Here is a 53,920-nt window from a genome sequence, read left to right as displayed (position 1 = left end):
TCTTTGGCCTCCAACTCATCTAGCAGTGCCAGCACGGTGACGGGGTCACATAGCCTGAAGAACAGCTCATCCTCCAGGCTGTTATCACCAACAAACCCATAATCATCATGGTTGTCGGTTGAAAGAACCAAGGTTCCATCAGTACCTCTACAGGTGTATTTGATGCTTCCGTCTACGCGATCGCCAATACGACCCGGAGTAGCCTTCTCCGCTGCTTCCCGTAATGCGCGTTTGTCGATGTTGCTCATTGGGCGCCCCTTGTTGCTTTCTTCTCGTCAACGCTCCAGGCTGTAGCCAGTGCTCCAGTCACCTGCATAAACGAGTGCTTTACTTTCACCGAGAAAGTTTCTCCTGTGGCCGATACCGTTTCGATGGTGGTCAGCTCGCCGCCGCTTTCGAAATCAGGGTAGAACTGCGTTACAAGGTTACTTTCGACAATCACCGATCCGTCCGGCGTGTGCATTTTCAGTTTCATACCCCTACCCTCCCCCAAACCATCAATACTCGCTTCATCGCCTGACTGTTCCGGCACTCCTGGCAGATAACGTTCGTCTCGGTACGCTGCACCAGCTTCGAATTTCCCTTCGGCATGGCCGGGATTGTTTCTGGTGCGTATTTCATGCCGTAATCAGTCAGCCGATAAAGCCGCTGGCCGTGCTTGCCTTCGAACTCGATCAGGCCGTCTGCAAACAACGTGCTTAACGGGCCGGAAATCTTTTTGGTGGTCATGCCGATCATGGTGGCAATGCGAGCACTATTCAGGCCCGGGTTATTACGCAGGGCTGCAAGAATCTGCCCACGGATTGTTATGGTCATCAGAACCCCCCTTTCTTTTTCGGCTGCTGCTCACGCCCGCGGCGTTCTGCGGCGGCGGCCTGCTGGTCTGTGTCGTAAATTGCCCCGTTGATCTGATTGCAATAAACCGTTCCGGTACTGCCGTGGCGATTGAGTCGCAGGATTAACTCGGTTTCTCCCGGCGGCACGCTGTCATCGAAAGCACCTTCCCGGTGGATGCCAACCCAGTAGTCGCAGTCCTGCTCAATCTGCCCTGTGTCGCGGGAATCGCTCGGCAACGGGCGTTTATTCACTCGCTTCTCCAGTTCGCGGTTGAGCTGGGTCAGCAGCACGACGACGCAGCCAAGCTCTTTGGCGAGGTTCTTAAGCCCTTTGGTGATCATCCCGTACGCCAGATCATTACGGTCGGCTTTTTCGGCGGTCATCAGCGTCAAGTAGTCAACCAGAATCATGCCTACGCAGCCCTTCTCGCGTTTGATTCGGCGGCTTTCGCTAACAATGTGCGCCAGTGACAGGCCCGGGGTGTCGTCGATGTACAGCATGTCAATTTCACTCAGCCGCCCGGCTGTTGCTATCGCCTTCTTAAAGTCGCCGTCGTAGTCGCCCTGGTACTGGTCATCGGCGTCATCCGTGGCTGGCATGTAAAAAATGCTCGGGTTAATGCCGGACTTCTGACCAACCAGCTTTTCAAGGATCTGGTCGCCAGGCATTTCGAGGCTGAACATCAGCGCTGGCTTTTTCTCACGAACCGCGCAGTTGATCGCCATCTGCCCGTATAGGGTTGTCTTGCCCATCTTTGGCCTTGCGCCAATCACGAAAAGAGAGCCTTTAACCAGACCTTTTGGTGCCAGCAGTCGGTCGAGTGACGGGATACCGGTACTCATGCCGCGCTGTTCGCCTGAAGGGTCAAAGCGTTTCTCCAGATCTGCTACCCAGTCATCCATAACCTCGCCAAACGATCTCAACCCACGGCGACTGCCGGTTTTTGAATGGTCTGCGAGCTGGGTGAAAATACCCTGAATGGCCTCGTACTTCTGCGTAGCGCTCATGCCGTTACGGGAATACAGCAGCTCGGTAGCTTCGGTCAGGCGGTTGATACCGTAGCGCTCCATTGCGGCTTCCCGGACTGATGCTGCGTATGCCACGATGTTTGCAGCGCTTGGAGTGTTCTTGGCGATCTCAGCCAAGTAAGCAAAGCCACCCACCTGCTCAGCGAGCCCTTTGCCTTCGAGCGCGTCGAACAATGTCAGACCATCGACTGGCTTGTTGTCGCGGAACATCTGGCGCATCTCGGCAAAGATCAGCTGGTGAGGTCGGCTGTAGAACGACTCAGGCTTGAGCATCGCCAGAACCTTCTGGACTCGCTCGCTGTTGTCATCATCCAGCAGCAGGCCACCGATAACGCTCTGCTCTGCTTCGAGGTTTTGTGGTACAGCCATGAAATCAGCGGTCATCACGATCCCCCTCGCGCACTTCGATGTAGAGCTTTTCGGTCAGGAACTTATCGAATTTCATGCGGCGCCAGGTCTTCCCGGATTTCTGGTCTGGTCGGTCTTCAAGCATCCAGCGGCAGTTCTGAGCGATGTAGCGCAGATAGCTTCTGAAACCGTCCATATCCATCGGCTTGCCGTCCAGGTTGCGGGCAATCTTGTTAGCCTTACCCCAGAAGGTGCGGATTAGATTGCGTCGCTCATCAGTGAGGCATCTCCATCCCCGGGCTTCAGGCAGTTCGTCTTTCAGGCATTGCCATACTTCATCGCATGACAAACGGGACTTTTTCTCTTCAGCGGGTTTCTGGTCATTTGCGACATACTTACTACCGTTAGGTAGTAAGTTATTTAATATATTGTTATCTGTGGACACTGGCTGGACATCGGCTGGACACTCCACCTCCACAGGCATTGGTACGACTGCGTTTGGGCTGGACACCGGCTGGACATCGGCTGGACAAAAATTTGACTGATATTCGTCATATTTGACCACTTTTAGAACAGTAAAACGGTTGTTTGATTTGGTGGTGATCATGCCCAGATTCTGGAATTTACGGAGCAGTGATTTAACGCGATCAGCGGTCAAACCCGTTTCCATTGCCAGCGTGTTTCGCCCGGTAATGAACTCTCCGCGTTCGCAGATCACATCGCCGACATCAGTCGATACCAGTGTCTGTTCGTGATTAGCGCGCAGGAGCAGGTGAACCCATAAATGAGCCGCCTCAGCGTCCTTGTAGAACGGCACATCCATAATTTTACGGTGCAGCAAGGCAAACCCCTTACCGTCATTCGTGCGCGGTTTCTGGAGCCTTCTGGCCTCTCTGGCTTCGGCTAAATTAGATACGTTACCCACGGCCACTCTCCTTACGTTTCAGTTCTTCCAGGATGGCGCGCATCTTCTCTGCCACAATCGGATTAACCGAGCGGATGAAGCGGTCGCGGGTTATGTTTTTATGTACAGCGGTATGGTAATAGCGTGGATTTTTTGCCATTATTCCTCCTGCAATGAGTGCACACGATTTGCATCTGAAGGCCAGTTCTGTTGACGCAGACTGGCTTTCGCCGTTTTTGATACTTCCCATCACATAACCCCTAACATCGAAGTGACCATTGCCATCAGCGGCGCGGTCAGGTCCGGGTCGACACGGAACATCTCTACAATCCCCTCACTGAGTTCCTTGAGCTTCTGGTGACGCGGGGCGTTCATCGCAACGGCAACTTTCGCCTCGCTTGTTTCCTTCTCAAGTCGCGCTAAGCGGGACATAAAGCTGTCTTCTGGAAGAAGGCGGTGCCGGTACTCCAATGGCAGGACCGCCATGATTGCCGGTGTCAGCTGGCGCACGTTCTCGCGGTACTGCTCAGAGTCGAAACGGTTATCCAGAAAGCGAAAAAGTTTCTGGCGCGCCCTGCTGATGTCTTCCGGGAAGCTGATGGCGGTCCCGCCCTGCTCCCGGTATTCGTTGATGATCAGCGCCGAAACGACGTCTTGATTGTCCAGCGCCGACGACCATGCACGGACCGCATCGCGGATCTTTTCGTGGTCTGGCGCCGCTTTAGCTTGAGCGCGGTTTATCATCGCTCCCGGGTGTATTCCGGTATTGTGTTGATACGCAAGTGAATGCATTGCTTTCCCTTTCGTGGTTAAGGCCGCCGTTAAGCGGCTGTGTTATTCGCCCCAAGCAGCTGGGCGAGATCTGGACGGATATCTGCTGGTTTGAGCTTGCCGTTAGTTGCATTGACAATCTTCATTACGTAGCGGGCATCGATGCCGCCACCATGCAACCAGCGCCATACCGTCGGCTGCGCCACGCCGCAAAGGTCGGCTAATTTCTTCTGGCTACCAGCGATATCAATGGCGCGCTGGATGGTTTTGTTCGTCATATTCCAATTCCTATGAGTATTGGTGTGAATTGATAATAGCAATGCGTATTGATTTAGGCAATAGCTAAACGTGTTTTGACCATCAATACGCAAGCGTATAAATTTAAACTCATGAAAAAAGAAACTCTTGCAGAACGCCTGAATCAGGCGATGGAACTATCTGGCATGTCTCAGGGCGCTCTGGCTAAGGCGTCTGGCGTTGCTCAGCCCACCATCTGGCGGCTGACCAGTGGCAATGCCCGCGGCTCAACTAAAATCGTTGAGATTGCCAACGCGCTTGGCGTTCGCTCTGAGTGGCTTTCAACCGGAGTTGGCCCAATGCGTGACGATGGTCAAATGCCCGCGATTTCTCAGCCAAAAACCGAGCCGGGACCTACTGACACTTTCCGCATTGAAGCGCTAGACTTTTACGTAAGCGCTGGGCCAGGAGCCATCAACAGCGAGTTTGTAGAGGTGCTACGATCCGTGGAATATTCAGTCGAAGATGCCCGCCGGATGTTCAACGGCAGGAAGGCGGAGCAGATCAGAATCATCAATGTTCGCGGTGACAGCATGTCCGGGACCATTGAGCCAGGCGACTTACTCTTCGTCGACATCAGCGTTCAGCACTTTGATGGCGATGGGATTTACGCCTTCATCTACGACGACACCTCGCACGTTAAACGCCTCCAAAAGATGAAAGATAAGCTTCTGGTCATTTCAGATAACCAGACTTACCGTCCATGGGATCCGATTGAAAAAGAAGAAATGAACAGGATACTGGTGTTCGGTAAAGTGATTGGCAGCATGCCTCAAACATACAGAAAACACGGTTAAAATTTTTGCCTAACGGCTTTTCACAGCAAGGATTATCATGAAAAAGTTGGTTATTGCAGCGACAGCAGCTGCGCTTCTCTCTGGGTGCATGTCCATTCCTAAACCAGTAAACCTCCCGCCATTCCCGCAGACTGAGTATGACAAGTTGAAACTTGATGGCTCAGAAAAGCTGACTGGCCAGGCCTTCCTTAAGACGATGGGCGGAGACGTAAAAGTAGCTGCAGGTAGCCAGGTGATCCTAATGCCAAAAACCTCTTACACCGATTTCCAGTTCACCACCTGCATGGGCCTGACCCGCTGCGACAAAGAAGATATGCGCGCTGCGAAGTATGAGAAGGTCACCATTGCTGATGCCCAGGGTAAGTTTGAGTTCGATAACATAGCCCCTGGCGAATACTACGTTCAGACCACCGTCACCTGGATGCGCCCATCTACCTACGGGCTGGTGACTGAAGGCGGTGCGCTGATGTCATCAGCCTCAGTAAAAGCAGGCCAAAACAATACAGTAATGGTTACCCGGTAACCTTCACATTCCTGAAGAACCCAGCCATAGTGCTGGGTTTTTTATTGACCGCAGCCAGCACATTCGTCAGGGAAATACCCTCCGCAGAAAAAACGATCTGAATCTCAATCCATCGAAAAAAATATCAAAATAAATTCCTTTAGCTATCAGCGCATTAATAGCAATTGCTATTATTTAATATCAATACGTATTGCTATAAACAATACTCATCGCTATTATCAATCCATCGAAACGAAACATCGACAGCTGAGCGAAGTTAGCCAGCGGCGTACAGGAAGTCGCCTGCTTCTTTAACAAATCAGAAATTGCATCCGAGGTTGAGCGAAGAGATTTGCATAACTCAGTTCCCCGGCGATTCCCAGCCCTCATGGGGGTAGGTTCATCAAATGGCACGACGGGCAAGCGGCGGACAATGTCGGATGCAGGGTAAAAAATTAAACCATCAACTTAGAGGATTGATTCCAATGAAGCACTAAAGCGGACAGACCGCACATTGATGCCTGCTCAGGCAGCGTGACGACGGCGTTAATACGGTCGGGTTCCCACGGCGGCGTAGTGAGGGAAAGGAGGCGTAAAGCATCACTGAGTTACCGGTTAGCGCCCGGTTAACGCGTAAGCAGCTTCAAATGTGACCGGGTGACCGGCGCTGGCCACTGCGAGAGTGTGGCGAAGTGCTTTGGGATTGGATGAATGCGCAGGCTGATGCGCGGGGTGGAGCGGCCCGGGTGGCTACTGAATCAAGACAGGCTGTAAGACAAGCTGTGTAAATAACTGGTAAGCCGTAGTAGCCAATAAAGCAGGTGAAAATCATAACGTCTATCCCGCTTCGGCGGTGGCAGCTAACACCTGTGATAGTCAATGCCGGAGATCAGCGCCGGCCATCCAATCGCCAAAGCATTTCGAAAGTTCCTGGCTAGCCGCTGCCACCCTTTTCGACGCGGCGCATCGTATCGGAGGATTTATGTAACAGGTAACAGTGAAGACTGAAAACCAACATTCAGCCCCGGATTATGCCGGGGCACACCGTGGAATGTTTTGGGGTGTGGTGAAGCTCAGCGGCGAGCTAGGGAATAGGCTTGCGGCAAAAATTCGCGATGAAAACCGCAAGGCGCGCGTAACCCAATCGGCAGCGCACCGATGGAAGCTGGTTCGACTCCAGCCACCACACCACCAAAGCATTTCTCCCGCATCAGCGGGTAACGACAGAGGGTAAGGCTATGCCAGAATTCGAAATTAATCACCAGACGGGTATTTCTCTACGAGAACTAATCGACTTCCGTCAGTGGACTGAATCTCAGCTATTTGAGCTATGGAGGCTGCAGCCGGGTGACGGGGTGAATGTCCAAGGGCAGTTAGTAAGACGCATCAAATAGACCCGCTCCGGCGGGTTTTTTATCGGCCATACCTCAGCAACTTCACAGAGGTTGCTTAGTTATGACAACCGGCGGCCATCCACCGCCACTTTTTTTTGTATTGCCGCACAAGCGCAGAAGTCTTGTATTAACCGTTCCGTTCGCCGCGATAAGGCCAAGAGGATTTATGGGTAAGAAAAACGATGGTGGCTTCGCCTTTCCTATGGAAGCGACAGATGCCACAGCATGGAAAGATTGCAATCAGGGAATGACGCTACGCGACTACTTCGCGGCAAAGGCCTTGCAATCTGTTTCTTTAGCGTTGGACCAGAATGAGCAGGCGCTGATTGCTGCAGCCGCATATGCACAGGCCGACGCAATGCTCCGCGCCCGGGAGGCATCATGACAGTCACCCACAACAGCAAGCAGTACACCGCCAAAAAGCTTAACGATAACGAGTGGCAGCTGACATCGGTATCGGCACCGCGTGAAAAGCTGGTACTTAACCGCTGGCAGATGCATATCGCTGGCCTCCTGGAACAGGTTGAGGTGAAGGTATGATTGGAATGCACTACGGCACCGCATCAGTGCCACGTAGCGAGGTTTTGCCGGGCACAATGCTGCAACACCACGGCAAAACTTATCGCGCCTCTGCGAACGTTGAGAAAGGCCTGTACGCCTTCAACATCTTCGAAAAAACCATCATCAAAAGTGATTCCGTCGTTGTGCTGCTGAATGAGCGCGGCGAGCCAATGGTTCACTGATACCAACCACCCTATTCAACCGATCTGCCTGGCTATCTGCGGGCGGCATCTGCACATCCAAATTTCAGGAGTTCAGCCATGAACGCATACCTCACTTACGACCGCATCGAAGATCGGCGCTGGGTTGAGCAGCAACTCACCGACGAGAAAGAGAAGTGGGTCGACGACCGGGCGCAGCAAATCATCGACATGATGCCAAAGGAGCCGTCCGGCCTCTTCCACTTCTCCGTACCGATTGACTCCAGCCCATACGAAGGACTTCGCAGCGATGATGCTGGCAAGGCCTTCAACGATTTCATTTCGGCAGTTGCTTACGCCCAGGCGGAATACGACTGGGAACACCGTACCGGCTGCCCGTTTTAATTTTTGAGGGGATTAACGATGGCAAACGAATTAACAATCACAGCGACGTCGCTTCAGGAGATAGGCGTCGACGTCTCCACCTGGAGCGCGCTGAAGAACAGCATCTATCCTGGCGCCAAAGACGAATCGGTAATGATGGCGCTTGACTACTGCCGCGCCCGCCAGTTGGATCCGTTGCTCAAACCTGTCCACCTCGTTCCGATGTACGTCAAAGACTCGAAAACAGGTAAAGGTGACTGGCGCGACGTGGTCATGCCGGGCATCGGACTTTACCGCATTCAGGCAGACCGTTCTGGCGATTATGCCGGGGCTCGGGAGCCGGAGTTCGGTCCAGACGTAACTCAGACGCTTACTGGTGTCGAGATGACCTTCCCTCAGTGGTGCAAATACACCGTTTTCAAGCGCATGCCCAGCGGCGAGATCGTCGAGTTCAGCGCCAAAGAATACTGGATTGAAAACTATGCCACCGCCGGCCGCGACACCACGGCGCCGAATGCAATGTGGAAAAAGCGCCCGTATGGACAGCTGGCGAAATGCGCAGAAGCCCAGGCGTTGCGTAAGGCATGGCCTGAGATTGGACAGCAGCCTACCGCCGAAGAAATGGAAGGCAAATCACTGGACGTTGATATCCGTGACGTCACGCCCCGCAGCACCATAGAAGCACTTTCACCAGCAGCAAGCGAAGAAACGCTTCAGGCGATCACCGATCTCTTAACATCGCTGAATAAAGACTGGGAGCAAGACTTCCTCCCAGTGTGCAGCGACATCTTCAAACGGCCAATTCTTGAGGCGTCAGACCTCACTGAAGAAGAGGCACAGAAAGGATTCAACTTCCTTCAGAAAAAAGCTAAGGCGGCAGCATGACACCCGAAATTATCCTGGCCCGGACCGGTATTGACGTTACCACTATCCAACAGGGTGATGAGGCGTGGCACCGGCTGCGCCTCGGCGTTATCACCGCCTCTGAAGTGCACAACGTCATATCCAAGCCACGATCGGGGAAGAAGTGGACAGATATGAAAATGTCCTACTTCCACACGCTGCTTGCCGAGGTATGCACCGGCGTCGCGCCAGAGGTTAACGCTAAGGCGCTGGCCTGGGGCAAGCAGTACGAGGAAGACGCCCGCACTCTCTTCGAGTTCACCACGGACGTGAAAGTCACGGAGTCTCCGATCCTGTTCCGTGACGAGAGCATGCGCACTGCGTGCTCCCCTGACGGCCTTTGCAGTAACGATTTCGGCCTCGAATTGAAATGCCCGTTCACCTCCCGCGACTTCATGAAATTCCGCCTTGGCGGTTTCGAAGCCATCAAGTCTGCGTACATGGCCCAGGTGCAGTACAGCATGTGGGTGACCGGGAAAGAAGCCTGGTTCTTTGCCAACTACGACCCGCGCATGAAACGCGAAGGTATTCACCACGTCGTCGTTGAGCGGGATCCGCAATACATGTCCGACTTCAACGAAATGGTGCCGGAGTTCATTGAGAAGATGGACGAGGCGCTGGCGGAGATCGGCTTCACGTTCGGGGAGCAGTGGAAATGAAACGCACACCCTTCTATCGTCGGCCCGGGCGAACCGGGCAATTCTCTGGCCTCCGTGAGCGCGTTATCTGGATGATTCAGACGCGCGGCCGCCCAGTGACCGGCAGCGAAATCGCTGAGAAGTTTGGCGTAACGCTGATTGAGTTTAACCGGGTAGCCAACGGCATTACCCGCGGAACCGGGCAGATAGCTCAGATCGTTGAGTCGGAGAAATGGATCAACGAGGACGGCATCTGCGACCGGAAATTTAGCCTGGCCAGCAAGCCAAAGGTCGTAACGCCGCAAGGCAAATCACGGCTGTTCACCCGGCGCGCCATTGAACAATCGCAGGAAGGTAGACGGCAGGAGTGCATTGAACGCGCCGCCCGCCGTAGCCGCCTGATTGCTCAGGGCCTCTACATCGACGAAATGGAGTCCATCCTATGACTCACGCTCACGACGACATCAGGGTTGGCACACTGTGCCTTCCCTTCATTGGTAACGGCTGGCTAATGCCATGGGGAGAAGTGGTCAGCAATCCATTAAAGGCGCAGCGACTCGCTGAGGAATATCGGGAAAGGCAGGAGGCGGCATGATTCATTTTCACGGCGGCCCTATTACGCCGGACACATGCGCCCTGAAGGCATGGAAAGGCAGGCACGCTTTCATTTCCTTCGCCAACCCCGGCCAATTAGCCCTGGCCAGCGAAGTCACCCAGTCTTTCGCGCTGGATAACGGCGCATTCAGCTTCTGGACGAAAAAGCGCGTTGTTAACTGGAGTGACTACTACGCGTTTGTAGGTCGTTGGATGAATCACCCTCGCTTTGCTTTTGCAGTTATCCCTGACGTGATCGGCGGGACCAGTGAAGAGAACGACGCGTTAATCGCCGAGTGGCCGCACGGCAAAGTAGTCGGCGCTCCTGTGTGGCACATGAACGAGCCCGATGAACGTTTCTTCCGCCTGTGTCGGGAATTTCCGCGCGTATGCATCGGTAGCATGGGTGAATACGACGCAAAGCGCCCGCGCTCATGTCGGGCAAAGTTACGCGATCTCATCCGTCACGTTGTCGACATAAACGGGTATCCGATAACAAAGCTTCACGGCCTGCGCATGCTGAACGCCGATATATTCCGACACATCCCTCTGTCGTCAGCCGACAGTACTAATGTGGCGCGAAACATCGGCATCGACAAGGCGTGGGATAAATCAGCCTACGCGCCGGCAAGCAAAGAAACACGTGCTGCGGTGCTGGTTGAGCGCATTGAAGCCTTTAACTCTGCAAGTTCGCTGAATTACGACGCAGATCGCGATCGGTTCACGCCGCAACTTGCTTTCGAGGTTTGATATGACCGATTACACCGGTAGCAACACGCCAACAGAACAGCGCGACCTCTGGCGCACTCCACCAGCCCTCTTCGCCTCACTTGATGCTGAGTTCTGCTTCCAGCTTGATGCCGCCGCGGCGCCGCATAACGCGCTATGCCGGAAGTTCATCACCGCCGAGCAGAACACGCTGGAAACGCCGTGGGCTGATTACCTGAGCATACCAGGCTACGTCTGGCTTAACCCACCTTACAGCGACATCACGCCGTTCGTGAAGAAGGCCGCTGCCGAGAGCGCCAACCAGATCGGCACGGTCATGCTGGTTCCGGCAGACACTTCGGTTGGCTGGTTCAAAGAGGCTATCCAGACCGCCAGCGAGGTGCGCTTCATCACAGCCGGGAGGCTGGCATTTATCAACCCGGTCACCGGTAAGCCGGTAAGCGGCAACAACAAAGGGTCGATGCTCATAATCTGGCGACCGTACCCGCGTACACACTGCCACTTCGCAACTGTGGACCGGGACGAGCTTATGGCTTTCGGGGCGAAACTTCTCGCCCGCCGGGAGGCCGCATGACGCCAGCAAATGAAAACGCCGTCCGCGCCACCTGCCGCCGCTGCACCGAAGAAATCCAGCAGGCCATGCGCAAGAAGCCAAAGCCTAACTGGAACGAAACGGTTCCACCCATCATCAACAAGCATCACAAGAAAATTGAAGCTCTGGGAGTTAGCCTCCTGGAATTCGTCGTCAAAACTGGCCGCCTTAACGGGCGGTTTGGAGTTGAATCGTGACCAAATACGAGAAACTGGATAGCGAAGTATTAAGCGCTATCGGCGCTCAGCCAACCTCTTTTTCGGAGCTATTTAGCCCTTCCGTCAGGCAGGAGTGCCTCGTCATTGCTGAAGCAGAAGGAAAGCACCCGATGGACGTCTTCCGCATCCTTGACCGCCGGCTCCAGTCGCTCAGGAAGCTTGGCGTTATTCAGCACGTCAAAGGTAAAGGGTGGATACAGCCATGAAATCGCAAATCACCAGGTCGCTATCGCGGCCTTTTTTATTGCTGGCGTTCACCTTCAACCGAATTAACCGACAGTTCCGGGAGCATTGACAATGGCCGACATCATCGATACCGCAGCAGAGATTGAAGAGCTTCAGCGTAACGCTGCCCTCTCCGCTCACCGAGTAAACCGTAACGCCGTATCAGCAGAGTATTGCGCGGAATGCGACGAACCAATTCCAGAGCCGCGGCGATCTGCTGTCCCAGGCTGCCAGACGTGCGCAGAGTGCCAATCCGTCATCGAGCTGAAGAATAAGCAAAGGGGGATCCAGTGAAAGAGCGCGGAATGATTTTTAACGGCGAGATGGTGCGCGCCATTCTCGACGGGAGGAAGACGCAGACGCGGCGGATCATGAAAGTTCAGCCGTCTGATGGATTCCACCCAACGCATAACGGTTACGATCTGGATTTGAACGCCCACTGGTACACGCCTGGCGTAGTCGATAAAAACGGCTACCTGCAGCCTGCAAAGAAAGATGTATTTGGCGTTGCTGATGAGAATGAAGGCTACACCTGCCCGTTCGGTGCAGTCGGCGATCGCATCTGGGTGCGAGAGACGTGGGCTGAAGCTGGTGCTGGCGCGCCGGACCTGAAACTTTATCGCGCGAATTACCCTGAGCACGTTCCAACTAATTACGAGAATGTGCCGCCGGCTGATGAAATACGCTGGACGCCTTCTATCCACATGCCCCGCTGGGCCAGCCGTCTCACGCTGGAAATTACCGGCGTGCGTGTTGAACGACTAAGAGATCTGAGTGAGGACGATGCAAAGTCTGAAGGCATCACGCCGCCTTCTGGCGGAGTTCTTCCCGGCTGGGAATATCGCATTAACTTCCGTGACCTTTGGATGAGCATCTACGGTGCCGACAACTGGGAAGCTAACCCATGGGTATGGGTAATCGAATTTAAGGTGGTGCCCAATGTTCAGGATAATCCAGAGGGTTAATTCACATGATTGAGATTTTTTCGGAAGGGGAAAAGCGCTGGCGCCTAACGATGATCGAGCGCCTTCCAAGGGAGAGCGGCAAAAACAGGAAAGGTAAGTTCATCTGCGAATGCGGAAATGAGACCGTCGCAGTTATCAGCAGGGTTAAATCTGGCCTTACTAAATCTTGCGGCTGCCTGAGCCGGGAGGTTTCCGTCAGACTCAGGACTAAGCATGGCCAGTATGGTTCTGAAACTTATGGAACGTGGTGCGCAATGCTGTCTCGGTGCGAAAACCCCAGCAATGTAAATTACAAAAATTACGGAGGTCGTGGGATTACTGTTTGTGACCGCTGGCATGAATTCAGCGAGTTCTTTGCTGATATGGGTGAAAGACCACGCGGAATGACCATCGATAGGATTGACAATAATCTTGGGTATTTCCCCGAGAACTGTCGATGGGCCACTAAGTCTGATCAGACCAAGAATCAGAGGAAAAGGAGTGGCTGCACATCAAATTGCAAAGGGGTTAGCCTTACCAAGCATGGTCGATGGGAGGCGCACATCTCAATTGATGGGAAAAGAACCTCTCTTGGAAGATTCGACACCGAGGAGGAGGCGTCCGCCGCTCATCAATTAGCCCGAGCTAAAAGAGATGAGAAACATGAAGAGTCGGATTTATAACCTACCGATTTCTGATGATTATTACTCTGATCGCCACGGCGCGCCATGCAAAATCCTCCGCGCTACCCACGAAGTCATCCACTACATCCGCAACGGTCGCACCTGCATCGCCAGCATGGGCCGATTTAACCAGGATTTCGAGCCGCTGACCAAAGCACAGGCCGAGCGGATCGCCGAAGAAATCGAAACAGCAGAACACCTGAAGAAGCTGCGTGCCCAGCGCGCAGCCTAAGGAGAACTATGAGCACCATTCAGGACATCCGAAACCAGCTATCAACCCTGGTCACCGAGGCGCACAAAGTGGCGTGTTCCCTCGATATTGGTGATGAGCGAACCGAGGCTTTCGAGCTATATGAAGCGCTTCGTCGACTTCAGCGCCAGGGTGCCGCCGGAGAGATTCTCTCAGCAACTAACCCACTTCTCGCCTCGCCATATTACGACGAGGACTGGGACGAAGATGAAGACGACTGACGCAACTGATAGCCAGTTATGAGCTGGCTATTGGGTGCGAAAGCGCCACCTCGTGATCCCTTTTGCCCGGCCCCGCGCCGGGTTCTTTTTTGCCTGGAGAAACCCATGAGCGAAATGACCTTAATCGTGCCCAACGACTGGGTAACAGAAGAAAAGCTCGTCGAGATTACCGGCCTTCGCCCCGGCACAATCGAGCGGGCCCGCAAAAAATGCTGGATGGTAGGACGGGAATACCTTCACGTCTCACCGGACGGCGTGCCGAAGAAAAACAGCGAATGCATGTACAACCGAAAGGCTGTCGACCAGTGGGTTGAGAGCATGTCAAAGAAACAGCCGGGTGCGCGCCAATGAAGATCCGTTTATGCTTATCGGGCTCTTGGACGTCAGGAGGGAATAATGGCTAAGTCAGCATACCCAACAGGCGTGGAGAACCATGGCGGTACGCTCCGCATTTGGTTCATCTATAAAGGCAGCCGGGTTCGTGAAAGCCTCGGCGTGCCGGATACACCAAAAAACAGAAAGGTCGCTGGCGAGCTGCGCGCGTCAGTGTGCTTCGCGATAAAGACCGGCAACTTCAATTATGCGGCCCAGTTCCCTGATTCACCGAACCTGAAAAGGTTTGGGGTTGAGAGCAAGGAGATAACCGTTCTCGAACTGGCAAATAAATGGCTGGAGCTGAAGCGCATGGAGATCAGCACCAATGCGATGTCACGCTATACATCTATAGTGCGCAACATGGTGCCCAGGATAGGTGGGGACAGGCTGGTTTCTGCGGTGACTCAGGAAGACCTGCTATTTATCAGAAAGGAATTACTGACCGGTTATCACACGCTGAAAGTCGGGCAGAAAACGCCGGTTAAGGGCCGCTCAGTCAGAACGGTCAACAACTACATGAAGACCATGGGCGGGATGTTTAAGTTTGCCGCTGACAGCGGTTATGTACGGGTGAATCCGTTCACCGGGATCGCCATGCTTAAGCGGTCACGATGCGCGCCTGACCCGCTGACGCGCGATGAGTTTGTCAGGTTGATTAACGCCTGCGCCCACCAGCAACTGAAAAACATGTGGTCTCTTGCCGTCTACACCGGCGTGCGCCACGGAGAACTTGTGTCGCTGGCCTGGGAAGATATCGACCTGAAAGCGGGTACGATGATGATCCGCCGGAACCACACGTTAACGAAGGAGTTCACCCTTCCGAAAACAGAGGCCGGGACGGACCGTATCATCAACCTCATTCAGCCAGCGATCGACGTGCTTAAGAGCCAAGCCGAGTTAACACGCCTGGGTAAGCAGTATCAGGTTGAGGTGAAGCTGCGCGAGTATGGCCGTACCGATGTGCATCCTTGCACGTTCGTGTTCAACCCGCAGATCGCATCACGTAATGGCCGTGCCGGGCATCATTACGCAGTGGGGTCGATTAACCAGTCGTGGGAAGCGGCAATGCGGCGCGCCGGGATTCGCTATCGCAGAGCATACCAGTCCCGGCACACGTATGCATGCTGGTCGTTAGCTGCCGGTGCCAACCCGAACTTCATCGCGAAGCAAATGGGCCACACTGACGCGCAAATGGTTTACCGGGTGTACGGATCCTGGATGGCTGAAAATAACCAGGACCAGGTACTCATCCTCAACCAGAAATTGAGTGAGTTTGCCCCATCCATGCCCCACGCCGTGGGATCGGATGGTTATTAATTATAAATATCATTAGGTTAGATAACCTAAACTTGCATGCCCATCACTTCCTGATACGCAGACACCAGCTTATTACGCACCTGGATCCCCATCTGCAGAGAGACCGAGGCTTTTTGCAAATCGGTCATCACATCGTTCAGCGCCACGCCAGGTTCACCGAGGGTGAACTTCTCAGCCTGGGTACGCGCGGCGGTCTGGGTATCGCTGATACGGTCGAGCGCAGCATGCAGTTGCCCGGCAAAGCTGATGGTCGGCTGCTGTTCTGCCACATTCTGATTACGGGCCGTCATCGCGGTTGCCTGCAGCTGACTGATAACCCCTTCAATACCCTGTATAGCCATGACTCTCCCCTGGATGGTTTTTTACGCGGTCAAGACTAACAGCTTGTCAATAAGATAATGGCGGTAAATAGCGATAAAAAACCAGGTTATTTGGCCCATAGAAAATCACGAATCATCAAATAATGGCTGGGCCATCAATATGGAACTTTTGTCGTGTTTGCCGACCCGGGAGTCAGTTTTGTTTCTCTACACGAATAACGTAAACCACCAGGATTTAAGAGGTGCGCAATGAGTGCAGCAGCATCGACAGCGCCGCAGAATAAATCACTCGAGTGGATGAACCGCCTTCGCGCGAATCCTAAAATCCCGTTGATCGTGGCAGGCGCTGCCGCAATTGCGATCCTTGTAGCGATGGTGTTGTGGGCGAAAAGTCCTGATTACCGCACGCTTTACAGCAACCTTTCCGATCAGGATGGCGGCGCCATCGTCACCCAACTGACTCAAATGAACATCCCTTATCGCTTCGCCGATAACGGGGGTGCGCTTGAGGTACCGGCAGATAAAGTCCATGAACTCCGTCTGCGTCTGGCGCAGCAGGGCCTGCCGAAGGGCGGCGCGGTGGGTTTTGAACTGCTGGATCAGGAAAAGTTCGGTATCAGCCAGTTCAGCGAGCAGGTGAACTACCAGCGTGCGCTGGAAGGTGAGCTGGCCCGCACGATTGAAACATTAGGCCCGGTGAAGAGCGCCCGCGTGCATCTTGCCATGCCTAAACCGTCCCTGTTTGTCCGCGAACAGAAATCCCCGTCGGCTTCCGTCACCGTCAACCTTGAACCCGGCCGGGCGCTGGATGAAGGGCAAATCAGCGCGGTTACACATTTAGTCTCCAGCGCCGTCGCCGGTTTACCGCCGGGTAACGTCACGCTGGTTGACCAGAGTGGTCATCTGCTGACCCAAAGCAATACCGCCGGGCGCGATCTGAATGACGCGCAGCTGAAATATGCCGCCGATGTGGAAGCGCGCCTCCAGCGCCGCATCGAAGCGATCCTCGGCCCGGTTGTGGGTAACAGCAACGTCCATGCCCAGGTTACCGCGCAGATCGACTTCTCTAATAAAGAACAGACCGAAGAGCAGTACCGCCCGAACGGCGATCCGGCTCAGGCAGTGATGCGCTCTCGCCAGGTTAACGAAAACGAACAGGTTGGCGGTGCATACCCAGGCGGCGTGCCGGGCGCACTCTCTAACCAGCCTGCCCCGGCTAACGCGGCCCCTATTTCCACGCCGCCGGCTAATCAGCAGAACGGTCAGCAAAATCAGCAGACTACAACCTCGACGGCCAGCAATGCCGGTCCACGTACCAGCAGCCGTAACGAAACCACCAACTACGAAGTGGATCGGACTATCCGCCACACGAAACTGAACGTAGGTGATATTCAGCGTCTGTCAGTGGCCGTCGTGGTGAACTACAAAACGCTGCCGAATGGCAAACCGCTGCCGCTGACGGCAGAGCAGATGAAGCAGATCGAAGACCTGACCCGTGAAGCGATGGGTTACTCCGAGAAGCGTGGCGATAGCCTCAACGTGGTGAATTCACCGTTTAACCCGGTAGATGAGACCGGCGGTGAGCTGCCGTTCTGGCAACAGCAGGCGTTTATCGATCAGCTGATGTCTGCGGGCCGTTGGCTGCTGGTGCTGATTGTCGCCTGGCTGCTGTGGCGTAAGGGCGTTCGTCCTCAGTTGCAGCGTCGTGCAGAAGCCGAGAAAGCAGCTCGCGAACAGATGAACGCGCGTCAGGAAGTGGAAGAAGCGGTGGAAGTCCGCCTCAGCAAAGACGAACAGATGCAGCAGCGTCGTGCTAACCAGCGCATGGGTGCTGAGGTCATGAGCCAGCGCATTCGCGAAATGTCAGATAACGATCCGCGCGTCGTGGCGCTGGTCATCCGCCAGTGGATGGGTAACGAACATGAGTAATACGCTTACGGGCACCGATAAAAGCGTCATCCTGCTGATGACCATTGGCGAAGATCGTGCGGCAGAGGTGTTTAAACACCTCTCCCAGCGAGAAGTACAAATTCTGAGTGCGGCCATGGCCAACGTGCGTCAGATCTCCAACAAACAGCTGACCGAAGTGTTGTCGGAGTTTGAGCAGGAAGCCGAACAGTTTGCAGCGCTCAACGTCAACGCCAACGACTACCTGCGCTCCGTGCTGGTCAAGGCGCTGGGCGAAGAGCGTGCCGCCAGCCTCCTTGAAGACATTCTCGAAACGCGCGATACCGCCAGCGGGATCGAAACGCTCAACTTTATGGAGCCGCAGAGTGCCGCCGACCTTATTCGCGACGAGCACCCGCAGATTATCGCCACCATCCTGGTTCACCTCAAACGTGGTCAGGCGGCCGATATTCTGGCGCTGTTCGAAGAGCGCCTGCGTCACGATGTGATGCTGCGTATCGCCACCTTCGGCGGTGTCCAGCCAGCGGCGCTGGCAGAGCTGACCGAAGTGCTGAACAACCTGCTCGACGGCCAGAACCTCAAGCGCAGCAAAATGGGCGGCGTGAGAACGGCAGCGGAAATCATCAACCTGATGAAAACGCAGCAGGAAGAAGCCGTTATTACGGCGGTTCGCGAATTCGACGGCGAGCTGGCGCAGAAAATTATCGACGAGATGTTCCTGTTCGAAAACCTGGTCGAAGTGGACGACCGCAGCATCCAGCGCCTGCTCCAGGAAGTGGACTCCGAGTCGCTGCTTATCGCCCTCAAAGGTGCCGAACAGCCGCTGCGCGAGAAGTTCCTGCGCAACATGTCCCAGCGTGCGGCAGATATCCTGCGCGACGACCTTGCCAACCGTGGCCCGGTGCGTCTGTCTCAGGTGGAAAACGAACAGAAAGCGATCCTGCTCATCGTTCGTCGTCTGGCAGAAACCGGCGAGATGGTAATTGGCAGCGGAGACGACACCTATGTCTAATGAGCTGCCGTGGAAGCGCTGGACGCCTGACGATCTGGCCCCTGCCCTCTCTGAATTCACCCCGGCTGTCGTAGCGTCGCCCGAGGAGGGCGACACCGACGTCGAGGCGCCTGAACTGAGCGAAGAAGAACAGCGCACACAGATGCTGGCGCAGTTACAAATGCAGGCACATGAGCAAGGTTTTAATGCGGGTCTGAACGAAGGCCGACAGAAGGGCCATGACCAGGGTTATCAGGAAGGTCTGGCGAAAGGGTTAGAACAGGGTATTGAGCAGGCGCGCCAGCAGCAGGCGCCTCTCCATGCCCGTATGCAGCAGCTGGTCAGCGAGTTCCAGCACACCCTGGATGCGCTGGACAGCGTGATTGCTTCCCGGTTGATGCAGATGGCGCTGGAAGCGGCCCGTCAGGTAATTGGCCAGACCCCGGCGGTCGATAATTCAGCGCTGATCAAACAAATTCAGGGCCTGCTGCAGCAAGAGCCGTTGTTCAGCGGGAAACCGCAGCTGCGCGTTCATCCGGACGATCTCCAGCGCGTGGAAGAGAGTCTCGGTGCCACGCTGAGCCTGCACGGCTGGCGTCTGCGCGGTGACCCGTCGTTACATCACGGCGGATGCAAAGTCTCCGCCGATGAAGGCGATCTGGATGCCAGCGTCGCCACCCGCTGGCAGGAACTGTGCCGCCTGGCGGCTCCGGGAGTCGTCTGATGACCGCACGCCTCACTCGCTGGCTCAACACGCTCGATAACTTTGAAACGAAGATGGCGCAACTGCCATCTGTTCGTCGTTATGGGCGCCTGACCCGCGCCACCGGTCTGGTGCTGGAAGCCACCGGCCTGCAGCTGCCTTTGGGGGCCACCTGCGTGATCGAGCGTCAGGATGGGCAGGAAACGCGAGAAGTGGAAAGCGAAGTGGTGGGCTTTAACGGCCAGCGTCTTTTCCTGATGCCGCTTGAAGAGGTGGAAGGCATTCTGCCCGGCGCGCGCGTCTATGCGAAAAACATCATCGGCGATGGTTTGCAAAGCGGTAAGCAGCTCCCGCTCGGCCCTGCCCTGCTGGGCCGCGTGCTGGACGGCAGCGGTAAACCGCTCGACGGCCTGCCCGCCCCGGATACCACCGAAACTGGCGCGCTGATCACCCAACCGTTTAACCCCCTGCAGCGTACCCCGATCGAACATGTTCTTGATACCGGCGTGCGCCCGATCAACGCCCTGCTGACCGTCGGTCGCGGCCAGCGTATGGGTCTGTTCGCCGGTTCAGGGGTGGGTAAATCGGTCCTGCTCGGCATGATGGCCCGTTACACCCAGGCCGATGTGATCGTCGTGGGGCTGATCGGTGAACGTGGCCGCGAAGTTAAAGACTTCATTGAAAACATTCTGGGTGCGGAAGGCCGCGCCCGTTCGGTGGTCATCGCCGCCCCGGCGGATGTCTCCCCGTTGCTGCGTATGCAGGGTGCCGCGTATGCCACCCGCATCGCCGAAGATTTCCGTGACCGCGGCCAGCACGTGCTGCTGATCATGGACTCCCTGACCCGTTACGCGATGGCGCAGCGTGAAATCGCGCTGGCCATCGGTGAGCCACCGGCCACCAAAGGCTATCCGCCGTCGGTCTTTGCCAAACTCCCGGCGCTGGTTGAACGCGCAGGGAACGGCATTAGCGGCGGTGGCTCCATTACCGCGTTTTATACGGTGCTGACCGAAGGCGACGACCAGCAGGACCCGATTGCCGACTCCGCGCGTGCGATCCTCGACGGTCATATTGTGTTATCGCGTCGCCTGGCCGAAGCCGGACACTATCCAGCCATTGATATTGAAGCATCCATCAGCCGCGCAATGACGGCGCTGATTACCGAGAAGCACTACGCCCGCGTGCGTAACTTCAAACAACTGCTCTCCAGCTTCCAGCGCAACCGCGATCTGGTGAGCGTGGGAGCGTATGCCAAAGGTAGCGATCCCATGCTCGACAAAGCGATTAGCCTGTGGCCGCAGCTGGAGGCATTTTTGCAACAAGGCATATTTGAACGTGCCGACTGGGAAGATTCGATTCAGGCTCTGGAGCTGATTTTCCCGCAGGTGTAACACAGGTGGAGGGCGACGGTCATGGCGCAAAACAGCGCGTTATCAACGCTGAAAGATCTGGCTGAAAAAGAAGTTGATGATGCCGCATTGCAGCTTGGCGCAATGCGACGCGGGTGCCAGCAGGCTGAAGAGCAGTTGAAGATGTTAATCGACTATCAGCATGAGTATCGCACCAACCTCAATACCGATATGACACAGGGCATTGGAAGCCAGCGCTGGATTAACTATCAGCAGTTTATTCAGACGCTGGAGAAGGCGATAGAACAGCATCGCCAGCAGCTTCAGCAATGGACCCAAAAAGTCGACACCGCGCTGAATTTCTGGCGCGAGAAGAAGCAGCGACTGCAGGCCTGGCAGACCTTACAGGACCGGCAGATTGCCGCGGCGACGCTGGCGGAAAACCGCCAGGATCAGAAAAAAATGGATGAGTTTGCCCAGCGCGCATCAATGAGGAAACCGGAATGATCACACTGCAACAACTGCTGATGACCGACAGCGACCTGTCAGGCGGCATGCAAACGGGGAAAGGCACCGACGGTGCGCAAGACTTTCTTTCTCTGCTGGCGGGCGCGTTAACGGACGCCAGCGGTCAGGGCAAAGATGCGCCGCTGACGCTGGCCGACCTGAAGGCGGCTGGCAGCAAGCTGTCAAAGGTCGCGAAGGACGCCGGGGGAGAGTCCACCCTGCAGGCGAAAATTGCCGATCTGCTCGCGCGTCAATCCACGCAGGCTGGCGATGAAACGGCGCAGACGACGCCGCTACAAACGCTGGTCTCCGGGCTGATGCCTGCCGCTAAGGGCGATGCCCTGAAGACGTTGACCACGGCGAATAGCGCCGATAACAGCAAAACCGAACTGAGCGAAGAAGAGCTGGCGGGCTTAAGCGCGCTGATGGCCATGCTGCCGCACCAGCAGACCTCCACGCCGGTCACGGCGAAAGGCGCGGGCAGTGAGGGACTCAAAGCAACGTCAGCCCTGACCGCCACGACGCTTACGCAAAACGGCACGTCTGCACACGCACTGGGCAGCGCCCTGACGGGCAAGGATAACGCGCAGCCGTCTTTCGCCGGGCAGGCGCAAAACGTTGATCCGTCCCTGCCGGCCAACGCACCGGCGACGCCAGCGCTCGCCGTCGCGGCCGAGAAACAGGATCTTGCCAGCGCGTCTTTGTCTTCAACACCAACCGCCACCCTGGCGCCGATTGTCTCCAGCCACGCCACCGCGCAGCCTGCCGCAACCGTTGCCACCGCACCGGTGTTGAGTCAGCCGCTCGGTACCCACGAATGGCAACAGAACCTGAGCCAGCACATCACGCTGTTTGCGAAGCAAGGACAGCAAACCGCAGAGTTGCGCCTGAACCCGGAAGATCTGGGCCAGGTGCACATTTCGCTGAAACTGGATAATGACCAGGCGCAGCTGCAGATGGTCTCTGCGCACGGCCACGTGCGTGCTGCACTGGAAGCCGCCCTGCCGGTACTGCGTACGTCACTGGCGGAAAACGGCATTCAGCTTACACAGAGTAGCGTCAGCAGCGAGAGCTTTGCCGGGCAGCAGCAGTCTTCGTCCCAGCAGCAACAGCAGGCGTCGCGTTCCGGCCAACATGGCGGATTTACTGAAGAGAGCGATGAGTTGCTGCCGACCCCGGCAGCCCTGCAATCCGCTGCGAGCGGCAACCGCGCCGTAGACATCTTCGCCTAAACGCCAGAGGTAGCGTGATTATCCCCGTCTTTTCCACGCTTTGACGTCAGCCGGACACGGGATAATCACCATATTAAGCTGTACCGAAACAGGAAGCTCGTATCAGATGACTGACTCCGCGATCACCAAAAAAAGTAAGCGTTCCATCTGGATCCCGCTGCTGGTGTTAATCACGCTCGCCGCCTGCGCTACCGCGGGCTATAGTTACTGGCGCATGCAGCAGAAACCTTCTACTGCTGCGGCCAAAGCCGAACTGCCACCTCCGCCGGCACCGGTGTTCTTCCCGCTGGATACCTTCACCGTCAACCTCGGTGATGCGGATCGGGTGCTGTATGTCGGCATCACGCTGCGCCTGAAAGATGAAGCCACCCGTTCCCGACTGAACGATTACCTTCCGGAAGTGCGCAGCCGTCTGCTGCTGCTGTTCTCTCGTCAGGACGCTTCAACGCTTGCCACCGATGAAGGTAAGCAAAAGCTGGTCGACGCTATTAAGCAAACGCTGGCGACCCCGCTGGTGAACGGCCAACCTAAGCAGGAAGTCACTGACGTTCTGTATACAGCCTTTATTCTGCGGTAACGACATGGGCGACAGTATTCTTTCTCAGGCAGAAATCGATGCGCTGCTCAACGGCGACAGCGATAAGAGTGATGATCCGCAACCGGGCATTGGCGGCGATAGCGATATTCGTCCCTATGACCCGAATACCCAGCGTCGCGTGGTACGTGAACGTCTGCAGGCGCTGGAGATCATTAACGAACGTTTTGCACGTCAGTTCCGTATGGGGCTGTTTAACCTGCTGCGTCGTAGCCCGGATATCACGGTCGGTGCGATCCGCATTCAGCCGTATCATGAGTTTGCCCGTAACCTGCCGGTGCCAACCAACCTTAACCTGATCCATCTGAAACCGCTGCGCGGCACAGGTCTGGTGGTGTTTTCCCCAAGCCTGGTGTTCATTGCGGTGGATAACCTGTTCGGCGGCGACGGGCGCTTCCCGACCAAAGTAGAAGGTCGTGAATTCACCCACACCGAACAGCGCGTCATTAACCGCATGCTGAAGCTGGCGCTGGAGTCATACAGCGACGCGTGGAAGGCCATTAATCCGCTGGAAGTGGAGTATGTGCGTTCTGAGATGCAGGTGAAATTTACCAATATCACCACCTCTCCGAACGACATCGTCGTCAACACGCCATTCCACGTGGAGATCGGTAACCTGACCGGCGAGTTCAACATCTGCCTGCCGTTCAGCATGATCGAACCGCTGCGCGAGCTGCTGGTCAACCCGCCGCTGGAGAACTCACGTCATGAAGATCAGAACTGGCGTGAAAACCTGGTGCGCCAGGTCCAGCACTCACAGCTTGAGCTGGTAGCGAGCTTTGCCGATATTCCGCTGCGGTTATCCCAGATCCTGAAATTACAACCCGGTGACGTTTTGCCGATAGAAAAACCCGACCGCATTATTGCCCATGTGGATGGTGTCCCCGTGCTGACAAGTCAGTACGGCACAATTAACGGCCAGTATGCGTTACGCGTTGAGCACTTGATCAACCCGATTTTGAATTCGCTGAATGAGGAACAGCCCAAATGAGTGACATGAACAATCCGTCCGATGAAAACAGCGGAGCACTGGACGATCTGTGGGCTGACGCGTTAAACGAGCAAAAAGCGACCCCGGCCAAAAGTGCAGCGGATGCCGTCTTCCAGCAGTTAGGCGGCGGTGATGTCAGCGGCACGCTGCAGGACATCGACCTGATTATGGATATCCCGGTTAAGCTGACCGTTGAGCTGGGCCGCACCCGCATGACCATTAAAGAGCTGCTGCGTCTGACGCAGGGTTCCGTCGTGGCCCTCGACGGTCTGGCCGGTGAGCCGCTGGATATCCTGATCAACGGGTATCTGATTGCTCAGGGTGAAGTGGTGGTCGTGGCCGATAAATATGGCGTGCGTATCACCGACATCATTACCCCGTCTGAGCGCATGCGTCGTCTGAGCCGTTAAGAATGAAAACCCAGGCAACAGTATCACAACCCTCCGCCGTTCCCGGCTCACCGCTGCTCCAGGTGAGCGGTGCGTTGCTCGGTATTATTGCCTTTATTCTTATCGCCGCCTGGCTGGCGAAGCGTTTTGGCCTGGCGGGTAAAACCGCCGGGACGCGCGGTCTGAAGGTCAGCGCCAGTACAACACTGGGGCCACGCGAGCGCGTGGTCATCGTAGACGTTGAGGACGCTCGGCTGGTGCTGGGCGTCACCGCGTCAAACGTCAACGTTTTACATAAACTGCCGCCCGCCCCTGCTATCAGTGATGAGCGTGCAGAAGCCCCTGCGGATTTCCAGTCCGTCATGAAGAGTTTGCTTAAGCGTTCCGGGAGATCCTGATGCGCCGTTTGTTATCCCTGACGCTCGCGGGCGTTGGCCTGTTTGCTCCTGCGGTTTATGCGCAACTGCCCGGTCTGGTTTCAACCCCTCTGGCGGGCGGCGGACAAAGCTGGTCGCTCCCGGTTCAGACGCTGGTGTTCATCACCTCGCTGACCTTTATTCCGGCGATCCTGCTGATGATGACCAGCTTTACCCGCATCATCATTGTCTTTGGCCTGCTGCGAAACGCGCTGGGCACCCCTTCCGCGCCGCCGAACCAGGTGCTGCTGGGCCTGGCCCTGTTTTTGACCTTTTTTATTATGTCGCCGGTGATCGATAAGATTTATACCGACGCCTACCAGCCGTTCAGTGAAGATAAAATCTCCATGCAGGAGGCGCTGGAGAAAGGCGCGCAGCCGCTGCGTGAATTCATGCTGCGCCAGACGCGCGAAGCGGATCTGGCCCTCTTTGCCCGCCTTTCCAACACCGGGGAGCTGCAGGGCCCGGAAGCCGTGCCGATGCGCATACTGCTGCCTGCGTACGTCACCAGCGAGCTGAAAACCGCCTTCCAGATTGGCTTTACCATCTTTATTCCGTTCCTGATTATCGACCTGGTGATCGCCAGCGTACTGATGGCGCTCGGTATGATGATGGTACCGCCAGCCACCATTGCCCTGCCCTTTAAGATCATGCTCTTTGTGCTGGTCGACGGCTGGCAGCTGCTGGTCAGTTCGCTGGCGCAGAGTTTCTACAGTTGAGGAGCGCGCAATGACGCCAGAATCGGTCATGATGATGGGCACGGAAGCGATGAAAATCGCAATTGCCGTTGCCGCGCCTCTGCTGCTTGTCGCTCTGGTGACCGGTCTGATCATCAGTATTCTGCAGGCCGCCACGCAGATTAACGAAATGACGCTCTCGTTCATTCCGAAAATCATCGCCGTGTTCGTGGCAATCATTGTTGCCGGGCCGTGGATGCTCAATCTGCTGCTGGACTACATGCGTAACCTGTTTACCAATCTGCCGTACATCATCGGCTGACGCGACGATGCTCCATTTTACCAGCGACCAGTGGATTCAGTGGCTTGGGGTCTATTTCTGGCCCATGCTGCGCATCCTGGCGCTGATCACCACCGCCCCCATCCTGAGCGAGAAAGCGATCCCGAAGCGGGTCAAAGTGGGGCTGGGCATCATCATCACCATCATCGTTGCCCCTTCCCTGCCTCCGGTGAATATTCCGATCTTCTCGGCCAATGCGGTATGGGTGGCGTTGCAGCAAATTCTGATTGGCGTGGCGGTTGGTTTTACCATGCAGCTGGCCTTTGCGGCCGTGCGCACCGCCGGGGAACTGATCGGCCTGCAGATGGGGCTATCGTTTGCCACGTTTGTCGACCCTGGCAGCCACCTCAACATGCCGGTGCTGGCGCGCATTATCGATATGCTGGCGATGCTGCTTTTCCTGTCGTTTAACGGCCATCTGTGGCTCATCTCCATGCTGGTGGACACCTTCCACACGTTGCCGATTGGGGAAAACCCGGTTAACAGCAATGCGTTCCTGGCACTCACCCGCGCCGCAGGGCTGGTATTCCTCAACGGATTGATGCTGGCGCTGCCGATCATCACCCTGCTCCTGACCGTGAACCTGGCGTTGGGTTTACTCAACCGCATGGCCCCGCAACTGTCGGTGTTCGTCATTGGTTTTCCGCTGACGCTGACGGTGGGAATTTTATTAATGTCATTGCTAATGCCACTTATCGCCCCCTTCTGTGAGCATTTATTCGGCGAGATATTCAACCTCTTAGCGGATATTGTCAGCGAGCTGCCACGTAAATAATAGTCCTCACAGTTGATATTGTCTTTCTGAGGATATTCCTAAAATAAAACACGAAAAACATCTTCCAGGATATATCTGACGCGGTTTAATTGTTTCTAACCACCTCACAATACTTAATATTTACTTTACTTTAAGATGATTCCTGGCAAATTATACGTAACTTTACGGGATAGTGAGTCCGCCTGAAAGTCTTTGTCATGCTCACAGGTTTATTAATTTTTTCCATCCCGTATGGCTGTTTATGAGCTCTCAGGCAGATGGTGAATTATCGTTACGCATTGAGTGAGGGTATGCCATGTCAACGATCATTATGGATTTATGCAGCTACACCCGGCTAGGGTTAACCGGGTATCTGGCAAGCAGAGGGGTAAGAAAGAGAGACATCAACGACGCACACACCGTTGAGGAGCTCGCAGCCGCTTGTGATGAACTCAAACCAGGCGTGGTGTTTATTAATGAGGACTGTTTCATTCACGATCCAGCCAACAGTCAGCACATTAAGCAAATCATTAATCAGCATCCTAAAACCCTGTTTATTGTTTTTATGGCGATCGCAAATATCCATTTCGATGAGTATTTGTTGGTCCGTAAAAATTTATTGATCAGTTCTAAATCGATAAAACCAGAGTCGCTGGATGACATTCTGGGGGATTATTTGAATAAGGAAGTTAAGAATGTAGGAGCGGTTAACTTACCCACCCTATCATTAAGCAGAACTGAATCAAGCATGCTGCGAATGTGGATGGCCGGGCAAGGAACGATTCAAATTTCAGACCAGATGAATATTAAAGCGAAAACCGTTTCGTCACATAAAGGAAATATTAAAAGGAAGATTAAAACCCATAATAAGCAAGTGATCTACCACGTTGTCCGCCTGACCGATAATGTGACGAACGGGATTTTCGTCAACATGCGTTAGTTGCATAAGACCTTGAGTACCCTACACGATCTCTGGCCTGGCCAGAGATTTTTGCTTTTACGGGCGCTGTCGGGCACGCACCTGGGCACCCGACGCCGTATTACTCCGCTTTCTCCACAAAGATGCCATCCGGATGCCCCAGTTCGTTAAAGAACCAGATGCCGAGCGGGTAGTCTTCCAGTGATACCAGATACATTGTACCTTCACTAAACTCTTCAATTGCCAGTACCACCCCCGGGCGGCGCGGTCCACCGTCCGTTTTGACAGTAACCCGATCGTTAACCTTCATACGTTCCTCCTGTGGTTTTGAGCCAGTGTAGAACAAAACGCAAAATCACACATCGCCACGGCGCGCGAATGGCGTTTTTGTGTTCAGTCTATAATCAATGTTGGACACGGTTGAATGAGGACCCCGAAATGAAGACCGATAAAGAGTACAGCGACACCATCAAACGCGAGGTCGAAGTGGATGTCGATGCCCTGTTGGCCGCCATCAATGAGATCAGTGAGTCAGAAGTTCGTCGTACGGATGACAACTCTGACCGGGTCATCGTCAACGGAAGGGATTATCACACCTACCGTGAACTGGCCGAGGCCTTCGAGCTTGATATCCATGACTTTAGCGTGTCTGAAGCGAATCGTTAGGACGAAAAAAATCCCGGTCATGGGGATGGCCGGGATCAAACTTGCTTATGCAAGAAGCACTTGAAAATTCGTTACACCAGGAAATCTGATGTAGTCGAAACACTATCCTCAACGATTTTGCCTGACAAGCATATATTCTCGTGGCGAATATTATATTTTTTAAACGTGAATTTTTGTTATGAGCAGCAAGGTACGTCGAATGCGGGTTTGGCGGGATCGGTTCCGCACGTTTCCCTTCCGACAGTCCTATTTTTTTAGGAATATTCTTAGATGAAGCGCTATTCGCAATCGGAAGCTGCACGGCCTTCCCTGCAGGACACCCTGCTGGTTTTTTCCGACCTGGATGGTTCGTTGCTGGATATTCATACCTACGCCTGGCAGCCGGCAATGCCCTGGCTGGATAAGCTGCAGGATTTTCAGGTACCGCTCATTCTGTGCAGCAGCAAAACCGCAGCGGAGATGCAGGATATTCAGCAGGATCTGGGCCTCGAGGGGTTACCCTTTATTGCCGAAAACGGCGCAGTCATCCAACCCGATGTCCGTTGGGAAAAGGCGCAGCGCCATACTATGGGAATGCTCCACCGCGACATTCGCCCGTACATCGAGCAAATCCGCCTGCAGGCAGGGTATAAATTCACCACCTTTGACGATGTCGATGACCGGGTGATCGGCGAATGGACGGGGCTGAGCCGCTATCGTTCCACGCTTGCGCGTAAACATGAAGCCTCTGTCACGCTCATCTGGCGCGACACCGATGAGAAAATGGTGCAGTTTGAAGAGGAGCTGGCGCAGCGCGGTCTGAAATGCCTGCAGGGTGCCCGCTTCTGGCACATTCTGGACGCCCGCTGCGGAAAGGACGTGGCGGTGAACTGGCTCATTGCGCAATATCGCGAACAGGAAGGCATCATGCCCACAACGCTCGGGCTGGGCGATGGTCCGAATGATGCGCCCCTGCTCGACAGCGTCGACTTCGCGGTGGTGATCAAGGGCATTAACCGCCAGGGCATCACGCTGCGCGACGATAACCCTGCCCGGGTGTATCACACGCAGCAAGCAGGACCGGCGGGCTGGCATGAAGGGCTGGATCACTTCTTGTCCTGATCGTTCCACACCACCTGGTTGCGGCCGCGCTGTTTTGCCAGATACAGCCGGGCATCCGCTATTGACTGCAATTGTTCGAAGTCGTAATTCCCCTTCTCCTGCGCGCAGCTGACCCCCATCGACGCGCTGATACGCAACGTCGTGCTCTTTTTCACCAGGATCTCTTTGCTGTCGATGCGTGAGCGAATGCGTTCCGCCACCGCTCTCGCCTCCTCCAGCCCGATACCCGGCAGGACCACGCAAAACTCTTCCCCGCCCACGCGCCCGGCAACGTCGTTCTTACGCAGGGCGCTGGCAATCAGCCCCGCCGCATGGGACAGCACCTTATCTCCGGCCTGATGGCCGAAGCGGTCGTTAATGCTTTTAAAATAATCGAGATCGATCTGCACCACCGAGAACGGCAGCGACTGCGCCTGACATTGCCCGGCCAGCGCTTTTGCCCGCTCAAACAGCGCCCCACGGTTATGGAGGCGGGTGAGAGGATCGTGCCAGGCCTGCCACTGCAACGAGTGCTGGAGCGTGTACATGTTGCTGACCATCCGGCGGATCACCAGCCAGGAGATCAGCAGCATGGCGGTGAAGAGCGCCCACAGCAGCGCCAGCACGATACTGATGCTGCCGAAGTCGCCTTTTACCCCTTCATGCAGGGTATGCACCCGCAGGATAACCCCGTCAAAATGGTCGAGCCGCTCCCAGCTGACAAAACGGCTGCCGAGCCGGATCCCGCCGCCGGTATTGTTCTCAATAGCATGCGCAATCTGTGCCGTTTCACGCTCATCAAAATGGTTGGCCTCGCTTGTGGACGCTTCAGAAGAGGCAATCATATTGAGCCGGGTATCATACAGCTGATATTCACCCTCGGCGTGGTCATCCGTCGCGTCGGCCAGCATCCGTTTCATGGTATTGAGAGAAAAATCCATCGCCACCACGCCGTACCAGTAATGGTCAAAATAGATGGGTACGCTGGCGGTGATCATGCGCTCGTTGCCCGTCCAGGTTGACGGCGAGGTGATAAACCACAGCACCGCCCGCGCACGATTGTTACGTTCCGTTTGCTGCGTAAACCAGGGCTGGGTCACCAGATGGTAATAACGCGGGATGATATCGGCGCTCTGTGCCGGTGTATCCGTGGAGAGGAAAAACCCGGCGCGGGAGACATAGACCACCCGTTCTTCACTGCGCATGACCGGTGAGGCCAGCCTGAGCAAATAGCCCACTTCAAGCGCAGCAGACACTTCATTATCGAGAAGTTCATCGTCGCGATTAAGCAGCGTGGTCTTTTCAACAAAGGCATCCGATACGCCGTTGATGGGCAGCGTACGTTTTGTATCCACGGCAAGTTGCCAGAAAGGACGAGACCGGTCTGCATTGAAGCGTGTCACCGCTGCACGCAGGACATCAAACGCCAGCGGCGTCTGGAGCGCATCGCGCATGCTCTGGCGAAAAAAAAGCAGTTTGTCCACGCTGAACTGAAGCTGTCTGTCCAGCGACGTGGCCACCGTTTCCAGATGGTTGCGCTGGCTTGAGATATAGGCATCTTCCAGCACCACCACTTCACGCCAGGTGAGGAGAGTCGAAAAAACCAGTACCACCAGAAAACAGAGATTAACAATCGCACCTGGATTGCTACGCTTATGCAGCCATTGCAGAAAAGTTCGTCTTACAACAAAGGTATCACGCTGCACACATACTCCCTGATCGCTTCCTTACACCCGATACTTGATATAAAAACGCCCGGCAAGGCCGGGCGTTAAGTGATTAAGCCTTGTCACGCTTTTGCCGCCCGTCACCCGGCTGAAGCTCATCTTCACGAAACGCTTCCCGCTTGATGCTGTAACCGTCATGCCACCGACACTCCACCATTCCGCTGGAATAGCCGGTGACAATCATACGTGGGCCGCCCTTCTTAGGCTTAACTTCATCACTGACCAAAAAGACCATACCTGCCTCCTGTATCAGGGTGAAACTGTTTCAATTTAGACGAGGAATGGCCTTTTTGCATCCTGGCGCGGGTAACAATTAGTGCGCCGTACCGCGCAGCTTTTCAACCAGCTTCACTGCGGCGACCACGATACTGCCCACAATAAAGCCCAGCACCAGATTAAGCAGCGTAGGCAGAATGGCCGCCACCACGGCGCCCTGCTGTGCAGCAAAATGTTCTATCGCATGGTGCAGCGGCGCAATACCGTGTACCACAATCCCACCGCCGACAAGGAACATCGCCAGCGTCCCCACCACGGAAAGACTCTTCATCAGCCACGGGGCGAGCACCAGCAGGCTTTTACCGATCCCTTTAGCTACCGCGCTCGATTTCGCTTCCAGCCAGAAGCCAATGTCATCGAGTTTAACGATAAGCCCCACCAGGCCGTAAACCCCCACCGTCACCAGAATGGCGATCCCGGAGAGGATCAGCACCTGATTCAGCAGCGGCGATTCAGACACGATACCCAGGGTAATAGCCACAATCTCCGCCGACAGAATAAAGTCGGTACGAACGGCGCCCTTGATTTTATCGCGTTCGAAGGTTTTTGGATCCTGCGCTGCCAGCGCTTCCAGACGCTGCTGGCGCATTTCTGGCGTGTCGTGCTTCTTCCTCGCGGCGAAGGAGTGCAGCACCTTCTCTACCCCTTCAAAGCATAAAAATGCGCCGCCAATCATCAGCAGCGGCGTAATCGCCCAGGGGATAAAGGCGCTGATCAGCAGCGCCAGCGGCACCAGGATCACCTTGTTGAGGAATGAGCCTTTCGCCACGCCCCATACTACCGGCAACTCGCGGTTAGCCCGCACCCCGCTTACCTGTTGCGCATTTAACGATAAATCATCCCCCAGAACCCCTGCTGTTTTCTTCGCCGCCAGTTTTCCCATAACGGAAATATCGTCCAGCAAGGTGGCAATATCGTCCAGCAATGTTAATAAGCTACTTCCCGCCAAAATGACTATCCTTCTTTTTTTGCTAATTAAGTGAATAGTATGGAACAAAACCGCACACCCGGAAACAGGCACATTGCGTCAACAAAAATTTCACAGCAACTACACAATTAAAGGGCTCGCCAGCCCGGTAGTTTTGACGTTTACTATGAGCGAACTTTTTATTTCGTCGTGAGGGACTATGCGTTTTCGGCACTTACTACCGCTCATCGGGGCGCTCTTTTCGCTGTATATCATCTGGGGGTCAACCTACTTCGTCATTCGCATTGGGGTGGAAAGCTGGCCTCCGCTGATGATGGCGGGTATCCGTTTTCTCTCGGCTGGCGTCCTGCTGATGGCCTTCCTGCTGCTGCGCGGACATAAACTCCCTCCGCTGCGCCCGATGCTGAATGCGGCGCTGATTGGCCTGCTGCTGCTGGCCGTGGGCAACGGCTTTGTCACCGTCGCTGAACATCAGAACGTGCCCTCCGGCATCGCGGCGGTGGTGGTCGCCACCGTCCCGCTGTTCACGCTCTGCTTTAGCCGTCTTTTCGGCATTCGCACCCGCAAGCTGGAATGGCTGGGGATTGGAATTGGGCTCGCCGGGATCATTCTGCTCAACAGCGGCGGCAACCTGAGCGGTAACCCCTGGGGGGCCGTGATTATCCTTATCGGATCCATGAGCTGGGCGTTTGGCTCCGTCTATGGTTCGCGTATTGAGCTGCCGTCCGGCATGATGGCGGGTGCCATTGAGATGCTTGCCGCAGGCATTGTGCTGCTGATTGCCTCCATGCTGACGGGCGAAACGCTGACAACCATGCCGGATCTGTCTGGCTTCCTCGCCGTGGGTTATCTGGCGCTGTTTGGCTCCATCATTGCCATTAATGCGTACATGTTCCTCATCCGCAACGTCTCTCCGGCGGTCGCCACCAGCTACGCCTACGTTAACCCGGTGGTGGCCGTGCTGCTGGGAACGGGACTCGGCGGTGAAACGCTGTCGCCGGTTGAATGGCTGGCGCTGGGCGTAATTGTGTTTGCCGTGGTGCTGGTCACGCTGGGGAAATACCTGCTGCCCGCTAAGCCTGAGGTGGTGCCGTGTCAGGTGGAGAAACCGTAAACGGATGAATGCCCTGAGTGTCGATCTGCGCGGTCTGACCGCCGCCGCAGATCCACTCTTCAAGCCGTTCGGTCAGATCCCGATCGTTCAGCTTCAGTCTGCCGCGTAGCGCACACTCCCACACCACCAGCACCCGCCATCCCTGTTCGACAAGCGTGGCGATATCCCGCCGATCGCGCTGGACGTTTTTGCCAATCTTCTCCAGCCAGAAATCGGTGCGCGTCGCCGGGACTTTAAACAGGTAGCAGTCGTGACGGTGCCAGAAGCAGCCGTGGGTAAAGATAATGCACTCATAGGCATCAATGACGAAATCAGGACGCCCGGCAAGTGCGGCATCCTGCACCCGAAAGTCAAAGCCTGCCTCAGTCAGTAGCCCGGCGAGGCGTTTCTCAATCGCCGTATCACGCGTGCCGATGGCACGCATGTTTTTACTGCGCGTCGCCTTATTGTGCACATCCGTCATTGACGGCCTCACTCTGGCGCAGGGCAACCGCCTGTTTAATGCGTGAGGACAGCAGTTTCGCCACCGCCGCAAAGGCGGGCACCACCACCGAGTTGCCAAACTGTCGGTAGGCCTGCGTATCAGAGACCGGAATGCGGAAGTTGTACCCCTGGGGCGTCTCAAACCCCATCAGCCGCGCGCACTCGCGTGGGGTTAAGCGACGTGGACGATGACGCTGGTTCTCAGGGTTATCAAAGTCTTTCTCGCCCAGCGCTTTGTCCCAGCCACGATCGATCAGGATCTCCGCACCGTCTTTGTAATAGCGCGCGGACAGGGTGCGGGTGACACAGTGCGGATCGTTCGGGTTGACCAGGCCAAAACCAAAACCGTTGCCTTTTGCCTGATGCTTTTTGGCATAGCGATAGAGGTACTTCCACAGCACCGGGGTGAGGATAAATTTCGCGTCGACGGCGGGCTCCAGAAGATCGGCAACGGACGGACGGCGCGCCGGATAGAGCGACGGGATATCCCGCAGGGTAAAATCACCTTTCAGGTTGAGATCGCGGCGGAACCCGACCAGCACAATACGTTCCCGGTGCTGGGGCAGGAAGTGTTTCCCGTCAATGATTTTCGGATCATCGGCACCCATATCCTGGGAGTCCGCCACGTCGTAGCCCAGCTCATCCAGCGTCTGCATAATAATGCGGAAGGTTTTACCGCCGTCATGACTCTTTAAATTCTTGACGTTTTCCAGCACAAAAATGGCCGGACGGCGGGCATCGATAATACGGGCGACATCAAAAAACAGGGTTCCCTGCGTATCGCAGGCAAAACCGTGGGCACGTCCGAGGGCATTTTTCTTCGATACCCCAGCGAGCGAGAATGGCTGGCACGGGAAGCCCGCCAGCAGTACGTCATGCGCCGGGATGTTCTGGCGAATATGCTCTGCCGCCTCTTCATCGCTCACGCCGCTTTTATGGCTCAGCGTGACATCGCGGATATCCGCGTTGAACTGATGCGCATCCGGGTCACAATACCAGTTAGCTTTATAGGTGCGGACCGCGTGTTTGTTCCACTCACTGGTGAAGACGCACTGTCCGCCGATGGCTTCAAATCCGTGTCGAATGCCCCCGATACCGGCAAACAGATCGATAAAGCGGAAGGCATAGTGGGGATGGGCGGCGGAAGGACGCGGAAGCAATGTTTGCAGATAACGAAACTCGCCGTCGCTCAGGCGATGCCCTGCCCGCTCGCTGGTGATAAGTCTCTTTATGATTGCCGGGCTCCAGTGGCCCTCACCGTGTGCCATGAGCTGGCTGGCGAGGGTTTTGGCATCATAGATATCCAGCAGCTGGCGCAGCAGCGCCTGCACCGTTGCCGTTGATTTCTCAGCCTGCTCAGGTGCGGGCTCACTCACTGATCGATTTTCCTGCATTCTTTTAACCGGACAATAAAGACTGGAAACAGATTACCACAGTTCAACGGTGCAAACTGCGGCGGAAGCGGCTCAGTACCTGGCTATCCAGCCCCAGGCAGTCACCCTGTAATTCGGCACTCAGTTTTGCCATAAACTGGATGAGAAAATCGGCGTTGTGGCGTGCCAGCTCGCGCCCCATTTCTGTTTGCATTGTATCAGGCAGGCGCAGCAGCTTGCTCTGAAAATGGTCGAGGGCAAACGCCCGGTCATCAAGGGTTCGCGCATCAGCAAAGGGATCGCGTGCGTCAAAAAGCGGCACGCCCAGCGCCCCCGAAACGGCAAACACGCGCGCCAGGCCAATCGCCCCTAACGCTTCCAGCCGGTCAGCATCCTGCACAATTTTCGCTTCCAGACTCTGCGGCGCGATCCCGGCGCTGAAGCTGTGCGCCTCAATAGCATGCGCCACGGCGTCATAATGCGCGGGGGGAAAGTCCGGGAAGTCGCGATGCAGGATCTCACGCGTTTTACGCGCTGCCAGCTGGGATGACTGGCCGCGTTCAGGATGGTTTTTCGGCAGGCTGACAATATCGTGGAAATAGCATGCGGTCAGGATCACCAGCGGCTCGACCGCCTGGTTAGCCATGATTTTTTGCGCCGTCATCCAGACGCGACGAAAGTGCGAAATATCATGCGCGGTGTCGTCGGTGGTGTGGTTTTCCCCGAGCCAGCGCTCAAAACGTTGCTGCCACTGCGTAAGTTCCATCATCACGTCCTGTTGTTAAAATGGTTACAATAGCAACTTTCCCGGACGCTATCACGAGTTGTCCTGACGGGGACGGGTGTACCACGCAATCCCGCCCAGGATCAGGCCGACCGTGCCCAGCACCAGAAACCCCAGCAATGCCCCAAGCCATTTGCCGCTGGTCGCCCCCAAATCCCCTTCCACTGCCACATTCGGCAGCGACGGTATTTTACTGATCACCCAGATATACCGGGCCATTGCCCAGACAAAGTAACCGCAAAAAGCGTAAAACACCCACAGGGCCAGTTTGCCTCCCAGGCTGCGTTCGATTTTTCGTTCCATCTTTCACTCCACGGTCACCGCCGTACCGTTTGCACATGCTTACTCTGGTTTTGTGATAATCGTCACATTTTGGCATTAAACCCTGTGCTGTGTGAAGGTTTCTGACGCTCAGTTTGCCTTAAGTTGATCCTGGGCAAGGTTACAGAAGAGGACGACTGGTGAGTGTTTAATTCGGAGAAATATAATTAAGGCTAATAATAGAATTTATAAAATAACCACGAAAAATACTTAACAATAATTAACCAATATATATTTCAAATTATAATTCACGAGAAAAATAAAGCGACACTTAGAAATATTTAGTAATATTTTTACCCATTTAATTACATTTATTATTGAACTTAAACTCCCTCTCCTGGAATAGTATCGACGCTGTAGTTGCGGAGCGTGATTACATATATTCATATAAATTATCTCTAAAGGGAATATATAATGAAAAGAAAAGTATTGGCCATTCTTGTACCCGCGTTATTAATGGCTGGCGCAGCAAATGCCGCTGAGATGTACAATAAAGACGGTAATAAAGTTGACCTGTACGGTAAAGTCGATGCACGTCATACCTTCTCTGACAACCCTGGCGACGATGGCGATGAAACCTATGTGCAGGTTGGCTTCAAAGGTGAAACTCAGATCACCAACGATCTGATCGGTTACGGCCAGTGGGAATATAAAACCTACGCAAATAATACTGAGTCCGCTGGTGATAAATCCTTTAACCGTCTGGCCTATGCAGGTATGAAATATGGCGAATACGGTTCATTTGATTATGGCCGTAATTATGGTGTCGTCTATGACGTAGAAGCCTGGACCGATATGCTGCCGGTATTTGGTGGCGATTCTTACACCTGGACTGATAACTTTATGAATGGCCGTGCTAACGGTCTGGCGACCTACCGTAATACGGATTTCTTTGGTCTGGTTGAAGGTCTGAATTTTGCGCTGCAATATCAGGGCGCGAATGAAGGCCAGTTTGCTCAGGAAGATCAGGAAGGAACCAAAAATGGTCATGACGACGTGCGTTTCCAGAATGGCGACGGCTTCGGTATGTCTACCACCTATGATTTCGATTTCGGCCTGAGCCTGGGTGCGGCATATTCTTCCTCTGATCGTAGCAACAAACAAGAAGGTTACGGTGAGAAATACAGCGCTCGTTACGCGGGCGGTAAAACAGCAGAAGCATGGACTCTGGGTGCTAAATATGATGCTAACAACATCTATCTGGCGATGATGTATGCTGAAACTCGCAATATGACGCCATATGGTGATTATGGTATCGCGGATCAAACTCAGAACTTCGAAGCAGTAGCACAATATCAGTTCGACTTCGGTCTGCGTCCATCCCTGGCATGGGTTTACTCTAAGGGTAAAGACATGACTTACCCAGGTAACCGCAGTAATCCTCAGGGCCAGCACGGTGATGTTGATCTCGTGAACTATATCGATGTTGGCATGACCTACACTTTCAATAAAAACTTCTCCACCTATGTTGATTACAAAATCAACCTGCTGGACAACGATGATCGCTTCTATAAAGACAATGGCATCTCCACCGATGACATCGTTGGCGTAGGCATGACCTACCAGTTCTAATCCACTAAAACACCAAAGGCCGCAATCGCGGCCTTTTTTATTCCTGCGCTCTCTATTACGGCGCTTCCTGCAACGCCACCCGAATAAACCCGTTATTCTGCGTAAGCAACTCATGCGCTTTCCAGGCATCCAGCCCGGTCAGCACCATCAGTACCGCCGTTTTGCAGTTATGGTTACAGCTCTCCAGCGCGGCTTTCGCCACCGCTCGGGTGCATCCCCCCGCTTCCATCACTATCGCGATTTGCCGTTCAGCCCACTGGGTGCTGCTCGCCTCCAGATCCACGCGCAGGTTGCTGTAAACCCGCCCGGTGCGGACGGCCAGCCCGGTGGTCACCATAGAGAGGATCATTTTCTGCGCGATGGCCGCTTTGGTGTTCAGATACCCGGCAACCACGTCCGGGCCCAGCTCCGGCGCAATCACCATACTTGCCAGCTGCGCCGCCTCGCTTTGCGCATTATCGGTAATCACCGCCACCGGTGAACCGAGCGACCACGCATGCCGCATGGCGCCCCAGACCCACGGCGTTTTTCCGCTTACGGTGACCGCCAGCATCATATCGTGCTCGCCAAAGTTAATCGCCTGCAGGTCGGCAACGCCGCGCTCGTAGCTTGTCGCATCGTCGTCCGCCGTGATGGCAATCACCGGGGTTTTACCCGGGGCATACTCATCCGCCGCCTGTTTTGCCACACAGCCGGACGACCCCGCGCCAACCATAACCAGACGCCCCCCGTGGCTCAGGGTCGCGGCGGCGTTATCCACCACACGGGCAATAATGGGTAAAAAAGGGGTGATTGCAGCGGAGATAAGTGCATCATCCTGGTGAATGACTTTCAGCATGTCCAGCGTGGACAATCTATCGATATTCATCGTGCTGGCGTGCCGTCTTTCCTTGACCGAACCGGTAAGCATAATGCTCATAAACAGCCTCCTTATTATGAGTACCCACACACTATAAAGTGTTTTATATAGATGACATGCGAGGAGGGTCACGAAAAGCGGAGCAAATGCATGCTTTTACACAGCTTTAAGAAAAGCGCGTCATCGGCGATAATTACCCCTTTCTTCTTCATCGCGGAGTGTTGATGAGCGATTTGCAGCCCTTTCCCCAGACGCGCAAGCGCCCCATGAAACTGAACACGCTGGTCACGTTGATGGTGTGCGCGATCATCGCCTCTGTGCTGCTGCTGGTCTTTGCGCTCTATTCAGTGCAGATCACCCGGGCGACCCGCGATGACGTCAAGGATACGGCGCTGGGTATTGCCCGAACACTGGCGAACAGCCCGGAGATCCAGCGTGGCCTGATGCAACCGCCGCAGGCCGATATCATCCAGCCCATCGCCCAGGGCGTTACAAAACGCAACGACCTGCTGCTGACCGTGGTCACCGACATGCGCGGTATTCGCTATTCGCACCCGAACGAAGCGCTGATTGGCCTGCATTTTATCGGCGACGATCTGAACCCGGCGCTGGAAGGGAAAGAGAACGTCTCCGTTAACCGGGGCGCGCTCGCGGAAGCCCTTCGCGTATTTACGCCCGTGTATGACAGCCAGCACGAGCAGATCGGCGTGGTGGTGGTCGGCATCTCGCTAAAAAAAGTGGAAGACCAGATCGCCCGCGGGCGACTCAACGCCGTCTGGACCATTTTGTTCAGTATCTTTATGAGCTCCATGGCGATCTGGGGACTGGTTCGCGTTCTGAAACGCATCCTGTTCGGGCTGGAGCCGTATGAAATCTCCGCGCTGTTTGAACAACGTCAGGCGATGCTGCAGTCGCTGCGCGAAGGAGTGTTAGCGGTCGATATTCATGGCCGCGTGACGATGATAAACCACACCGCCAGAGAGATATTGCTCCTGCCCTCCGGCAAGCAGACCGAAAACGCCAGCGCGCCCCTGCTGGCCAGCCTGCGTGAGGTGTCAAAAACGGGCATCGCGCGTCAGGATCAAGAGATCAGCTGCAACGGACGGCTGCTGCTGTGCAACATGGTGCCGGTGAAAAGTCAGGAGCGAGTGATAGGCGCCATCACCACCTTCCGCGACAAAACCGAAATCAGCCAGCTGATGCAGCGCATCGACGGCATGGTGAATTACGTCGACGCCCTGCGCGCCCACACGCACGAGTTTATGAACAAACTGCACGTGATCCTGGGCCTGCTGCATATCAAGCGCTACGACAAACTGGAAGAGTACATCCTGCAGACAGCGCACAATTATCAGACGGACATTGGCACCATCCAGAGCAAGGTGAAATCCCCGGTGATTGCCGGGTTCCTGCTGGGTAAAATCAACCGGGCGAAAGAAGCGGGGATCACCCTCACCCTGGCGGATGAGTGCCAGATACCGGATACCGCCAACGAAGAGCAGGTCGCGGTGCTGGTTACCGTGCTCGGTAACTTGATTGAAAACGCGCTGGACGCGATGGAGGGCCAGCCGGAAGGCGAAATCACCCTGCTGCTGCACTATCAGAATGGCTGGCTCAGCTGTGAAGTCAGCGATGACGGCCCGGGAATTGATCCCGCCCAGCTGGAGACTATTTTTACTAAAGGCTTCTCAACAAAAGGTGAAAACCGGGGCGTTGGGCTGTTCCTTGCCCGCCAGCAAATTCAGAACCTGGGCGGTGATATCACCGTCGAATCTGAACCTGGCGTATTTACCCAATTTTTTGTTCACATCCCCTGGGATAGCGAGAGGAATATCGCGTGATAAATGTATTAATTGTCGATGATGACGCCATGGTAGCCGACCTCAACCGTCTGTATGTCAACCGTGTTGAAGGCTTTAGCTGCTGCGGCGTCGCCTCCACGCTGAACCAGGCCGAGGCCATTATTAACAACCCTGCCCAGCCGGTTGATCTGGTGCTGCTGGATGTCTATATGCAGCAGGATAACGGGCTGGATCTGCTGCCGGTGATCCGCGCCTCCGGTCGCCCGATCGATGTCATTATGATCTCTTCGGCTGCGGACGCCGCGACAATCCAGACCTCTATCCATTACGGCGTGGTGGATTATCTGATTAAACCGTTCCAGTTCCCGCGCTTTGAAGAGGCGCTGAACGGCTGGAAGGCAAAGCACAGCCTGATGGGCTCGCACCAGTATTATGAGCAGGCGGACGTCGACAGGCTGATCCACGGCGGCGCGCCGGAGCTGGCAGACAGCAAAAAGCTGCCAAAAGGGTTAACGCCGCAAACGCTGCGCACCATCTGCCAGTGGATTGACGCTCACCCGGAGACCGAGTTTTCCACCGATGACCTGGCCAGTGCAGTGAATATCTCGCGCGTCTCCTGCCGTAAATATCTGATCTGGCTGGCGCAAATCAATATTCTATTCACCAGCATTCACTATGGCGCTACCGGGCGCCCGGTATATCGTTACCGTCTCCAGCCCGAGCAGACAGGCCTGCTCAAACAGTACTGTCAGTAATGCGATAGCTGTTATCCAGCAAGGTAAAGCGGAAGTGGTGCGCTGAAGAGAGCACCACTTCTTTTGTTTTGGTCACAAAAATCGCTTCAATATCAGGTCGCGCGCGCAGCACCGCGCAGCCTTTCTCCACGCCCATGCCGTACATCAGCGTGGTCCAGATATCCCCGTCGATGGAATCGTTTGAAATGATGGTCACGCTGTCCAGTTCGTTATCAAGCGGATACCCGGTACGCGGGTCAAGGATATGGTGGTAGCGCCTGCCGTTTTGTTCAAAGTAGCGTTCATAGGTTCCCGACGTCACCACGGAGCGGTTCTCTACCGTCATCGCGCCGATCAGCTCATCACCCGCAAACGGTTTTTTAAGCCCCACGCTCCAGCCCCCCTCCGGCGAGCCCAGCGTCTGGATATTGCCCCCAAGGTTGATCAGCCCAAGTTCAGCGCCCTCTTTGCGCAGATAATCCCGCACCCTGTCGGCGATATAGCCTTTGGCGATAGCACCCAGGTCGATCTCCATCCCTTTTTGGGTCAAAAAGACGCTACTGCTGGCCTCGTCCAGCACCACATCCTCAGGGCGGGTAATCGCCAGCAAGGCGGCGATGTCTTCGGCGGGCGGCACGCTGTCGCCGCGAAAGCCGATTTTCCACCGTTTCACCAGCGGGCCGATGGCCAGGTTAAACGCGCTGTCTTTAAGCACGCTTGCCGCTTTCGCGCAGCGGATCAACTCAAACACCGGACGGCTGACTGCAACCGGATGCTGACCGGCCGCATGGTTGATATCCATCACCTGTGAATGCGCACGGTTAACGGTAAGCAGATCTTCGTACTGTTTGATTAAGCGAAATACGCGGGAGGCGAGGGCTTCGTCATGGGAAAAGAGTTTGAGGAGAATGGGCGATCCCATCAGGACGGCGGAATAATTGTAAACGCGATGGTCATCAGGCATAGCATGAGTCCTCAGATGTAGCCCCGGCAAGCACCGCGCCGCCGGGGAAAATGCCGGATAACGCTGCGCGTATCCGGCATACAACACAGGGGTCTTACTGCTTTTTCGAACGCATAGCCGCCTGATGTCCTGCAAGCGTACCAAAAATAATGATATCTGCCACCGCGTTACCGCCGATACGGTTACCGCCGTGGATCCCGCCGACCACTTCACCGGCCGCAAACGCCCCTGGCAGCACGTTGTGGTTGCTGTCCAGCACGCAGGTTTCGGTGTTGATGGTCACGCCGCCCATGGTGTGGTGCACGCCCGGCGCAATCTGAATGGCGTAGAACGGCCCTTCGTTGATGGGCGCACGCAGCGCGGTGGTACGGCCAAAATCATCGTCATGCTGTTTTTCAACAAAGCCGTTGTAGCGCTCAAGGGTCGCCAGGAAAGCGTGGTAATCCATTCCCAGCGCCTCGGCCAGGGCTTTTGGCGAGCTGGCGCTGGTCACAAAGCCTTTGGCAATGTACTCATCCGCCGCTTTGTTTTTGGCACGAACGTGCTCGTCAAAGACGATATACGCGTATTTCTCCGGCAGTGCGATGATTGACGCCGAGACTTTATCGCGAGTTTCCATTTCATTGAAGAAACGGTTCCCCTGCTGGTTCACCAGAATCGCTCCGCCGCCGCGAATGGATTCGGAAATCAGGTACGAGGTTTTCTGCTCAACGGTTGGGTGGATCTGAATTTCACCCATATCTACCGTACCGGCACCGATGCGTTCCAGCAGCGCGATACCGCCGCCGGTTGCCCCTTTGTGGTTGGTGGTAACAAAACCTTCCAGGTCAGGGCGGTATTTCACCACCATCTGGCTGTTGGCGCTGAAGCCACCGGTGGCGACAATGACGCTTTTAGTGGTCACGGTAAGGGTTTCGTTCTCTTCTGTGGTCAGACGCACGCCGGTGACTTCGCCGTTTTCGAACAGGATGTCGCTGACAGACGTATCAAGCATTACGTCGATGTTGCGCTTATTGACGTTACGCACCAGGCCGCTGATCAGATAGCCGCCTACCGCAGAGCCGTCTTTTGGACGGTGCGTACGGTCAATGCTCATCCCGCCGGTGGTGGTGATGTCATTCAGCATAATGCCGCGGGTTGCCAGCCATTCAATCGCCTGCGGCGCATTCTCCACGAAGCGGCGCAGCAGTTCCGGGTTGTTCTTGTTACCGCCCCCTTTCAGGCTCTCCCGGTAGAACAGCTCTTTGCTGTCCTGGATCCCTTTCACCCGCTGGAAACGCGTCTCGGCGGCATTCATCCCGGCAGAAGCTTTGATGGTGTTCCCGCCGATGGTTGGCATCTTCTCAACGATCAGCACGCTCGCGCCTTCATCGTGGGCCTGAATGGCTGCGGCCAGACCGGCACCGCCGCTACCCACTACCACCACATCCACACTGCGGGTCGCGTTCGGGTCAGCGCCCTCTTCTGCCGCAAGCGCTTTGCTGGATTTCAGCATCGCTTTAGAGACCGCTTTCTTCACCGCTTCACTCTGGCTGGTTGCACCCGTGATGGCATCCACGTGCGGGGTGTTGGCGTCCAGAATGCGGGTGCGGATCTCTTCAAAGCTGGTGACAAACTCAACGTCTTCGCTCGGGCCAGACGCCAGCGCAATATCGGCGATGCGATCGGTTTCCAGGCTAACGTTGATTACCAGTTCGTTAACATCGTCCTGCACCTTCTCAGTGAACATGCCTGGTTTGAATTTTGATTCGCCCATGCTCATATCGCGGATCATCGCTTCCACCAGCGAGAAGCGCCACAGTGGTTCAGGAATGCTAAGCTCTTCGCGTTTGGTGCTGTCCATAAACAGCTCCAGGCTTTCACCGGCCGCGATCCGGTCAGTCCAGTCCGGGTAAGCGATGGTAGCGCGCCCCACGGCAATCAGGTCGTAACCGCTATCCAGCGCCTCGTTAACGTCTGCGGCATTCACCACGCCGCCGACCCCCATCACCGGAACCTGAGCCAGGGTTTCAGAGCGCATGGCGCAATATTTTTTGATGAGCGGGGTTGGGTCCTGCGTGTCGACAATGGAAGGACGCAGGGTCGCCCCTACGGAGAAGTGCAGATAATCCACACCGCGCGCCGCCAGTTTTTCCAGCAGGTACATGGTGTCTTCAAAGCGGATGCCCGGGACTTCCAGCTCTTCAGGGGAGAAACGGTAGCCAATAATGAACGCGTCGTCCGCGTACTGGCGCACCATTTTGTGCGTGATATCCAGCACCGCCAGCGGGAATTTAGCGCGGTTATCGCGGCTGCCGCCCCACTCGTCGTCGCGCTGGTTAGAGTTCGGGGAGTAGAACTGCTGAATCAGGTAGGTATTTGCGCCGTGAATTTCAACCCCGTCGAAACCGGCCTGGATAGCGCGGCGAACGGCTTCACCAAACTTGCCGATCATACCTTCCACTTCTTCACCGGTCAGGGCAACCGGCGTGGCGGCCCCGTCACGCGGCGCGGCAACGGCGCTTGGGCCAACCGGCGTGCGGCCACCGATCAGTTTTGGATCGACCATACGGCCGCCGTGGTAGATCTGCAGCAGGGCTTTCGAGCCTTTGGATTTAATGGCGTCCGCGATTTTCGCCAGCCCGGCGATTTTCTCGTCGTTATCGATACCAATCGCGCCGGGGAACGCAAGGCCGAGATCATCGATAAAGCAGCATTCAGCAATAATGGTACCAATGCTGCCAGAACGGGCCCGATAGTACTCCACCAGCTCGCTGGTGACCGTGCCGTCGTAATAGCCGGTACAGGTGGTCATGGGTGCCATTAACAAACGGTTTTTCAGTTCAGTGCCATTCGGTAATGTGAAGGGGCTCAGAATACGTTCGTTAGTGCTCATAATTGAAACTCCAAACTTTAAAAATTAAGAATTCGTTATCGGATTGATTTTTTTATTTCGTCGTTATTTGCCGATGTCATGATATTAATATAATGATTTTTTAGTTTCTAAAGTTATTACGTTAGTTAAAAAACTATTTAATCCCTGCGATAACACAAATAACACATTGGTGTTAGCGATTGTAATTTAGCCATTCACAATAATTTAAAATTCGTTAAATAACCAATGGTAAGACCACTTCCCCAAAAACCAATCAAATCTATAAAAATCAATCATATAAAAATTATCAAAATTCGAAATTGTTACAGAAATGATAAATTGAACTCATAATATACGTAATACCCACATACGCCAGAGTGGTTATTAATAAAAGCATAAAAATAACGCTGCAATTCTCTTTTTTTGATCGCGATCAATAGTCATGGCATCCAAAAGCGCAATATAAAAACATCATCAATTTTTAATTTAGCGCAAACCAAAATGCGTTAAATCGCTATTACTGAAAATACAAATCAGCACCTTTAATAACTAAAAAAAGCAAAGAAACTTAAGAAAGCAATTTTGTTTTTCAGTGCGACCGAATTTTTGACAACTTAAGACGTGAAACTATGAATACAAAAACTGCTGTAACGCCCCCTGTGGCGAATCAGGCATCAAATGGGAAAGCAAAACGACTGCTGATGATGGCATTGCCCGTCATCGTCGCCGTCCTGCTGCTGTTTGTTCCGGTACCAGAAGGACTGCCGCCTTATGCGTGGCACTACTTCGCGATCTTTGTCGGCGTGATCGTCGGTTTAATCTTCGAACCGCTGCCGGGCGCGGTGATCGGTCTGACCGGCGTGGTGGCGATTGCGCTGTGCAGCCAGTGGGTGCTGTTCAGCCCTGAACAGCTGGCCGACCCGAAATTCAAGCTGGCAGGTGCCTCCTTTAAGTGGGCGGTCAGCGGGTTTGGTAACTCGACTGTGTGGCTGATCTTCGGTGCCTTCATGTTCGCCGCGGGCTATGATAAAACCCGCTTCGGCCGCCGTCTGGCGCTGATTCTGGTGAAATATCTCGGCCGTCGCAGCCTGACTCTCGGTTACGCCATCACCTTCGCGGACCTGCTGCTGGCACCATTTACGCCTTCCAATACCGCACGTAGCGGCGGGACCATCTACCCGATCATCGCTAACCTGCCGCCGCTGTATGGCTCAAAACCAAACGACCCAAGCGCGCGTAAAATTGGTTCGTACCTGATGTGGGTGGCGATCACCGCGGCCTGTATCACCAGCTCGATGTTCCTCTCCGCCCTTGCGCCGAACTTGCTGGCACTGGCGCTGGTGAAAAGCACGGTAGGGATTGATATCTCCTGGGGTACCTGGTTCCTCGCCTTCCTGCCGCTGGGCATTCTACTGATTCTGACCATGCCGCTGCTGGCCTACTGGTTCTACCCACCAGAAGTTAAAGTGAATAATGAAGTACCGCTGTGGGCAACCCGTGAACTGGAAAAACTGGGCAAACTGTCCCGCAATGAAATTCTGCTGCTGGTGTTCGTGTGCTGTGCGCTGCTGATGTGGATCTTCGCCGCCGCGTGGATTGAACCAGCCATGGCTGCCCTGCTGATTGTGGGTCTGATGCTGTGGACCGGCGTGCTGGAATGGAACGATATCACCGGCAATAAAGCCGCGTGGAATACCTTCGTCTGGTTCGCCACCCTGGTCGCGCTGGCAGATGGCCTCTCCTCTACCGGCTTTATCAGCTGGCTGGGTAAAGAGGGCGGTCTGTTAATGAGCGGTATCTCGCCGGGCGTTGCCACCATCGTACTGCTGCTGGCGTTCTACCTGCTGCACTACCTGTTTGCCAGCACCACCGCGCACACCACCGCGCTGCTGCCGGCGATGCTGACCATCGCCTCCACCATTCCGGGCATGAATATGGAAGTCTTCGTCCTGCTGATGGTGACCTCGCTGGGTGTGATGGGGATCATCACCCCGTACGGTACCGGCCCAAGCCCGATTTACTACGGTAGTGGCTACCTGCCAACCAAAGACTACTGGCGCCTGGGCACTATCTTCGGTGCCATCTTCCTGGCGGCCCTGCTGCTGATTGGTTATCCGTGGATGTCCATGATGTTCTGATTCCTGACCGCCGGACTTCTCCTCCGGCGGTTTTATTTTTCTGGAGCAAGCTATGTCAAACAAACCGTTTTTTTATCAAAACCCCTTCCCACTCGCGCACGACGACACCGAATACTATCTGCTGACCAAAGAGCACGTCTCCGTTGCTGAGTTCGACGGTCAGGAAGTCCTGAAAGTCGAGCCAGAGGCACTGACGCTGCTGGCGCAGCAGGCGTTCCACGATGCTGCGTTTATGCTGCGTCCTTCCCATCAGAAGCAGGTCGCCGCCATTCTTAACGATCCGGAAGCGAGCCAGAACGATAAGTACGTTGCCCTGCAGTTCCTGCGTAACTCTGAAATCGCCGCTAAAGGCGTGCTGCCAACCTGCCAGGATACCGGCACAGCGATCATCATGGGTAAAAAAGGCCAGCGCGTCTGGACCGGCGGTGGCGATGAAGCCGCGCTGAGTCAGGGGGTGTACAACACCTACATCGAAGACAACCTGCGCTACTCCCAGAACGCGGCGCTGGATATGTATAAAGAGGTGAACACCGGCACCAACCTGCCTGCGCAGATCGACCTCTACAGCGTCGACGGCGACGAGTACAAATTCCTCTGCATGGCGAAAGGCGGCGGTTCAGCCAACAAAACCTACCTCTATCAGGAAACCAAAGCGCTGATCACACCGGCGAAGCTGAAAAACTATCTGGTGGAGAAGATGCGCACCCTGGGGACTGCGGCCTGTCCGCCTTACCATATTGCCTTCGTGATTGGCGGGACCTCCGCGGAAGCGACGCTGAAAACGGTGAAGCTGGCCTCCACCCGCTACTACGACGCCCTGCCTACCGAGGGGAACGAGCACGGCCAGACGTTCCGCGATGTTCAGCTCGAACAGGAACTGCTCCAGGAAGCGCAGAACCTGGGTCTGGGTGCGCAGTTTGGTGGTAAATACTTCGCTCACGATATCCGCGTGATCCGCCTGCCGCGCCACGGTGCCTCCTGCCCAATCGGCATGGGTGTCTCCTGCTCCGCAGATCGTAACATCAAAGCGAAAATCAACCGCGACGGGATCTGGATTGAAAAACTGGAGCACAACCCGGGTCAGTACATTCCTGAATCGCTGCGCCAGCAGGGCGAAGGCGACGTGGTCAGCATCAACCTCAACAAGCCGATGAACGAGATCCTGGCGCAGCTTTCCGCGCACCCGGTCTCTACCCGCCTGTCGCTGAACGGCACCATCATCGTGGCGCGTGATATCGCCCACGCGAAGTTGAAAGAGCTGCTCGACAACGGCGAGGAACTGCCGCAGTACGTTAAAGACCATCCGATTTACTACGCGGGCCCGGCCAAAACGCCGGAAGGTTATGCCTCCGGCTCCCTCGGCCCAACCACTGCAGGCCGCATGGACTCGTATGTGGATTTACTGCAGTCCTACGGCGCGAGCATGATCATGCTGGCCAAAGGCAACCGCAGCCAGCAGGTGACGGATGCCTGCCACAAACACGGCGGCTTCTACCTGGGCAGCATCGGCGGCCCGGCGGCGGTACTGGCGCAAAACAGCATCAAGAGCCTGGAGTGCGTGGCGTATCCGGAACTGGGAATGGAAGCCATCTGGAAAATCGAAGTGGAGAACTTCCCGGCATTTATCCTGGTGGATGACAAAGGTAACGATTTCTTCCAGCAGATCCAGAACAAACAGTGCCAGGGATGTTCACAGCGCTGAGCGTTTCCATAGTGCCGGCAGCCGCGACAACGTTTGATTGATCCGCTCACGCTTGTCGCTGCCCGGCTTCCAGATAGTGACCATCGTCTGACTTATCCCCTGGCTGCCCACTTCGGTGGGCAGCCTTTTTACGTTTTTCCACTGCGTCGCATGAAGATGGGTCGGCAAAAAGCCCCAGCCACAGCCCTGCTCCAGCAGGCCGCGCAGCATCTCAATTTCATTAGTGAAAAGGGTATGCCCGGCAATTTGCAGACGACGGGCAACCGGTTCATCTGATGCGGCATGCATAACCACCTGCGGAACCAGAGAGAGATCGAGCAGCGAAACCGGCGTGGCAACCTTCGCAAAAAGCGCGTCTGCGGCGTAAAAATCCATGTCGATGGCTCCCAGAGCCCGCCACTCCATCTCATTACCCACGCTACGGTTGCGCGCCTGGCAGATACCTAAATCCGCCTCTCCGCTCGCCAGCAGGGCTTCCGCCTCGTCACGCGACGCGCTGGTCAGGCTCAGGCGTATTTTTTGTGCCGCCATCTCTGCAATCAGCGCCTGCAGAAAAGCCCGGGGAGTGAACGGATCGTAAACAAGGGCAATGTCCTGCGTCGCGCTGTCCGGCATCGCTCTGGCAAAGGCCTCAAAGGCTTTCACCTGACGCATCAGCAGGTGCGCCTGTCGCTGAAGCTGTTCCCCTTCAGGCGTTAGCCGCACGCTGCGTCCCTCGCGCAGAAACAGGGCATAACCCAGCCCGTCCTCAAGAAAATCGATCAGATCGCGCAGGGTCGTACGGTCTTTACCGAGCTTAATGGCTGCCTTCATCAGGCTGCCGTGCTCTGCCACCGCGGTAAATGCCTCCAGCTGGGCAAATGAATAGACCATCGCCTCCTCTCCCTTCATTCCGTTTTTCGGGGGAATTTCCCCCATAACCCGTTTTTTATTATAGGGCGCGGCTTCTTAAACTGAAGTCCTTCCTGAACCAAACGAGATAAACATGAAAAACAAAACGTTAAACCGCAGCCTGCTCGCCGCACTGGTGGTCAGCAGCCTCTTATCCCCTGCCGTTATGGCTGCCTGTCACGGCACCGACCTCAACCAGTGCCCTGCACCGTTTGACGCAACCCTTCCCGACACGCACAGCATGCTCACCTGGAGTCAGGCGGATCGCGTGGTGGGCTTTCGTAACGACTACCGCAACTACGCGGGCGATGTTTTCCGCCACGGAAAAGCCACACCGCTGCTGGCAGCAGAGAAACCGCTTACCGACGCCCGCTATCAGGTTAATGGCAAGACCTATACCCTCCAGGATTAAGTGAAACGCCAGAACGTCAGCGGCATGCTGGTGCTGAAGGACGGCAAAATAGCGTGGAAATATCTGGGTGAAGGCAATACCGATTCCACGCTCTGGACATCACGTTCGGTGGGGAAATCCGTGGTCTCTGCGCTGGTCGGGGTCGCCCTTAAAGAGGGCAAAATCCACTCCCTTGACGATCTTATCACCCGCTACGAACCCGATTTAAAAGGCACGGCGTGGGATGGCGTGACGCTGAGACAGCTCATCACTCACACCTCTGGCGTGGCGTGGAACGAAGACTACACCAACCCACAGTCTGATTTCGCGCAGCTTACCGAATGCGAAGCGAAGCCGGGCACCTACGACTGCGTGCGTAAGCTGGTGAAGGGATTACGTCGGGAACACCCTGCCGGAGAGAACTGGTCCTATTCATCGGGTGGCGCGTGGCTGCTGGGTGACGTGCTGGAGCGCGCCACCGGTATGACGCTGGCGGCGTACCTGGAGAAAAGCATCTGGCAGCCGTACGGGATGGCGAACGACGGCGTATGGCATGCCTACCGTAAAGGCCAGCACGATGTCGGCGCGCACGGCTTTAACGCCACGCTGGAAGACTGGGGCCGCTTCGGCGAATTTATCCTGCATAACGGTACGCTCCCTTCGGGCAAACAGATCCTGCCTGACGGCTGGGTGAAGGAGTCGTCAGACTGGACGCAGGCGAAAGGCTCCGTCTCAGACGCGCATCCGAAAGGGTTGTACGGCTATCAGTGGTGGAATAACGAGGTGCCCGCCACGGCCACAGACGTTAAGCCCGCGCCAGAGGATTCCCTGAAAGATTCACTCTGGGCGCTGGGGATTTTTGGCCAGATGATTATGGTGAATCAAAAGGAAAACCTGGTGATCGTCCAGTGGTCCACCTGGCCGCAGGCGGAGCCGTCTTTCAGCGCCCAGCCGCTGGAAGCGTCGCTGATGTTTAGCGCGATTGCGCAGGCGCTGCGCTGAATAGAGCGCTCTGCCAGTTTTGCCCGGCGGCGCTACGCTTGCACGGGCCTACAAAATTCACAGGTCGGGTAAGCGAAGCGCCACCCGACAAGAGCAGCGGCTACTCTGCCCTTCTGCGCGATATCACAAAATAGCGATATCAGCCACTTAGCGAATTATGATGAATGAAAAATCAATGAATTGTTAAGTTATTGTTAGGTATGTAAATCCCGGTCAACGTCCTGTCATTGATGTGCAGTACGCATCAGTCCATGCGTGATTTGCGCTTATTAATTTCCGTTTAATGCGCCAGTTTTCAGAAACAGACGGACAACACGTCAATAAAAAACTGGAGACGACCATGATTTCCTCAACCCCACCTGCAACCCTTCGCGCAAGAGCGGGCGCGATCCTTCGCGTCACCTCGGGCAATTTCCTTGAGCAATTCGACTTCTTCCTGTTCGGGTTCTATGCCACCTACATCGCGCATACCTTCTTCCCGGCGAGCAGTGAGTTTGCGTCACTGATGATGACCTTCGCCGTCTTTGGCGCAGGCTTCTTAATGCGCCCCATTGGCGCGATTGTCCTCGGGGCTTACATCGACAAGGTGGGTCGCCGTAAAGGGTTAATCACCACCCTGTCGATAATGGCGGCCGGTACCTTCCTGATTGTGCTGATCCCCTCTTATGAGAGCATCGGCCTGTGGGCGCCACTGCTGGTGCTGGCTGGACGCTTGCTGCAGGGCTTTTCCGCCGGGGCGGAGCTTGGCGGCGTGTCGGTCTACCTGGCTGAAATTGCCACGCCGGGTCGCAAAGGCTTCTTTACCAGCTGGCAGTCCGGCAGTCAGCAGGTGGCGATTATGGTGGCCGCCGCAATGGGCTTTGCGCTGAACGCGATGCTGGAAGAGAGCGCCATTCGTGAATGGGGCTGGCGGATCCCATTTCTGTTCGGCTGCCTGATTGTGCCGTTTATCTTCTTCCTGCGCCGCAAGCTGGAAGAGACCGAAGAGTTTCGCACCCGCCGTCACACGCTGGCGATGCGTCAGGTCTTTACCACCCTGCTGGCGAACTGGCCGGTTGTGGTCGCGGGTATGCTGATGGTCGCCATGACCACCACCGCGTTCTACCTGATCACCGTCTATGCGCCTACCTTCGGCAAAAAAGTGTTAATGCTCAGCGCCTCCGACAGCCTGCTGGTGACGCTGCTGGTGGCCATCTCCAACTTTATCTGGCTGCCGGTGGGCGGTGCCCTGTCGGACCGCTTCGGCCGTAAACCGGTGCTGGTTGCCATGACGCTGCTGGCGCTGATCACCAGCTATCCGGCCCTGACGCTGCTGGCGCAGGCACCGAGCTTCTCCATGATGCTGAGCGTATTGCTGTGGCTCTCCTTCCTCTATGGCCTCTATAACGGCGCGATGATCCCGGCGCTGACGGAGATCATGCCGGTTGAAGTGCGTGTTGCCGGTTTCTCACTGGCGTATAGCCTTGCTACCGCGATCTTCGGCGGGTTTACACCGGTCATTTCAACGGCCCTGATTGAGTACACCGGCGATAAAGCCTCTCCGGGCTACTGGATGAGCTTCGCGGCGATCTGCGCGTTGCTGGCAACGCTTTATCTCTACCGTCGCAGCGCGATGCGTCTGCAAGTACAGAGAGGATAATATGCGCATATTTGTACGTTCAGGTCTGACCGGGCTGGTAATACTGGCGACCAGCGCAGGCGCGCTGGCCCAGGAGGTGACGGTCATGATTTCAGGCGGTTTTAAGGCCGCGCTGGAAAAACTCGCCCCCCAGTATGAAGCCCGGACGGGCGACCATATCGTGCTGATCCCGGGGCCGTCGATGGGACAGACGCCGCAGGCGATCCCCAACCGACTGGCGCGCGGTGAAAAAGCAGACGTGGTGATTATGGTGGGTGATGCACTGGCGCACCTGGCGAAGGACCGGATGGTCAAAGAAGGCTCGCGCGTTGAACTGGCGGATTCGCCCATCGGCGTGGTGGTGAAAGCCGGCTCGCCGGTACCGGATATCGCGACCGATAGCGCGCTCAAACAGACTCTGCTTAAGGCCAGCACCATCGCCTATTCCGACAGCGCCAGCGGCCGGTATGTGCAAACAGAGCTCTTCAAAAAGCTGGGGATTGAAGCACAGGTAGAGGGCAAAGCGCATAAGGTGGAGCGTATCCCGGTCGCCTCTGAGGTGGCAAAAGGGAAATACGCCGTGGGTTTCCAGCAGGTCAGCGAGCTGTTACCCGTGCCCGGCGTAACCTTTGTCGGCAAACTGCCGGATAACCTGCAGTACATCACCCGTTTTGCCGGCGCGGTCACCGCTCACGCGGAGCATCCTTCCGAAGGTAAAGCGCTGCTGGATTACCTCGCATCAGCAAACGCGCAGGAGACCATCACCGCCACCGGGATGCTCCCCGTCACTCCGCCGCGCGATAACGTGCAGTAATGAGTGTTTCCAGCTCAGCGGCAATCCACGACTGAATACGCCCGCTGCGCCGGATCAGCCCGACAGTACGTTTGACCTCGGGCT

At 55.5% G+C, this 53,920-nt stretch carries 65 protein-coding genes and 3 pseudogenes (1 of these 68 only partly in view); 46 read left to right on the top strand and 22 right to left on the bottom strand.

All coding sequences use genetic code 11. From position 1 onward, the window contains the following. From AX755_RS21505 to AX755_RS21475, 8 genes are all read right to left on the bottom strand, one after another. Positions 1-248 carry the beginning of an ead/Ea22-like family protein gene (locus AX755_RS21505; RefSeq protein WP_058659542.1) on the bottom strand. It extends 349 nt beyond the left edge of the window, so 248 of the gene's 597 nt are visible here — the first part of the coding sequence; it begins with the start codon at positions 246-248; its stop codon lies beyond the left edge, outside the window. After that, positions 245-475, bottom strand: coding sequence for a hypothetical protein (locus AX755_RS21500; protein ID WP_045343402.1), 231 nt, complete (start codon positions 473-475; stop codon positions 245-247). The genes AX755_RS21505 and AX755_RS21500 overlap by 4 nt, the downstream gene beginning before the upstream one ends. Beyond that, positions 472-816, bottom strand: coding sequence for an ArsR/SmtB family transcription factor (locus AX755_RS21495; protein WP_062857425.1), 345 nt, complete (start codon positions 814-816; stop codon positions 472-474). Before AX755_RS21495 ends, AX755_RS21500 begins: the two co-directional genes overlap by 4 nt. After that, positions 816-2,249: a DnaB-like helicase C-terminal domain-containing protein gene (locus AX755_RS21490; RefSeq protein WP_061093221.1), complete on the bottom strand. Its 1,434-nt coding sequence runs from the start codon at positions 2,247-2,249 to the stop codon at positions 816-818. Before AX755_RS21490 ends, AX755_RS21495 begins: the two co-directional genes overlap by 1 nt. Beyond that, on the bottom strand, positions 2,239-3,138 hold the full coding sequence (locus tag AX755_RS21485) for a hypothetical protein (protein WP_023294192.1): 900 nt from the start codon (positions 3,136-3,138) through the stop codon (positions 2,239-2,241). The genes AX755_RS21490 and AX755_RS21485 overlap by 11 nt, the downstream gene beginning before the upstream one ends. Beyond that, a complete protein-coding gene (locus tag AX755_RS25625) occupies positions 3,131-3,277 on the bottom strand; it encodes a hypothetical protein (RefSeq protein WP_015571544.1) in 147 nt (48 codons plus the stop codon). Before AX755_RS25625 ends, AX755_RS21485 begins: the two co-directional genes overlap by 8 nt. 89 nt (positions 3,278-3,366) lie before the next feature. Beyond that, positions 3,367-3,909, bottom strand: a complete 543-nt coding sequence (locus AX755_RS21480; RefSeq protein ID WP_058671422.1) for a toxin YdaT domain-containing protein — start codon at positions 3,907-3,909, stop codon at positions 3,367-3,369. Positions 3,910-3,938: 29 nt separating this feature from the next. After that, positions 3,939-4,166 carry a helix-turn-helix domain-containing protein gene (locus AX755_RS21475; RefSeq protein ID WP_040117293.1) on the bottom strand — a complete coding sequence of 76 codons (228 nt, stop codon included), beginning with the start codon at positions 4,164-4,166 and terminating at the stop codon, positions 3,939-3,941. A 111-nt stretch (positions 4,167-4,277) separates the two neighbouring features. Here AX755_RS21475 and AX755_RS21470 point away from each other — a divergent pair, with 111 nt between their 5' ends. The 21 genes from AX755_RS21470 (at position 4,278) to AX755_RS21370 (ending at position 15,652) form a co-directional block, all read left to right on the top strand. Further along, a complete protein-coding gene (locus AX755_RS21470) occupies positions 4,278-4,982 on the top strand; it encodes an XRE family transcriptional regulator (RefSeq protein WP_045355023.1) in 705 nt (234 codons plus the stop codon). Positions 4,983-5,019: 37 nt separating this feature from the next. Continuing rightward, complete coding sequence (locus tag AX755_RS21465; protein ID WP_062857424.1) at positions 5,020-5,505, top strand: lipoprotein; 486 nt, start codon at positions 5,020-5,022, stop codon at positions 5,503-5,505. 1,434 nt (positions 5,506-6,939) lie between these two features. Continuing rightward, on the top strand, positions 6,940-7,263 hold the full coding sequence (locus tag AX755_RS25910; RefSeq protein WP_231883372.1) for a hypothetical protein: 324 nt from the start codon (positions 6,940-6,942) through the stop codon (positions 7,261-7,263). Then, positions 7,260-7,418, top strand: a complete 159-nt coding sequence (locus tag AX755_RS25620) for a hypothetical protein (protein ID WP_062857423.1) — start codon at positions 7,260-7,262, stop codon at positions 7,416-7,418. Before AX755_RS25910 ends, AX755_RS25620 begins: the two co-directional genes overlap by 4 nt. After that, positions 7,415-7,621, top strand: coding sequence for a cell division protein FtsZ (locus AX755_RS21450; RefSeq protein WP_001752704.1), 207 nt, complete (start codon positions 7,415-7,417; stop codon positions 7,619-7,621). Before AX755_RS25620 ends, AX755_RS21450 begins: the two co-directional genes overlap by 4 nt. Before the next feature lie 78 nt (positions 7,622-7,699). Continuing rightward, entirely contained in the window at positions 7,700-7,984 is a 285-nt protein-coding gene (gene gamL / locus AX755_RS21445) for a host nuclease inhibitor GamL (protein ID WP_062857422.1), read from the top strand. Positions 7,985-8,002: 18 nt separating this feature from the next. Beyond that, on the top strand, positions 8,003-8,848 hold the full coding sequence (gene bet / locus AX755_RS21440; protein WP_062857421.1) for a phage recombination protein Bet: 846 nt from the start codon (positions 8,003-8,005) through the stop codon (positions 8,846-8,848). After that, entirely contained in the window at positions 8,845-9,525 is a 681-nt protein-coding gene (locus AX755_RS21435) for a lambda exonuclease family protein (protein WP_062857420.1), read from the top strand. Before bet ends, AX755_RS21435 begins: the two co-directional genes overlap by 4 nt. Continuing rightward, positions 9,522-9,950: a hypothetical protein gene (locus AX755_RS21430; RefSeq protein WP_062857419.1), complete on the top strand. Its 429-nt coding sequence runs from the start codon at positions 9,522-9,524 to the stop codon at positions 9,948-9,950. Before AX755_RS21435 ends, AX755_RS21430 begins: the two co-directional genes overlap by 4 nt. After that, a complete protein-coding gene (locus AX755_RS21425) occupies positions 9,947-10,099 on the top strand; it encodes a DUF1317 family protein (RefSeq protein WP_006809793.1) in 153 nt (50 codons plus the stop codon). The genes AX755_RS21430 and AX755_RS21425 overlap by 4 nt, the downstream gene beginning before the upstream one ends. Continuing rightward, positions 10,096-10,848, top strand: a complete 753-nt coding sequence (locus AX755_RS21420; RefSeq protein WP_062857418.1) for a hypothetical protein — start codon at positions 10,096-10,098, stop codon at positions 10,846-10,848. The genes AX755_RS21425 and AX755_RS21420 overlap by 4 nt, the downstream gene beginning before the upstream one ends. Before the next feature lies 1 nt (position 10,849). After that, the gene (locus AX755_RS21415) at positions 10,850-11,401 is read left to right on the top strand and encodes a phage N-6-adenine-methyltransferase (RefSeq protein WP_062857417.1); all 552 of its coding nucleotides are present in this window, start codon (positions 10,850-10,852) and stop codon (positions 11,399-11,401) included. Next, the gene (locus AX755_RS21410) at positions 11,398-11,616 is read left to right on the top strand and encodes a hypothetical protein (protein ID WP_062857416.1); all 219 of its coding nucleotides are present in this window, start codon (positions 11,398-11,400) and stop codon (positions 11,614-11,616) included. The genes AX755_RS21415 and AX755_RS21410 overlap by 4 nt, the downstream gene beginning before the upstream one ends. After that, positions 11,613-11,843 (top strand): hypothetical protein, encoded by a 231-nt coding sequence (locus tag AX755_RS21405; protein WP_062857415.1) that lies wholly within the window; start codon positions 11,613-11,615, stop codon positions 11,841-11,843. Before AX755_RS21410 ends, AX755_RS21405 begins: the two co-directional genes overlap by 4 nt. A gap of 91 nt (positions 11,844-11,934) precedes the next feature. Then, positions 11,935-12,156 carry a TraR/DksA family transcriptional regulator gene (locus tag AX755_RS21400; protein ID WP_062857414.1) on the top strand — a complete coding sequence of 74 codons (222 nt, stop codon included), beginning with the start codon at positions 11,935-11,937 and terminating at the stop codon, positions 12,154-12,156. After that, positions 12,153-12,827: a hypothetical protein gene (locus AX755_RS21395; protein ID WP_073971492.1), complete on the top strand. Its 675-nt coding sequence runs from the start codon at positions 12,153-12,155 to the stop codon at positions 12,825-12,827. The genes AX755_RS21400 and AX755_RS21395 overlap by 4 nt, the downstream gene beginning before the upstream one ends. A 5-nt stretch (positions 12,828-12,832) precedes the next feature. Further along, the gene (locus tag AX755_RS21390) at positions 12,833-13,489 is read left to right on the top strand and encodes an AP2 domain-containing protein (protein WP_062857413.1); all 657 of its coding nucleotides are present in this window, start codon (positions 12,833-12,835) and stop codon (positions 13,487-13,489) included. Then, positions 13,470-13,721, top strand: a complete 252-nt coding sequence (locus AX755_RS21385; protein ID WP_104668960.1) for a DUF4222 domain-containing protein — start codon at positions 13,470-13,472, stop codon at positions 13,719-13,721. Before AX755_RS21390 ends, AX755_RS21385 begins: the two co-directional genes overlap by 20 nt. A gap of 8 nt (positions 13,722-13,729) precedes the next feature. Beyond that, on the top strand, positions 13,730-13,960 hold the full coding sequence (locus AX755_RS21380; RefSeq protein WP_032608689.1) for a hypothetical protein: 231 nt from the start codon (positions 13,730-13,732) through the stop codon (positions 13,958-13,960). A gap of 105 nt (positions 13,961-14,065) precedes the next feature. Then, positions 14,066-14,311 carry an excisionase family protein gene (locus tag AX755_RS21375; RefSeq protein ID WP_014070846.1) on the top strand — a complete coding sequence of 82 codons (246 nt, stop codon included), beginning with the start codon at positions 14,066-14,068 and terminating at the stop codon, positions 14,309-14,311. A gap of 45 nt (positions 14,312-14,356) precedes the next feature. After that, positions 14,357-15,652, top strand: a complete 1,296-nt coding sequence (locus tag AX755_RS21370; RefSeq protein ID WP_062857412.1) for a tyrosine-type recombinase/integrase — start codon at positions 14,357-14,359, stop codon at positions 15,650-15,652. Positions 15,653-15,678: 26 nt separating this feature from the next. On the opposite strand, the gene fliE is transcribed toward AX755_RS21370, so the two are convergent. Next, entirely contained in the window at positions 15,679-15,993 is a 315-nt protein-coding gene (fliE, locus tag AX755_RS21365; RefSeq protein ID WP_013097729.1) for a flagellar hook-basal body complex protein FliE, read from the bottom strand. 228 nt (positions 15,994-16,221) lie between these two features. Between fliE and fliF the strand changes: the two genes are divergently transcribed. The 14 genes and pseudogenes from fliF to rcsA all read left to right on the top strand — a co-directional run bounded on the left by fliF (position 16,222) and on the right by rcsA (position 27,764). After that, entirely contained in the window at positions 16,222-17,901 is a 1,680-nt protein-coding gene (gene fliF / locus AX755_RS21360) for a flagellar basal-body MS-ring/collar protein FliF (RefSeq protein WP_023619799.1), read from the top strand. Beyond that, on the top strand, positions 17,894-18,892 hold the full coding sequence (gene fliG / locus AX755_RS21355; protein ID WP_008500327.1) for a flagellar motor switch protein FliG: 999 nt from the start codon (positions 17,894-17,896) through the stop codon (positions 18,890-18,892). The genes fliF and fliG overlap by 8 nt, the downstream gene beginning before the upstream one ends. Continuing rightward, entirely contained in the window at positions 18,885-19,595 is a 711-nt protein-coding gene (gene fliH, locus AX755_RS21350; protein ID WP_013097731.1) for a flagellar assembly protein FliH, read from the top strand. Before fliG ends, fliH begins: the two co-directional genes overlap by 8 nt. Continuing rightward, complete coding sequence (fliI, locus tag AX755_RS21345) at positions 19,595-20,965, top strand: flagellar protein export ATPase FliI (protein ID WP_013097732.1); 1,371 nt, start codon at positions 19,595-19,597, stop codon at positions 20,963-20,965. Before fliH ends, fliI begins: the two co-directional genes overlap by 1 nt. A gap of 21 nt (positions 20,966-20,986) precedes the next feature. Then, a complete protein-coding gene (gene fliJ, locus AX755_RS21340; RefSeq protein WP_013097733.1) occupies positions 20,987-21,430 on the top strand; it encodes a flagellar export protein FliJ in 444 nt (147 codons plus the stop codon). Then, the gene (fliK, locus tag AX755_RS21335) at positions 21,427-22,662 is read left to right on the top strand and encodes a flagellar hook length control protein FliK (protein ID WP_062857411.1); all 1,236 of its coding nucleotides are present in this window, start codon (positions 21,427-21,429) and stop codon (positions 22,660-22,662) included. The genes fliJ and fliK overlap by 4 nt, the downstream gene beginning before the upstream one ends. 106 nt (positions 22,663-22,768) lie before the next feature. Further along, positions 22,769-23,239, top strand: a complete 471-nt coding sequence (gene fliL / locus AX755_RS21330) for a flagellar basal body-associated protein FliL (RefSeq protein ID WP_014832480.1) — start codon at positions 22,769-22,771, stop codon at positions 23,237-23,239. A 4-nt stretch (positions 23,240-23,243) separates the two neighbouring features. Then, positions 23,244-24,248, top strand: a complete 1,005-nt coding sequence (fliM, locus tag AX755_RS21325; protein ID WP_013097736.1) for a flagellar motor switch protein FliM — start codon at positions 23,244-23,246, stop codon at positions 24,246-24,248. After that, entirely contained in the window at positions 24,245-24,658 is a 414-nt protein-coding gene (gene fliN / locus AX755_RS21320; protein ID WP_008500318.1) for a flagellar motor switch protein FliN, read from the top strand. The genes fliM and fliN overlap by 4 nt, the downstream gene beginning before the upstream one ends. 2 nt (positions 24,659-24,660) lie before the next feature. Further along, positions 24,661-25,035, top strand: coding sequence for a flagellar biosynthetic protein FliO (gene fliO, locus AX755_RS21315; RefSeq protein WP_013097737.1), 375 nt, complete (start codon positions 24,661-24,663; stop codon positions 25,033-25,035). Beyond that, on the top strand, positions 25,035-25,772 hold the full coding sequence (fliP, locus tag AX755_RS21310) for a flagellar type III secretion system pore protein FliP (RefSeq protein WP_013097738.1): 738 nt from the start codon (positions 25,035-25,037) through the stop codon (positions 25,770-25,772). Before fliO ends, fliP begins: the two co-directional genes overlap by 1 nt. A gap of 10 nt (positions 25,773-25,782) precedes the next feature. Further along, complete coding sequence (gene fliQ / locus AX755_RS21305) at positions 25,783-26,052, top strand: flagellar biosynthesis protein FliQ (RefSeq protein WP_008500315.1); 270 nt, start codon at positions 25,783-25,785, stop codon at positions 26,050-26,052. Positions 26,053-26,059: 7 nt separating this feature from the next. Beyond that, positions 26,060-26,861 (top strand): annotated as a pseudogene (fliR, locus tag AX755_RS21300) (flagellar biosynthetic protein FliR). A gap of 279 nt (positions 26,862-27,140) precedes the next feature. After that, positions 27,141-27,764, top strand: coding sequence for a transcriptional regulator RcsA (gene rcsA, locus AX755_RS21295; protein WP_013097740.1), 624 nt, complete (start codon positions 27,141-27,143; stop codon positions 27,762-27,764). A gap of 100 nt (positions 27,765-27,864) precedes the next feature. Here rcsA and dsrB read toward each other — a convergent pair whose 3' ends face one another. After that, complete coding sequence (gene dsrB, locus AX755_RS21290) at positions 27,865-28,053, bottom strand: protein DsrB (protein ID WP_013097741.1); 189 nt, start codon at positions 28,051-28,053, stop codon at positions 27,865-27,867. Positions 28,054-28,181: 128 nt separating this feature from the next. On the opposite strand from dsrB, the gene yodD reads away from it, so the two are divergent. Next, a complete protein-coding gene (yodD, locus tag AX755_RS21285) occupies positions 28,182-28,409 on the top strand; it encodes a YodD family peroxide/acid resistance protein (protein WP_013097742.1) in 228 nt (75 codons plus the stop codon). A gap of 270 nt (positions 28,410-28,679) precedes the next feature. Further along, on the top strand, positions 28,680-29,510 hold the full coding sequence (locus AX755_RS21280; RefSeq protein ID WP_062857410.1) for a mannosyl-3-phosphoglycerate phosphatase-related protein: 831 nt from the start codon (positions 28,680-28,682) through the stop codon (positions 29,508-29,510). Here AX755_RS21280 and dgcQ read toward each other — a convergent pair. From dgcQ to AX755_RS21265, 3 genes are all read right to left on the bottom strand, one after another. Further along, positions 29,495-31,195: a cellulose biosynthesis regulator diguanylate cyclase DgcQ gene (gene dgcQ / locus AX755_RS21275; protein ID WP_062857409.1), complete on the bottom strand. Its 1,701-nt coding sequence runs from the start codon at positions 31,193-31,195 to the stop codon at positions 29,495-29,497. The two genes, AX755_RS21280 and dgcQ, sit on opposite strands and share 16 nt — an antisense overlap. 73 nt (positions 31,196-31,268) lie before the next feature. Further along, positions 31,269-31,451: a YodC family protein gene (locus tag AX755_RS21270; protein WP_013097745.1), complete on the bottom strand. Its 183-nt coding sequence runs from the start codon at positions 31,449-31,451 to the stop codon at positions 31,269-31,271. A 78-nt stretch (positions 31,452-31,529) separates the two neighbouring features. After that, complete coding sequence (locus AX755_RS21265; RefSeq protein ID WP_170942733.1) at positions 31,530-32,450, bottom strand: DUF808 domain-containing protein; 921 nt, start codon at positions 32,448-32,450, stop codon at positions 31,530-31,532. Positions 32,451-32,619: 169 nt separating this feature from the next. Here AX755_RS21265 and yedA point away from each other — a divergent pair, with 169 nt between their 5' ends. Further along, entirely contained in the window at positions 32,620-33,534 is a 915-nt protein-coding gene (yedA, locus tag AX755_RS21260) for a drug/metabolite exporter YedA (RefSeq protein ID WP_013097747.1), read from the top strand. Here yedA and AX755_RS21255 read toward each other — a convergent pair. The 4 genes from AX755_RS21255 to drpB all read right to left on the bottom strand — a co-directional run bounded on the left by AX755_RS21255 (position 33,494) and on the right by drpB (position 36,477). Continuing rightward, positions 33,494-33,997, bottom strand: a complete 504-nt coding sequence (locus AX755_RS21255; protein WP_023619809.1) for a very short patch repair endonuclease — start codon at positions 33,995-33,997, stop codon at positions 33,494-33,496. The genes yedA and AX755_RS21255 overlap by 41 nt on opposite strands. Next, entirely contained in the window at positions 33,978-35,393 is a 1,416-nt protein-coding gene (locus tag AX755_RS21250; protein WP_062857408.1) for a DNA cytosine methyltransferase, read from the bottom strand. Before AX755_RS21250 ends, AX755_RS21255 begins: the two co-directional genes overlap by 20 nt. 61 nt (positions 35,394-35,454) lie before the next feature. After that, complete coding sequence (locus tag AX755_RS21245) at positions 35,455-36,156, bottom strand: phosphohydrolase (RefSeq protein WP_062857407.1); 702 nt, start codon at positions 36,154-36,156, stop codon at positions 35,455-35,457. A 51-nt stretch (positions 36,157-36,207) separates the two neighbouring features. Further along, entirely contained in the window at positions 36,208-36,477 is a 270-nt protein-coding gene (gene drpB / locus AX755_RS21240) for a cell division protein DrpB (RefSeq protein WP_062857406.1), read from the bottom strand. Between the two features lie 432 nt (positions 36,478-36,909). Between drpB and ompC the strand changes: the two genes are divergently transcribed. Further along, positions 36,910-38,067 (top strand): porin OmpC, encoded by a 1,158-nt coding sequence (ompC, locus tag AX755_RS21235; RefSeq protein ID WP_062857405.1) that lies wholly within the window; start codon positions 36,910-36,912, stop codon positions 38,065-38,067. Positions 38,068-38,122: 55 nt separating this feature from the next. On the opposite strand, the gene AX755_RS21230 is transcribed toward ompC, so the two are convergent. After that, positions 38,123-38,986, bottom strand: a complete 864-nt coding sequence (locus tag AX755_RS21230) for an N-acetylmuramic acid 6-phosphate etherase (RefSeq protein ID WP_062857404.1) — start codon at positions 38,984-38,986, stop codon at positions 38,123-38,125. Between the two features lie 164 nt (positions 38,987-39,150). Here AX755_RS21230 and AX755_RS21225 point away from each other — a divergent pair, with 164 nt between their 5' ends. Next, positions 39,151-40,767, top strand: a complete 1,617-nt coding sequence (locus AX755_RS21225; protein WP_013097754.1) for a sensor histidine kinase — start codon at positions 39,151-39,153, stop codon at positions 40,765-40,767. Continuing rightward, positions 40,764-41,483 (top strand): two-component system response regulator DcuR, encoded by a 720-nt coding sequence (gene dcuR, locus AX755_RS21220; RefSeq protein ID WP_013097755.1) that lies wholly within the window; start codon positions 40,764-40,766, stop codon positions 41,481-41,483. The genes AX755_RS21225 and dcuR overlap by 4 nt, the downstream gene beginning before the upstream one ends. Here dcuR and AX755_RS21215 read toward each other — a convergent pair. Both AX755_RS21215 and AX755_RS21210 read right to left on the bottom strand, forming a co-directional pair. Then, on the bottom strand, positions 41,464-42,426 hold the full coding sequence (locus tag AX755_RS21215) for an FAD:protein FMN transferase (RefSeq protein ID WP_062857403.1): 963 nt from the start codon (positions 42,424-42,426) through the stop codon (positions 41,464-41,466). The two genes, dcuR and AX755_RS21215, sit on opposite strands and share 20 nt — an antisense overlap. A gap of 94 nt (positions 42,427-42,520) precedes the next feature. After that, positions 42,521-45,301 (bottom strand): flavocytochrome c, encoded by a 2,781-nt coding sequence (locus AX755_RS21210; RefSeq protein ID WP_062857402.1) that lies wholly within the window; start codon positions 45,299-45,301, stop codon positions 42,521-42,523. A 608-nt stretch (positions 45,302-45,909) separates the two neighbouring features. On the opposite strand from AX755_RS21210, the gene AX755_RS21205 reads away from it, so the two are divergent. Both AX755_RS21205 and fumA read left to right on the top strand, forming a co-directional pair. Then, positions 45,910-47,418 carry an anion permease gene (locus AX755_RS21205; RefSeq protein WP_013097758.1) on the top strand — a complete coding sequence of 503 codons (1,509 nt, stop codon included), beginning with the start codon at positions 45,910-45,912 and terminating at the stop codon, positions 47,416-47,418. A gap of 52 nt (positions 47,419-47,470) precedes the next feature. Beyond that, positions 47,471-49,120, top strand: a complete 1,650-nt coding sequence (gene fumA / locus AX755_RS21200) for a class I fumarate hydratase FumA (protein ID WP_062857401.1) — start codon at positions 47,471-47,473, stop codon at positions 49,118-49,120. Here the strand turns inward: fumA and AX755_RS21195 are convergent. Further along, complete coding sequence (locus tag AX755_RS21195) at positions 49,109-50,011, bottom strand: LysR family transcriptional regulator (protein WP_062857436.1); 903 nt, start codon at positions 50,009-50,011, stop codon at positions 49,109-49,111. The genes fumA and AX755_RS21195 overlap by 12 nt on opposite strands. 94 nt (positions 50,012-50,105) lie before the next feature. On the opposite strand from AX755_RS21195, the pseudogene AX755_RS21190 reads away from it, so the two are divergent. From AX755_RS21190 to AX755_RS21180, 3 genes and pseudogenes are all read left to right on the top strand, one after another. Next, positions 50,106-51,404: pseudogene (locus tag AX755_RS21190) on the top strand (serine hydrolase domain-containing protein). A gap of 340 nt (positions 51,405-51,744) precedes the next feature. Further along, the gene (locus tag AX755_RS21185) at positions 51,745-53,043 is read left to right on the top strand and encodes an MFS transporter (protein WP_048971648.1); all 1,299 of its coding nucleotides are present in this window, start codon (positions 51,745-51,747) and stop codon (positions 53,041-53,043) included. A gap of 1 nt (position 53,044) precedes the next feature. Further along, positions 53,045-53,836 carry a substrate-binding domain-containing protein gene (locus AX755_RS21180; protein ID WP_048971646.1) on the top strand — a complete coding sequence of 264 codons (792 nt, stop codon included), beginning with the start codon at positions 53,045-53,047 and terminating at the stop codon, positions 53,834-53,836. Here the strand turns inward: AX755_RS21180 and AX755_RS25905 are convergent. After that, a pseudogene (locus AX755_RS25905) lies at positions 53,808-53,920 on the bottom strand (LysR family transcriptional regulator); the annotation flags it as partial. The gene AX755_RS21180 and the pseudogene AX755_RS25905 sit on opposite strands and share 29 nt — an antisense overlap.

It is taken from the genome of Enterobacter sp. SENG-6 (assembly GCF_001605945.1).
Classification (GTDB): domain Bacteria; phylum Pseudomonadota; class Gammaproteobacteria; order Enterobacterales; family Enterobacteriaceae; genus Enterobacter; species Enterobacter cloacae.
Note: the sequence above shows the minus strand (reverse complement) of the source record. Positions and strands in the feature narration are given on the sequence as shown.

Excerpts from the sequence above, each read along its gene's own strand:
- AX755_RS21500 (WP_045343402.1), bottom strand. The coding sequence starts at position 475 with ATGAAACTGAAAATGCACACGCCGGACGGATCGGTGATTGTCGAAAGT.
- AX755_RS21495 (WP_062857425.1), bottom strand. The coding sequence starts at position 816 with ATGACCATAACAATCCGTGGGCAGATTCTTGCAGCCCTGCGTAATAAC.
- AX755_RS21490 (WP_061093221.1), bottom strand. The coding sequence starts at position 2,249 with ATGACCGCTGATTTCATGGCTGTACCACAAAACCTCGAAGCAGAGCAG.
- AX755_RS25625 (WP_015571544.1), bottom strand. The coding sequence starts at position 3,277 with ATGGCAAAAAATCCACGCTATTACCATACCGCTGTACATAAAAACATA.
- AX755_RS21480 (WP_058671422.1), bottom strand. The coding sequence starts at position 3,909 with ATGCATTCACTTGCGTATCAACACAATACCGGAATACACCCGGGAGCG.
- AX755_RS21475 (WP_040117293.1), bottom strand. The coding sequence starts at position 4,166 with ATGACGAACAAAACCATCCAGCGCGCCATTGATATCGCTGGTAGCCAG.
- AX755_RS21470 (WP_045355023.1), top strand. The coding sequence starts at position 4,278 with ATGAAAAAAGAAACTCTTGCAGAACGCCTGAATCAGGCGATGGAACTA.
- AX755_RS21465 (WP_062857424.1), top strand. The coding sequence starts at position 5,020 with ATGAAAAAGTTGGTTATTGCAGCGACAGCAGCTGCGCTTCTCTCTGGG.
- AX755_RS25910 (WP_231883372.1), top strand. The coding sequence starts at position 6,940 with ATGACAACCGGCGGCCATCCACCGCCACTTTTTTTTGTATTGCCGCAC.
- AX755_RS25620 (WP_062857423.1), top strand. The coding sequence starts at position 7,260 with ATGACAGTCACCCACAACAGCAAGCAGTACACCGCCAAAAAGCTTAAC.
- AX755_RS21450 (WP_001752704.1), top strand. The coding sequence starts at position 7,415 with ATGATTGGAATGCACTACGGCACCGCATCAGTGCCACGTAGCGAGGTT.
- gamL (WP_062857422.1), top strand. The coding sequence starts at position 7,700 with ATGAACGCATACCTCACTTACGACCGCATCGAAGATCGGCGCTGGGTT.
- bet (WP_062857421.1), top strand. The coding sequence starts at position 8,003 with ATGGCAAACGAATTAACAATCACAGCGACGTCGCTTCAGGAGATAGGC.
- AX755_RS21435 (WP_062857420.1), top strand. The coding sequence starts at position 8,845 with ATGACACCCGAAATTATCCTGGCCCGGACCGGTATTGACGTTACCACT.
- AX755_RS21430 (WP_062857419.1), top strand. The coding sequence starts at position 9,522 with ATGAAACGCACACCCTTCTATCGTCGGCCCGGGCGAACCGGGCAATTC.
- AX755_RS21425 (WP_006809793.1), top strand. The coding sequence starts at position 9,947 with ATGACTCACGCTCACGACGACATCAGGGTTGGCACACTGTGCCTTCCC.
- AX755_RS21420 (WP_062857418.1), top strand. The coding sequence starts at position 10,096 with ATGATTCATTTTCACGGCGGCCCTATTACGCCGGACACATGCGCCCTG.
- AX755_RS21415 (WP_062857417.1), top strand. The coding sequence starts at position 10,850 with ATGACCGATTACACCGGTAGCAACACGCCAACAGAACAGCGCGACCTC.
- AX755_RS21410 (WP_062857416.1), top strand. The coding sequence starts at position 11,398 with ATGACGCCAGCAAATGAAAACGCCGTCCGCGCCACCTGCCGCCGCTGC.
- AX755_RS21400 (WP_062857414.1), top strand. The coding sequence starts at position 11,935 with ATGGCCGACATCATCGATACCGCAGCAGAGATTGAAGAGCTTCAGCGT.
- AX755_RS21390 (WP_062857413.1), top strand. The coding sequence starts at position 12,833 with ATGATTGAGATTTTTTCGGAAGGGGAAAAGCGCTGGCGCCTAACGATG.
- AX755_RS21385 (WP_104668960.1), top strand. The coding sequence starts at position 13,470 with ATGAAGAGTCGGATTTATAACCTACCGATTTCTGATGATTATTACTCT.
- AX755_RS21380 (WP_032608689.1), top strand. The coding sequence starts at position 13,730 with ATGAGCACCATTCAGGACATCCGAAACCAGCTATCAACCCTGGTCACC.
- AX755_RS21375 (WP_014070846.1), top strand. The coding sequence starts at position 14,066 with ATGAGCGAAATGACCTTAATCGTGCCCAACGACTGGGTAACAGAAGAA.
- AX755_RS21370 (WP_062857412.1), top strand. The coding sequence starts at position 14,357 with ATGGCTAAGTCAGCATACCCAACAGGCGTGGAGAACCATGGCGGTACG.
- fliE (WP_013097729.1), bottom strand. The coding sequence starts at position 15,993 with ATGGCTATACAGGGTATTGAAGGGGTTATCAGTCAGCTGCAGGCAACC.
- fliF (WP_023619799.1), top strand. The coding sequence starts at position 16,222 with ATGAGTGCAGCAGCATCGACAGCGCCGCAGAATAAATCACTCGAGTGG.
- fliG (WP_008500327.1), top strand. The coding sequence starts at position 17,894 with ATGAGTAATACGCTTACGGGCACCGATAAAAGCGTCATCCTGCTGATG.
- fliH (WP_013097731.1), top strand. The coding sequence starts at position 18,885 with ATGTCTAATGAGCTGCCGTGGAAGCGCTGGACGCCTGACGATCTGGCC.
- fliI (WP_013097732.1), top strand. The coding sequence starts at position 19,595 with ATGACCGCACGCCTCACTCGCTGGCTCAACACGCTCGATAACTTTGAA.
- fliJ (WP_013097733.1), top strand. The coding sequence starts at position 20,987 with ATGGCGCAAAACAGCGCGTTATCAACGCTGAAAGATCTGGCTGAAAAA.
- fliK (WP_062857411.1), top strand. The coding sequence starts at position 21,427 with ATGATCACACTGCAACAACTGCTGATGACCGACAGCGACCTGTCAGGC.
- fliL (WP_014832480.1), top strand. The coding sequence starts at position 22,769 with ATGACTGACTCCGCGATCACCAAAAAAAGTAAGCGTTCCATCTGGATC.
- fliM (WP_013097736.1), top strand. The coding sequence starts at position 23,244 with ATGGGCGACAGTATTCTTTCTCAGGCAGAAATCGATGCGCTGCTCAAC.
- fliN (WP_008500318.1), top strand. The coding sequence starts at position 24,245 with ATGAGTGACATGAACAATCCGTCCGATGAAAACAGCGGAGCACTGGAC.
- fliO (WP_013097737.1), top strand. The coding sequence starts at position 24,661 with ATGAAAACCCAGGCAACAGTATCACAACCCTCCGCCGTTCCCGGCTCA.
- fliP (WP_013097738.1), top strand. The coding sequence starts at position 25,035 with ATGCGCCGTTTGTTATCCCTGACGCTCGCGGGCGTTGGCCTGTTTGCT.
- fliQ (WP_008500315.1), top strand. The coding sequence starts at position 25,783 with ATGACGCCAGAATCGGTCATGATGATGGGCACGGAAGCGATGAAAATC.
- rcsA (WP_013097740.1), top strand. The coding sequence starts at position 27,141 with ATGTCAACGATCATTATGGATTTATGCAGCTACACCCGGCTAGGGTTA.
- dsrB (WP_013097741.1), bottom strand. The coding sequence starts at position 28,053 with ATGAAGGTTAACGATCGGGTTACTGTCAAAACGGACGGTGGACCGCGC.
- yodD (WP_013097742.1), top strand. The coding sequence starts at position 28,182 with ATGAAGACCGATAAAGAGTACAGCGACACCATCAAACGCGAGGTCGAA.
- AX755_RS21280 (WP_062857410.1), top strand. The coding sequence starts at position 28,680 with ATGAAGCGCTATTCGCAATCGGAAGCTGCACGGCCTTCCCTGCAGGAC.
- AX755_RS21270 (WP_013097745.1), bottom strand. The coding sequence starts at position 31,451 with ATGGTCTTTTTGGTCAGTGATGAAGTTAAGCCTAAGAAGGGCGGCCCA.
- yedA (WP_013097747.1), top strand. The coding sequence starts at position 32,620 with ATGCGTTTTCGGCACTTACTACCGCTCATCGGGGCGCTCTTTTCGCTG.
- AX755_RS21255 (WP_023619809.1), bottom strand. The coding sequence starts at position 33,997 with ATGACGGATGTGCACAATAAGGCGACGCGCAGTAAAAACATGCGTGCC.
- AX755_RS21245 (WP_062857407.1), bottom strand. The coding sequence starts at position 36,156 with ATGGAACTTACGCAGTGGCAGCAACGTTTTGAGCGCTGGCTCGGGGAA.
- drpB (WP_062857406.1), bottom strand. The coding sequence starts at position 36,477 with ATGGAACGAAAAATCGAACGCAGCCTGGGAGGCAAACTGGCCCTGTGG.
- ompC (WP_062857405.1), top strand. The coding sequence starts at position 36,910 with ATGAAAAGAAAAGTATTGGCCATTCTTGTACCCGCGTTATTAATGGCT.
- AX755_RS21230 (WP_062857404.1), bottom strand. The coding sequence starts at position 38,986 with ATGAGCATTATGCTTACCGGTTCGGTCAAGGAAAGACGGCACGCCAGC.
- AX755_RS21225 (WP_013097754.1), top strand. The coding sequence starts at position 39,151 with ATGAGCGATTTGCAGCCCTTTCCCCAGACGCGCAAGCGCCCCATGAAA.
- AX755_RS21215 (WP_062857403.1), bottom strand. The coding sequence starts at position 42,426 with ATGCCTGATGACCATCGCGTTTACAATTATTCCGCCGTCCTGATGGGA.
- AX755_RS21210 (WP_062857402.1), bottom strand. The coding sequence starts at position 45,301 with ATGAGCACTAACGAACGTATTCTGAGCCCCTTCACATTACCGAATGGC.
- AX755_RS21205 (WP_013097758.1), top strand. The coding sequence starts at position 45,910 with ATGAATACAAAAACTGCTGTAACGCCCCCTGTGGCGAATCAGGCATCA.
- fumA (WP_062857401.1), top strand. The coding sequence starts at position 47,471 with ATGTCAAACAAACCGTTTTTTTATCAAAACCCCTTCCCACTCGCGCAC.
- AX755_RS21195 (WP_062857436.1), bottom strand. The coding sequence starts at position 50,011 with ATGAAGGGAGAGGAGGCGATGGTCTATTCATTTGCCCAGCTGGAGGCA.
- AX755_RS21185 (WP_048971648.1), top strand. The coding sequence starts at position 51,745 with ATGATTTCCTCAACCCCACCTGCAACCCTTCGCGCAAGAGCGGGCGCG.
- AX755_RS21180 (WP_048971646.1), top strand. The coding sequence starts at position 53,045 with ATGCGCATATTTGTACGTTCAGGTCTGACCGGGCTGGTAATACTGGCG.